Source organism: Azospirillum sp. TSH58, from assembly GCF_003119115.1.
In the GTDB taxonomy this organism is placed as follows: Bacteria; Pseudomonadota; Alphaproteobacteria; order Azospirillales; family Azospirillaceae; genus Azospirillum.
Genome location: NZ_CP022367.1, coordinates 385,001 through 442,671, shown reverse-complemented (window position 1 = coordinate 442,671; position 57,671 = coordinate 385,001). Strand labels below are relative to the sequence as shown.

The following is a 57,671-nucleotide window of genomic DNA, read 5'->3' as shown; positions in this document are numbered from 1 at the left end:
GCCTCGTCCACCGTCCGGCCCGCTGCCGGAACGAGATGGGCGACGAGTTGGCGCCGGTCCATGCCCGGCTCGGAACGGCCCTCGCCCAGCACGACGGCGGTCACCACCGCCTGGGCGACGCCGGGCTGGGCGGCCAGCGCGCTCTCGATCTCGCCCAGCTCGATGCGCTGGCCGCGGATCTTCACCTGATGGTCGGTGCGGCCGAGATACTCGACCGAGCCGTCCGGCAGCCAGCGGGCGAGGTCGCCCGTGCGGTACATGCGCCGCCCCGGATCGAAGGGATCGGCGACGAAGCGCGACGCCGTCAGGCCGGGTCGTCCGAGATAGCCGATGGCGAGCTGGTCGCCGCACAGATACAGCTCCCCCACCGCTCCCGGCGGCACCGGTCGCAGGGCGTGGTCGAGGATGCGGAGCTGCGTGTTCCACACCGGCTTGCCGATGGGAACCCCGCCGTCCCCCTCGATCCAGGCGCCGGACGCCGGGCAACAGGTGACGTCCACCGCCGCCTCGGTCGGGCCGTAGAGGTTGTGCAGCGCCGCGCCGAAGCGGTCGGCGAAGGCGCGCGACAGGCTCCGCCCCAGCGCCTCGCCGCTGCAGAAGACGCGGGTCAGGCTGGTGCACATGGGCGCGTCGGGACCGTGGCTTTCGATCACGCTGGCGGTGAACAGGGCCAGCATCGACGGCACGAAATGGATCGTGGTGATGCGGTGTTCCTCAATCAGCCGAACCAGGGCCGCCGGGTCGCGGTGGGCCTCGGGCGGCGCCATGACCAGCCGCGCCCCGACCAGGAAGGACCAGAAGAACTCCCACACCGACACGTCGAAGCCGCAGGGCGTCTTCTGCAGGATCGCGTCGTCCGGCCCCAGGGGATACTCGTTCTGCATCCACAGAATGCGGTTGACGATGGCGCCGTGCGACACCGCCACGCCCTTGGGCCGCCCCGTGGTGCCGCTCGTGTAGATGACGTAGGCCGGGTGCTCCGGCGTCAGTTCCTCCATGAGAACAGGCGCTTCATCCACCTCGCCGGCGTTCTCATCGACCGACAGCACCGGCACCGCGTCGCCGAACAGCGGGCGCGAGGCCGCGTTGGTGATCAGGACGCGCGGCTGGGCGTCGGACAGCATGAAGGCCAGCCGCTCCGCCGGATAGCCGAGGTCGAGCGGCAGATAGGCCGCCCCCGCCTCGATGACCGCCAGGATCGACAGGCTGAGCGCGGCGGAGCGCGGCACGCCCACCGCCACCACGTCGCCGGGGCGCACCCCCAGGGCGCGCAGTCGCCCGGCCAGGGCGGTCACCCGTCGCCGAACCGCGTGGAACGTCAGGCTCTCCCGCCCGTCGACCAGCGCGACGGCGTCCGGCGTGCGCGCCGCCTGTCCGGCCAGCAAATCGCGCAGCGTGGTCCGGGGCACCGCCCGTGCGGTGGCGTTCACCGCGGCGAGGTGCCGCCGCTCCGTTTCCGTCAGGGTCGGCAGGGCGGCCACGGGCGTCTCGGGATGGCGGACCAGCGCGCCCAACAGGCCGCGGACCCGCTCCGCCAGCGCCGCCGCGTCGGGCACGGCGCCGCGGTTCTCCACCAGCAGGGTCAGCTCGCGGCCCGGCAGGACCAGCAGGGCGAGCGGGTAGTGGCTGTAACCGCGGTTGTGGACTCCGGAGACGCGGACACCGCCGAGGTCGATGGCCTCGTATCCGCTGTCCGGGTAGTTCTCCACGACCAGCAGCGTGTCGAACAGCGCCGTACCACCCGCCATCGCCTGAAGCTCCGACAGGCCCAGCCCGTCATGCTCCATCAGGGCGATGTGGCGCTCCTGGATGGCCGGAAGCTGCTCCCACAGCGGCCGCGCCGGGTCCAGCGCCACCCGCACTGGCAGGGTGTTCAGGAACAGGCCCACCTGCTCCTCCACGCCCGGAACGGCGGCGGAGCGACCGGAGACCGGCGTGCCGAACAGCACGTCGTCGCGCCCCGCCAGATTGCCGAGGACCAATCCCCACACCGCCTGCATCAGCGCGTTCAGCGTCAGCCCCTCCGCCCGCAGGCGGGAGAGGAGGGCGTCGGTCAGGTCCGCCGGCAGGGCCAGCTCGGCTTCCTCCATCGGCGCGTCGCCACCGGACCGGGCCGGGTCGAACAGAACGGTCGGGGTGGCTCCGGCCAGCGCCCCGCTCCAGGCGGCCCGGCTCTCCGTGCCGTCGCGGGCCAGCAGGCCCTGGACCACCGCCGGATAGGCGACGGTCGGGGGCGTCAGCGCATCGGGACCCTGCCCATAGGCGGTCAGCAGATCGCGCAGCAGCAGCGGCGTGGACCAGCCGTCGACCACCAGATGATGCACGGCGATCAGCAGCCGATGACGGTCGGGCGCGGTGCGGACGAGAACGGCCTTCACCAGACCCAGGAAACGGTCGGTCGGGTTGGCGCGCTCCGCCGCCGCGGCCTCGATGCGGACCAGTTCCGTGGCGCGGGTCTCCGGCGACCATTCCGACAGGTCGTGGTGCTCGACGGGCCACAGCCCGGCGTCGCCGTCCGGCAGGGCGGGGATGACCAGCAGCGGGTCGCCGTGGGTGTCGTGGTCGAACAGCCCGGCAAGCTGTGGGTGGCGGCGCAGCACGGCGTCGAAAGCCCGCCCCAGCCGCTCCGCGTCCAGCGGCCCGTCGAGGTCGAGCGCGGTGAAGGCGTTGTAGGCGCTGGCCTTGCCGCCGAGCTGGCTCTGGAACAGCATGCCCTTCTGCAGGGGCAGCAGCGGCACCGCCGCCGCGACCGGGCCATGGCGGGCCTCCAGCGCCGCCAGATCGGCGGCGGGCTGCGCTGTGGCGGTCCGGCGTTCGGGAACCAGCGGCTTCAGGGCGGGCGCCATCCGCCGCGGGTCGCGTCCGGCGAAGACGTCGCGGGGGCGCAGCTCGAACCCATGGGCGCGCAGCGCGCTGCCCAGCGCGATGGCGCTGATGCTGTCACCGCCCAGCGCGAAGAAATCGGCGTCGGCGCCCACCGACGGCAGTTGCAGAACCGTCGCCATGGCGCGGCAGAGCAGCGCCTCCGCCGGGGTGGCGGGAGCCGCGCCGCCGGTCTCCGCCGCCGGGGCGGGGAGGCGCGCCCGGTCCACCTTGCCGTTGACGGTCAGCGGGAAGGCGTCCAGCACCACCAGCGCCGAGGGCACCATGTAATCGGGCAACCGTTCGCGCACGCCGTGCAGCAGGTCACGGGACGTCCGCTCCGAGCCTTCCGCCAGAGTGCAGTAGGCGATCAGCCGGTGGCTTCCGTTCACCGCCTCCGCCACCACCAGCGCCCCCGTCACGCCGGGCAGGCGGTGCAGGGCGGCTTCGACCTCCGGGATCTCGATGCGGTAGCCGCGGACCTTGATCTGGTGATCGGCCCGCCCGATGAAGTCGATCTGCCCGTCGGCGGTCCAGCGCACCAGATCGCCGGTCCGATAGAGCCGCCCGCCCGTGCCGAACGGATCGGCGACGAAGCGCTGGGCGGTCAGTCCCGGACGGCCCACATAGCCCGCCGCCAGACCGGCGCCACCGATGTGGAGTTCCCCCACCGCGCCGATCGGCACCGGGCGCAGGCGCGCGTCCAGCACATGCACCCGCACATTGCCGACCGGGCGCCCGACCACCGGCCGCTCCGCCACCGCGACGGGGGCGCGCAGCGTGTCCACCGTGTTCTCGGTCGGGCCGTAGAGGTTCACCGCCATGAGATCGGCATGGCCGCGGAGTTCCGTCCACAGGGCGGGGGAGGCCGCCTCGCCGCCGATCAGGATCAGCATCGGGTGATGGTGCCCCGGTTCCATCAGGCCGCAAGCCAGCATCTGCGCGCAGAAGGAGGGCGGCAGGTCCATGGCGTCGATGCGCCGGCTCCGCACCTCCTGCACCAGCGCTTGGGCGTCGCGCCGCATCTCCTCGTCGAAGACGTGCAGTTCCTGCCCCAGCAGCATCCAGAAAATTTGCAGCCAGGAGGAATCGAAGGCGAAGGAATGGGTGTGCGCGGCCCTCAGGACGCGGGGGCCGTGGCGCCGCCGCACGGCCTCCAGCGCCGGACCGTAGACCGTTGCCGTGTGGGACAGCAGCAGGTTCAGCAGCGCGCCGTGGGTGTTCATCACCCCCTTCGGGCGCCCGGTGGAACCGGAGGTGAAGATGATGGTCGCAACGTGGGCCGGCGTCAGGGTCGCCTTGCGCTCCGCCGCCGCGACGGGTCCGCCGGGCAGGGCGGCGCAGGCGGCCAGCAGGTCGGCGTCGTCCAGGCACAGCGCCTCCAGCCCGGCGGGCAGCCGTTCCACCACCGAGGTCCAGGTCAGCGCGCAGCGTGGCCCGGCGTCCTCGCACATCATCGCCAACCGCTCGGTGGGGTAGTCGAGGTCCAGCGGCAGATGGGTGGCGCCGCTCGCCAGCACCGCCAGCATGGCGACCACCGCGTCGGCGGAGCGCGGAACCGCCACCGCCACCACATCGCCGGGGCCGACGCCCCGCGCGATCAGACGCCGCGCCAGCCGCGACACGGCGCCCGACAGCTCCACGAAGCTGTTGCGGGTGTCGCCGAACACCAGCGCCGTGGCCTCCGGCGTCTCCGCAGCCTGACGGTCCAGCACCTCGATCAGGGTCGCCGGATGGTCCGGCGCGGTGAAGACGGTGCCGGCGGACCAGGCGGCGATGGCCGCTTCCTCGTCGGCGTCCATCACCGGCAGGGCGTCCAGCGGAGTGCCGGCCACCGCCGCGTCGAGCAGCCGGATCAGGCGCCGGGCGTGACGGGCCAGTTCAGCGGCGTCGTAGCGCGTGCGGTCGGCGCGCAGTTCCAGCGCGATGCCGCCGCCGCGGGTCATCAGCCCGAATTCGAAGTCGTCCACCGGGCCGGTCGCCAGATGGTGGGTGACCGCCTCGACGCCCGCAAAGCGCAGGTCGTAATCGAACAGGCGGTAATTGACGACCGGGCCATACAGCGCCTTGCCCGACCCGACCTGCCCCAGGTCGCGGGGAATGCGCTCCGCGTCGTAGCGCTGGTGCCGGCGCGCCTCCCGCAGCGCGGCCCGCACCCGCCCGGCCGCTTCGGCCAGCGTGCCGGCCCCGGTCAGGTCGATGCGCACCGGCAGCACGTTGACCACCGGCGCCATGGCGTGGACGGCGGCGGAGCCCATGCGCCGCATGAAGGGCACGCCCACCACCGGGCGGGGATCGCCGGACAGCCGGTGCAGATAGACGGCGATGCCGGCCATCGCCAGATCGGCGACCGACACGCCGCAACCCTCCGCCAGCCCGGCGAGTGCGCGGGCCAGCGGGTCGGGCAGGGCGGCGGCGTGGGCCACCACCTCCGACGTGGCCTGCTGCTCGGTCGGCTTGGCGCCCTGGACCGAGAGGGTCAGCGGCGCCGGAAAGTCCCGGCACAGCCCGCTCCAATAGGCGCGGTCGCGGACCAGCGCGTCGGAGGCGAGATAGGCCGCTTCCTCCTTTGCCACCGCGGCGACGGAGACGAAGGGGCAGGGGGGCGGCGTCCGCCCGTCCATCGCCGCGCCGTACAGATCGGCGATGCGGCGGGTCAGCGCGTTGAAGCTGTAGCCGTCCAGCATGATGTGGTGGTAGCGCTGGTACCAGATCCAGCGCGGCGCCCCATCCGCTCGGGTGACGTCGAACAGGATCTGGCGGCACAGCGGACGGTTGCCGTCGGCGGGCAGGTCGCCGGCCAGATCGTCGGCCATGACGGCGCGTGCTGCCGCTTCCGGGTCGGCCGCCGCGGTCAGGTCCATACGCTCCGGCTCCGTCGCAGCCTTGCCACCGCCCAGGATCTGGACGACGCCGCCGTCCCGCTCGGCGAATCGCGCGGTCACCGTGTCGGCCTCCGCCAGCCCGTCGCGGATGGCCTGCGACAGGCGCACGGCGTCGATGGCGCCGTTCAGCTCGATGGCGTGGGCGATGACGTAGGCGTTTTTCCGGGCCGCGACCTGATCCGCCAGCCAGATGCCCAATTGCGTGCCCAGCAGGGGGATGATGCGCATGGCCCTGTCCTTGATGTCGAATGTTGAATCCCCTCTCCTTTCTGGGGAGAGGGCTATGCAGCTCAGGCGGCGGCGGGGGTGAGGTCGGTCCAGGCGGCCTCGATGTGGTCGAGGCAGGCAGCGCGCCCGGCGGGGCCGAAGACGGCGGTCCAGCCCTCCGGCACCGCGGCGAAGCACGGCCACAGGCTGAACTGGCCGGCATCGTTCGCCAACGCCAGGAAGTCGTGGCGCTCGTCGTCGAAGGGATTCACATACTGGTCGTTGGTCATCGGGGGTGTCCCTGAAATGAAAAGGCTAGCGCCCCAGCGTCGCCCCGCCGTCCACCAGCAGGTCGGCCAGGGTGATGTGGCCGGCGGCGGGGGAGGCGAGGAAGACGACCGTCTCCGCCACGTCGCGCGGCGTGGCGAGCTTGCCGAGCGGGATGCCGAGCTTGTGCTGGCCGGGGTTGCCCTGGATGGTCTTCGCCGCCCCGTCCGGTCCGCTCCACAGCGCGCGCTGCATCGGCGTGTCGGTGGAGCCGGGGGAGACGACGTTGCAGCGCACGCCGTAGGGCGCCAGTTCCAGCCCCACCGTCATGGTCAGGCTGGTCAGCGCGGCCTTCGACGCGCCGTAGGCGGCCATGCCGATCCGCGGCACATGGGCCGCGTTGGACGAGACGCTGACGATGGCGCCGCCGTTTCCGCCGCTTTTGAAAGCCGGAATCACCGCCCGCATCATGTGGAAGGGACCGGCGACGTTGACGGCGAAGCTGTCGCGCCAGTCGGCGTCGGTCGTGTCCTCCACCGGCCCCATGCGCAGGATTCCCGCGACGTTGGCCAGCGCATCGATCCGCGTGCCCTCGGCGAACAGCGCCCGGCAGGTTTCGGCGACCGCCTCGGCGTCGGCGATGTCCAGCGTCACGGCGCGGTAGGGCCGCTCCCCGCCGTCGTGCCAGTGGCGGTCGAAGGCGACGACGATGGAGCCGCGGGCGTGGAACAGGTCGGCCACCGCCCGCCCGATCCCCTGCCCGGCGCCGGTCACCCAGACGGTCCGGCCAGCGAAGTCCGTCATGCCGCGACACGCCCGGAAGCGGCCAGCCGGGGCTCGATCAGCGCCCACCAGCCGTTGATGCTCGGCTGCGCGGCCAGTTCGGCGAAGCCGACCTCGACGCCCGCGGCTTTCCAGCGGTCCACCACCTGCATCACCGCAATGGAGTCCAGACCGAAATCCATCAGGTTGTCGTCGTCCCCCGGCGCTTCGTCGAGCGAGGCCAGCAGGATGCGCCGCAGCCCCTCCTTGCTCAGCACCGCCGCGGGGGCGGCCAGCACGCTGTCGGAATGGATCGTCCGCCCGGCGTTGCGCGCGACGTAGCGCAGCGCCATCATGTGATCCTCCCGCGAGAAGTCGGCGATGGCGTCGGCGACCAGGAAGGGCTCGATGCCGCGCATGAAGGCGTCCAGCGCCGTCTGCATCACGCCGATGTGCGCGTAGATCCCGCAGATCAGCAGCTGGTCGCGCCCCGCCTCCGCCATCATTTCGGCCAGCGGCGCGCGGAAGAAGGCGCTGTAGCGCCATTTGGTCAGCACCCGGTCGTCGGCGTCCGGGGCCAGCGGGGCGACGATGCCCGCGAGGTCCGGCTTGGCCGTCAGGCCCGGCCCCCACAGGTCGTTCAGCAGGCCGCGGTCGGCGTCGGACTGCACCGGCGGCTGGGCCGTGTAGACGACCGGCACGCCGAGCGCCTTCAGATGGCGCTTCAGCCGGACGATCCGGTCGATGCAACTGACGATGGCCGGGTTGGCCGCGCCGTAGAAGCCGACGAAATAGTCCTGCATGTCGTGGATCAGCAGCACCGCGCGGGCGGGGTCGACGCTCCAGGACACCTTGTCCTGCGGCAGGTCCGCGGCGGTGGGCAGGGCGTAGGGGGCGATGGATCGGATGGTCATGATGCGGTCGTTTCCATGAGAGCGTTGTCTTGGCGCGCCCGCTCGCGCAGGGTCTGCTTGTCGACCTTGCCGACGGCGGTCTTGGGAAGGTCCGGGACGAAGACGAAGCGGTCGGGCAGCTTGAAGTCGGCCAGCCCCTGGCCGCGCAGGAAGCGGCGCAGCTCCGAAGGCTTGGTCGCGGGCGGGGCGATCACGAAGGCGCAGGCCCGCTCGCCCATCAGCGCGTCGGGCATGGCGACGACGGCGGCGTGGCCCACCGCGGGGTGGGCGGCCAGCAGGTCTTCGACCTCCTGCGCGTCGATCTTCTCGCCGCCGCGGTTGATCTGGTCCTTGTTGCGCCCGCAGACGACGAGGTTGCCGCCCGGCGTCAGGCTGACCAGATCGCCGCTGCAATAGAAGCCCTCGGCGTCGAAGACGCGGGCGTTGTGCGCCTCCGCCTTGTAGTAGCCGCGGAAGGTGTAGGGGCCGCGGGTCCACAGTTCCCCCACCGCGCCGGGCGGGACCGGGTGGCCGGCGGCGTCGAGGATGCGGATCTCGTCGTCGGGGCTCATCGGGCGGCCCTGGGTGTTGACCACCGTCCAGGGATCGTCGTCGAGCCGCGTGTAGTTCACCAGCCCTTCCGCCATGCCGAAGACCTGCTGGAGACGGCAGCCCAGCCGCTCCGGCACCCGCTCGGCGACGGCGGGGCTGAGCTTGGCGCCGCCCACCTGGACGACCTCCAGGCTGGACAGGTCCTCGGCGCCGGCGGCGGCCTCCAGCCAGACCGACAGCATCGGCGGAACCAGCGCCGCCCAGGTGACGCGGTGGCGCGCGATCAGCGGGAAGCAGGTAGCGGGGCTGGGATCGCCGGCCATCACCACCGTGCCGCCGGCGTGGAACACGCCGAGCGCGCCGGGCGAGCTGAGCGTGAAATTGTGCGGCGCCGGCAGGGCGCAGAGGAAGCGGCAGGACCCGTCCAGCCCGCAGATCTCGACGCTGCGGCGGACGCTGTAGAGATAGTCGTCGTGGGTGCGCGGGATCAGCTTCGGCGTGCCGGTGCTGCCGCCGGACAGCTGGAAGAAGGCCACGCCGGACGGGTCGGCGGCCAAGTCGGCGGACGGGTCCGGCCCGGCGGCGTCCTGCGCCAGCGCATCGCCGTTGGCCCAGGCGAAGCCGCCGATCCCGTCGTCCGCCGGAGGGCCGAGCAGGAGCAGCCGCTCCGCCCCGACCGTCTGGGTCATCAGGGCGACCAAGGACGGATCGGCCGCCGGCAGCACGGCCAGCGCCGGTTCGATCTGGCGCGCGTAGGCCGTCAGCTCATAAACGCCGTGGCTGTTCAGCGCGTTGACCGGCACCACCCCGCAGCGCAGCAGGGCGAAGAAGACGAGATAAAACTCCGCGCGATTGGGCAGCCGGACCAGCGCCGTGTCGCCGGGCCGCAGGCCACGGGCGCGGAAGGCCGCCGCCAGACGGGACGACAGGCGCTGCAGGTCGGCGTAGCGGAACCGGCGCTCCCCGCAGAGGATGGCGGTGGCCTCGGCCGCAGCACCCCGGTGGCGGTCGATCACGTCGGTCAGCGGGTCGCCGGTCCAATAGCCCTTGGCGCGGTAGCGCTCCGCGAAGTCGGCGGGCCAGGGGGTGAAGGCGACACTCACGACGCCAGCTCCACCGGAAGGTCGGTGTTGGAGGGCTGGGCGGACGCGACGCCGAACAGGTTCAGCATGGTGGTCAGCTTCGCCGCCGTTTCCTCCCACTCCGCCGCCGGGTCGGACTCGGCGACGACGCCGGCCCCGGCGTAGAGGCGCAGATGCCGGCCCTGGACCAGCCCGCAGCGGATGGACAGCGCCCATTCGCCGTTGCCGCGGCTGTCCATCCAGCCGACCATGCCGCTGTACCAGTTGCGGGCGTAGCTCTCCAGCCGCGCGATGGTGTCGCGGGCGAGGTCGGTCGGCGTGCCGCAGATCGCCGGCGTCGGGTGCAGGGCGTGGGCCAGCCGCAGCGACGACACCGCGGGATCGATCAGTTCGCCGGTCAATTCGGTGGACAGATGCAGCATGGTCGGCGTGCGGATCACGCTGGGGGCGTCCGGCACGGACAACGGGCTGCAATGGCCGGCGAGCGCTGCGCGCACGGCATCGACGACGTAACGGTGTTCCGTCCGGTCCTTTGCCGAGGCGAGCAGGGCTGCGGTGCGCTGGCGCTCCACCTCGGCGGACGGGCTGCGCGGGGCGGAGCCGGCCAGAGGGTTGCTGACCACGGTCCGTCCGGTCTTGCGGATCAGCAGTTCCGGGCTCGCCCCCACCAGCGTCTGCCCATAGGCGACCGGGGCCGTGAAGACGTAAGCTCCGGGATTCTGCCGCAGCAAGGCGCGCAGCAGGCGGCCCGGCGCAAAAGCTTCGCGCGCCTCGACATCGAGCGGCCGCGACAGCACGACCTTCTTCAAAGGCGTGTCGCGGAACAAACCGATGGCCTGGGCCACCGCCGCTTCGAAGGCGCCGCGCCCCACCGTCTCCTCGATGGCCTTCAGCGCGACGGGGTCGGGGTCGGCGGCCATGCGGCCCGCATCCTCGTAATCGCAACGTTCGGGGATGAACAGGCGGGCGTGCTGGCGTCCGTCGAAGGGGACGGCGCCGACCAGGATGGGATTCTCGTCCCCCTGGGCCTTGCGGCGGCGGAAGGCGCGGTCCAGCGCCTCCTCCCACCGGCCGTCGGCGAAGCTGCGGTCGTCGAGGGCGACGTCCAGCCGCTCATCCACGCCGTAGGCTTTGAGGACGCGGCCGCGCGAGGCGAAGGCGAAATCCGGGTCGGAACGGCCGCCAAGCGGCCGCTCCCCGGCGGGCAGGGGTAGAACGTCCATGGAAACACAAGCCTCCACTGTCCATCCGCCAGCGCGGACGACGTTGACATGTTCGGAAAAAAACGCGCCGTCGATGGTCCCAGGCGGGCACGGGAATCGCCGCCGGCCTTCTGCCGGGACCGCGGATCGCGTTCGCATATATGCGAATGATTCTCATTCGCAGTATAGGGTTATGCCCAAAGTCGCGCAAGTATTTTTTGCATTACAGAATATGTTTCTCTCGCATTCGGACTCAGTCTCCTGCCTCAGCCACCCTCCGGTCGTGCGCCATGGCGCCCAGCCGGTCGGACAGGCGGAAGACCAGCGACAGCACCACGGGCAGGACCGTCGCCGTCACCAGGCTGGAGATCAGCAGGCCGCACAGCACGACCAGCCCCAGCCCGCGGTACAGTTCCGTCCCGGCGCTGGACACCGCGACCATCGGAATCAGGCCGGCGACGGTCGTCACCGTGGTGATCAGGATGGGGCGAAGCCGGCTCTGCAAGGCGTCGGCGATGGCCTCCGCTCCGGACATGCCGTGCGTCCGGCGGTTCACGGCGGCCTGCTCCACGATCAGGATGGGGTTGTTCACCACCGTCCCGACCAGCACCAGGAACCCCATCATGGTCAGCACGTCGAAGGGCTGCGGCGGGCCGAAGCCTCCCGGCAGGCCGGCGGCGAGGTTGTAGAGCCACAGCCCGACCAGCCCGCCGCCGATCCCCGTGGGCACCACCGCCATGATGATCAGCGGATAGCCCCAGTGCGAGAAGACGGCGACCAGAACCAGATAGGTGATGGCGAGCGCCAGCAGGAAGCCGCCGGCCAGGGCGGAGCGCAGCTCGTCCAGCGACCCGCCGGCCCCGGTGATGCGGGCGCTCATCCCATCGGGGATCACGCCCTCGGCGCGCAGCCGGTCCACCAGATCGGTCCGCACCGCGGCGATGCCGGATTCCAGCGCCACCGACCGCGGCGGGATGATGGTCAGGGTGACCGTCCGGAACCCGTCGATCCGCGCGATGCTGGAAGAGCCCACGGTTTCCCGCAGTTCGGCAAGGCTGGACAGCGGAACCGGGGCGCCGCGGCCGGTGTGGAGCACCAGATCGGCGAAGCTCTGGCGGTCGCGGCCAAGGCCCCCGGCCACCCGCAGATAGATGTCCAGCGTCTCGTCGTTCAGGAGATACTCGTCGGCGAAGGCGCCGTCCGAATAGGCGCGCAGCGTGTAGCCCAGCTCGGCCAGCCCGATGCCCATCTCGCCCGCGCGCTCCCAGTTCGGGTGCAGTTCCAGGAAGGGCTGCGACATCGCCAGTGTGGGCGGGGAGGGATCGCTGTTCACCTGCCCATCCGGGAACAGGTCGCCCGCGCGGTCGAGCACCGCCAGCGCCGTCGCGTAGAGCGTGGTCAGGTCGCCGCCGCTCAGCTCCAGCCGGATGGCGCGGGCGCCGCCGCTGTTGCCGGAGAAGATCGACCCGCGCGCGGCGAAGCCGCGCATGCCGGGGATCGCCCGCATCCGCTTGGTGACGTTGGCGATCAGCGCGTCGGTGTCGGCGGGGTTCAGCGGCTCCGTCACGAAGCGGATGAAGCCGGGCCGCATGAAGCTCAGATTGACGCGCAGCGGCGGGATGCCGGTCTCGGCGTCCGCCTGCGCGGCGCCCACCTGACGGCTCAGCAGCGGGTCGATCTGCCGCCAGACCTCCTGCATCGACTCCATGCTGTAGCCGGGCGGGGCGGCCATGAAGCTGAAGACGGTCGCCTCCTCGCCTTCCGGCAGATATTCGGCGGGCGGCACCATGTACAGCATGACGGCCACCATGGCCGCGGCGGAAGCGGCGAGGATCGCCAGTTCCCGCCGGGCGCTGCGCAGCATCCAGCGCACCGCCACACCCAACGCGCCCTCTCTTGCCGGCCCGTGCGAGGGGGCGGCGGACGCCACCGACCAGCGCCCCGCGACGACGGGAACCAGGACGAGGGCGGCGGCCATGGACATGACGACGGCGCCGGTGATGGCGATGGCGATGTCGGAATAGAGCTGCCCGGCCTCCGCCGTGATGAACAGCACTGGCAGGAAGACCAGGACGGTGGTGAGGGTGGAGGACAGGATCGCCGGCCACACCTCGGCGATGCCGTCCTCGGTCGCGGCGGCCTTCGGCTTGCCCATGCGCAGGTGGCGCGCGATGGCGTCCAGCGCGACCACGCTGTTGTCCAGCGTCATGCCGATGGCGAAGGCGACGCCGGACAGCGAGATCACGTTGATGCTGCGCCCGGCCGCCGCCAGGACCAGCAGGGTCGCCAGCGTGCAGACCGGCATGCTCGCCGCCGCCGCCGCGGTCGCCGGGATGGAGCGCAGGAACAGCAGAAGCACCACCGCGGCCAGGACGCTGCCGGCGATCAGGTTGCTCAGCACGTTGTCGATGGACCGTTCCATGTAGCGCACGTCCTCCGACAGCAGCCGCATGGTCAGCCCGCGCTCCTTCAGGGCGTGGCGGTTCAGCTCCTCCACCGCTTCGGTCACCGCGTCCTTGACGGCGATGACGTTGGCGCCGGCCCGCTTGCCGATGGTGACGAGCAGGGTGGGGCGCCCGTCGGCGAAGGCGACGCTGCGCGCCTCCTGGGTCGCCATGGTCACCGACCCGACGTCGCGCAGGCGGATGGCCGTGCCGTTCTCGCGCGCGACGATCAGGTCGGCCAGATCCTCCAGGTCGGCGAAGCGCCCGATGGTGCGCAGGAAATAGCGGCGCTTGCCGAAGTCGCGGTCGCCGCCGGAGACGTCGCGGTTGCGTGCCCGGACGGCGTCGCGCACCGTCCCCACATTCAGGTTGCGGGCGGACAGCTTCAGCGGGTCGAGCAGGATGTGGATCTCCTGCGCGGCCCCGCCGATCACCTCGGCCTTGGCCACGCCGGCGACCCGCTCCAGCCGGGGGCGCAGGACGTTTTCGATCCAGTTGGTCTCGCGCTGGATGGAGTCCGCGTCGGTGGAGCCGTCCAGCCGCTCGACTCCGAAGAACAGGAAGGGCTCCGCCGTCGCGGATTCGGCGACGATGCGCGGGCGGTCCACCGTCTCCGGATAGTCGGTGACCTGGGACAGCGCGTTGTCGATGTGGATCAGCGCCTCGTCGATGGAGGTGCCGGAGGGGAATTCCAGCTCCACCTGACCGCTGCCGAACTCGGCGCTGGAGGACAGGCGGACGAGGCCGGGGATGGCGCGCAGGTATTTCTCCTGCTCGATCAGGATCTCCTGCTCGACGTCCTGCGGGGTGGCGCCGGGCCAGTTGGTTTCCACCATGATCCGGCGCGGGCTGATGTCGGGGATCATCTGCACCGGAATGCGGAAGACCGACACCGCGCCCAGCAGGCACAGGATCAGGACCGACACCAAGGCGGCCAGCGGGTTGCGCAGGATCAGGCGGGTCATCGCGACTCCGGAAAAGAACTTTTAGTTTTATCCCCTCTCCCCTCCGGGGAGAGGGTTAGGGTGGGGGAGCTGCGCTCGGCGGAACGTCCGGCAAAAACGCAACCCCCTCACCGCCCGCTTCGCGGGTACCCTCTCTCCAGAGGGGAGAGGGCTGAACTCCTCACCCCACCATGTCCGGGACGACCGGCTGGTCGGGGCGCAGGCCCTCGTTGCCCTGGACGACCACCAGATCGTCGGGGCGAAGCTCGGGACTGAGGACTTCCACATGGTCGCCGGAATGGCGGCCCGTGCGCACCGCCACCGGGCGGGCCACCGCCCCGTCGCCGCCGCGCTGGACCACCCAGACGCGGGCGCTGCCGTCGGGATGGCGCTGCACCGCGTCCGCCGGGACCTGGAGCGCGATCTCCGCCATCCCCGGCGCCGGGCCGAGAGCGACGCCGACGCGCGCCGACATGCCGGGCATCAGCCGCCCTTCGGGGTTGGGAAGCGCGATATGGACGCGGAAGCTGCGGCTGACCGGATCGGCGGCGGGCACCACCCGTTCGACCGTCGCGGCGATGCCGGCCCCGTCCGCCGCGTCGGCGACCAGAACGGTGACCGGCGTGCCGGCGTCGATGCGCCCGTGCTGGCGCTCCGGCACATCGACGACGACGCGCAGCGGGTCGGTGGCGGTGAGTTGAAGCACCGAACCGCCGGACCCCACCCACTCCCCGCGCCCGGTGCGCCGTTCGGTCACCACCCCGGCGAAGGGCGCGGTCAGGCCGTGACGCGCCAGCTGCTCCCGCTGGATGGCGACCGCGGCGCGGAGCTGGCGGACCTTGGCCTCCTCGATGGCGGCCTGGGCGAGCAGCGTGCGGTAACGGGATTGTGAGACGCTCTGCACACCGGCCAGCGCCTCGGCCTCGCGGGCCAGCCGCAGGGCGTCGCGCTGGAGGTGCTCCGCCTCGGCCAGGGAATGCTCCAAGCGCTCAAGCTCCAGCCGGGCGATGGTGTCGTCCAGGCGCAGGAGGGGTTGCCCGGCCTCCACCCGGTCGCCGGCCTCGACCAGCAGGGCGTCCACCCGGCCTTCGACCTGGGCGGACAGGGCGCTGCTCTGCGGCGACACCAGCGTGCCGGGGAGTTGCAGCGTCTGGCGGACGGGGGCGGCGACCACCGCTGTCACCTTCACCCGCGTCTGGGCGGCGGCCGGAAGCGCCGCGGCGAGCAGGGCGGCGAGGAGGGCAGTGTTCAGCAGGATCGGCATGGCGCGGGTCATCATCCGGTTCCCCATCATCCGGTTCCCTCCAGGGCGGGGTCGCTCATCGGCGCCCCGCGCATCGTGGCGGCGGCGGCGGTCACGGCGGCGGCGAGCGCCAGCGCGCCCAGGCCGAGCGCCAGGATTCCCGCGGCGGGGCTCAGCAGCGTTGCCAGCAGGCCCATGCCGATGGTGCCGGCGCTGTCGCCGAACACGTCCTGGGCGGTCCACAGGCTGTTCACGCGACCGAGCAGGTGGTCGGGCGTGTGGCCCTGGACCATGCTGTATTCCAGGAGCGAGGCGATGGAGGTGGCGTAGCCGAACAGCACCAGCACGGGCAGCGCCACATAAAGGCTTCCGGCGGCCCCGATCACGGCGACGCAGGCGAAGGCGCCCATGCAGGCGCCGCCCATCACCGGACCCGGACGCTCCAGCCGCGCCGCCCAACCGCTGAGCGCGGCGCCAAGGGTCGCCCCGATGGGAACGGCACTGTACATCAGCCCGGTCTCGAAGGCGCCGCCGCCGAACACCTCCTCGGCCAGCGCCGGGAAGAGAATGCGGATGGAGGTGGCGACCGTGGTCAGGCAACCCAGCGCGACCACGCCCAGGATGACTTTGTGACCGAACAGGAAGGCGAAGGCCTGCGCCATGGCGCGCAGCGGGTTCTCCCCGGCCTCGCCGCCCTCCGGCATCATCCGGGGCAGGCCGAGCAGCGTCAGGACGGTCAGACCGGTGCCCAGCGCCGTCAGCAGATAGACCCAGCCGACGCCCAGCCCGGCGATCAGCAAGCCGCCCAGCGCCGGCGACAGGATGGTGGCGACGCGCATCGACAGCATGCCCAGCGCGCGGGCCTGCACCAGATTGGCGCGCCCGACGAGATGGGGCATCGCCGCCAGCAGGGCGTTGACGCCGATGGCCCCGAAGAAGCCGTCCCAGAAGGACAGGGCGTAGATCGCCGGCAGGGACGGGGAGGGCAGCGCCGCGTTGGCCGCCAGCCCGAGGAAGCCCAGGCCGCAGACGCTGCGGGCGAACAGGATCAGCCGGCGGCGGTCCGTCCGGTCGGCCAGCACGCCGCCCAGCAACAGGCCCAGGAACATGCCCACGCCGTCGCAGGCGGCGGCGATCCCGACCTGGAGGCTCGACCCGGTGAGGGCATAGACCTGAAGCGGCACCGCCACCGACAGCAGGCCGAGCGCCATCAGCGAGATCGTCCGGGCGATCAGCACGCGGCGGAAATCGGGGTTGGTCTTCAGAAGACTGACATCGACGAAAAGGTTCGACAGGGTCATGGGGCGGGCCTTTCCGGCATCGCCGAAGGCGTCTTTGAAAAGCGGACGCGCCCGCCCCCGGGGCAAGCCGGGGACGGGCGGCGGCGGGTTAGAAGCGGTAGTTGGCGGAGACGTAGTAGTTGCGCCCCACCTCCACCGACGTGAAGTTGACGTTCTTCTCGCTGAGGATGACGTCAGTGATGTTCTTGACGCCGGCCCCGACGGTCAGCGCCTCGGTGACGTCGGCGCTGACGCCCCAGTTCAGCAGGGTGTAGCCGGGCATCTTGCTGGTGCCCTGGAGTTGCGGGCCGGTGTAGCTGGTCGACACCGACGTGCTGACGGTGTCCAGCGCCTGCCAGGTCAGGGAGGCGTTGATCTTGTGGCGCGGACGGTAGTCCAGCTCCGCACCGTTGCTCTGCTCGGTGTAGAGGTAGGTGTAGTTGCCCGACAGCAGCAGCTTCGGAGTCAGGCTGACCGAGCCGGTCACCTCGACGCCCGAGATGTCGACGTTGTTGATGTTGCTCCAATTGCGGGCGACGGCCACCGGGTCGTAGACCGCCTGGATCATGTCCTTGACCTTGTTGTGGAACAGCACGACGCTGCCGTCCCAGCGGTCATAACGGGTTTCCAGGCCGATCTCGTAGTTGGTGCTGGTCTCCGGTTCGAGGTCCGGGTTGCCCGACAGGAAGCAGCGGCCGCCGCAGCTCACGATCCGGTATTCGCGGCTGAGCTGGTAGGCGTCCGGCGCCTTGTAGCCCTGGCTGACGCCGGCCTTCAGCGACAGCGCGTCGGTCAGCGCGTAGACGACGTTGGCGCGGCTGGTGACCTTGCCGCCGAAGATCTCGTGGTGGTCGTAGCGGGTGCCGACCGTCAGGGTCAGCCCGTCGATCAGCCCGATCTGGTCCTGCAGATAGACCGCCTTCTGCCCGATCTCCGACTTGCCGGACTGCAGGAAGGTGTTGGGGTCCTCCACCGTCTGCTTGCGGTATTCCGTACCGGCGGTCAGCCGGTTGAAGCCGAGCTGGAAGTTGCTGCGGCCGTGCAGGAACAGGTTCTTCTCCTTCAGGTGCCGCTGCTGCGGCGCGTTGAAGGAGGAGTTGAAGTCGTCGATGCGGCCGTCTTCGTAATTGGCCTCCACCAGCGTGTCGCCCCATCTCCAGTTGCCGCGGTGGGCGGCGCCGAAGGTGTTGCGGACGATCTCCTGCTTCTGGGAGGAGAGCCAGCGGTCGTAATAGCCGCGGGGCCGGTTGTCCCGGTTCAGGCCGTAATTGGCCTCCAGCGTCTGGTTCTCGGTCACGTCGAAGGCCAGCGTGGTCAGCAGGTTCGCCAGGTTCTTCTTTTCCAGGACCGGAACCACGCCGTTGTAGCGGGAGTCGTCGTACCAGGCCTGGCGGTTGAAATACTCGGCGGAGACGGAGGCCGAGACCTTGTCCACGATCGGGCCGGCGGCGTACAGGCCGGTGCGGTACTGGGTGCCGCCACGGCCCGGTTCGACGACGCGGTAGTCGCCGTTGATCTCGCCCGACCATTTGTCGGTCGGCTTCTTGGTGATGATGTTGACCACGCCGCCGATGGCGTCGGAGCCGTAGAGCGACGACAACGGGCCGCGCACGACCTCCACCCGCTCGATGGCCGACATCGGGATCGAATGGTAATCGAAATCGCCGCCGCGCCACAGCGCGTCGGAGGTGGACACCCGGCGCCCGTTCACCAGCACCAGCGAGTAGTTGGCGCCCATGCCGCGGATCACCACCTCGTCACGGCCCGTGGCGTCGGTGCGGTCGTTCACGCCGACCGAACGGCCCAGGATTTCCGGCAGGCCGGAGGAGGCGACGCCCTCCTTCTTCAGGTCCTCCGACGTGATGACCGTGGTGAAGGCGGGAGCGGTCAGCGTGCTTTCCGGCGTGCCGGTCGCCGTCACCGTCACCGGCCCCAGCGTCTGGGCGGCGGCGGGCGTCCCCTCCGCGGCGGCCTGCTGGGCCAGCGCCGGCGTTCCCCCCGCCAGCGCGGCCGCCAGAGCCGCACCCACCATGGTTGCGGATTTCACCGCAGCCACCGGACGGCCCGCCGCCGTCCCTGCCTCAGCACACGCCCCCGATGTGCGAATGGTCATGATCATATCCCCTGATTAGGCAAATCCGTAATTGCTAATGCGACTCATTCGCAATTACCTCTTTCGATTGTTAGTGCATATCCCTTTTCGCCGCAAGGACTATGACTCGTCCGGGTTGTTTTTCAGGTTGGTCCGGTCACTCAGCCGGGTGGGCCAGCGGCTGGACGCCCATCTCGGAATCCGGGCGCTCGACCGGGGCGGCCCAGACGCTGTCCCGTGGGCCGGTCTGGGCGCGCCGTTCCGCTCCGCGGGCCATCGCGGCGAAGACCAGCGCACCGGCCAACGCCACCAGATCGACCCCGATCAGCCCATCCGACAGCCAAAGACCGGGCATGACGAGACCGAGCAGCGACGTCGCCGGGATGGCGGCGGTGGCCGCAGCACTGGCCCACAGAAGCTCCACCCCGGCGCGGGACGCTCCACGCAGGAAGGCCCAGGCGCAGGCGCCCAGGAAGGCCGCGTAGTAGACGCCCCAATGCCAGGCGTGCAGGTCGTCCACCAGCCCGCTCAGCCATTTCCCGGCGGCGATGGTCAGCGACAGGCCGGCCACGCAGCCCAGGCAGACCCCGACCGTCCCGGCGGCGAGCAGGCGGGTGGCGCGGCTCTGCGCGACCGGGCCCTTCGCCTGACGCTCCGTCCGCCGCCGCGATTCGATCCACAGGAGGTTGCCGGTGTAGAACAGCGCCGCCCCGGCCAGCCCGAGCAGGAAGTAGGACCAGCGCACGATCCCGCCGCCGAAGCTGCCGAAATGCAGCGCGAAGAAGGCGGAGACGGTGGCCGACCATCCGTTCTGGTGGCCCGGCATGTATTGGGTGTCGATGATCCGGCCGTCCACCGCCCCCATCAGGACGAAGCCCTCGCGCCGCACCAGATAGCGCGGGTCGTGTCCCCAGACGCGCACGGTGGCGGCCCCGGTGCCGGCGTCGTGATACTCCAGGCTGACCGGCTGGAAGCCGGGGGCGAGGCTGTGCACGCGCGTCAGGAACTCCTTGGGCGGCAGCATGCCCGCCGGGCCCATGTCCTTCGGCACCGTGCGGAAGGGGCTGCTGGCCGCCGCCACGGCGCGCATCTGCCCTCCGTAGACCACGCGGTCCAGCGTGTCGTAGATGTGGTCGTGCAGCCCGAACACCACCGCCGACAGGGCGATGACGAGGTGGAAGGGCAGGCTGATCAGCCCCAGCACGTTGTGCGCGTCCAGCCACAGGCGCTTTACATTCCGGGTGACGCGCAGGATCAGGAAATCCTTGACCAGCGACGGCAGCAGGATGATCACCCCCGACACCAGCGCCACGACGTAGAGCGCGCTGGCGATCCCCGTCACCGTCGTGCCGACGTCGAGATCGCCCGGAATGCCCACGGTGCGATGGAGGAAATCCACCAGCAGCCCGATGCCGGACGAATTGAGCTGCTCCACCGCCACGCTCCCGTCAGGGGCCAGGGTGGCGGCCCATGGAGCGGGATCGAAGCGTTCCTCGGTCCAGGTCAGGCGCAGCGGCGCCTCTCCGGCCAGCGCCGGTTCGACCGCCAGGGTGAAGTCCCGCACCTCCGGCCGCAGGGCGCGCGTGGCGGCGACCAGATCCTCCGCCCGGTCGAGCGTCGCCGGAGTCACCGCCGACGGCGGCGTGATCCAGCGTTCCAGCGGCTCCTTGAACATGGTCAGGGCGCCGGCATAGAAGCAGACGAACAGGATCAACCCGGTCAGGATGCCGGTCCAGGTGTGGACCTGACGGTAGAGGCGCACGACGTCGGTGCGGATGGCCATGGCTCGGCTCGCGGCTGTGAGAGGATGCGGGCGGGCGGATCGTCGGGCGATCAATGGGGCAGGGGGCCGCGGCTGGCGAGCAGGGCCGTGTGGGCCAGGATGTTGGCGCAGCCCAGCCACAGCCAGGCCTGACGCCCGCTGCGGAACAGGAAGCAGACGCTGACCACCCCCAGCCAGATCGGAACGACGAGCCACATGACGAACTGCAGCTTGTTCACCGCCGCCGGCCCGCCGGGGCCGATCCAGGCGAACAGTCCCGACAGGGCGATGGCCAGCGCGAATCCCAGGACCACCCCGGCCACACTCTTGCTCCACCAATCAGGACGGATCGGCGCCGGCGCGTTGCGGGTGGAGGGTGCATCGGCCATCGCTCAGCCCTCCCGGCGCGCGAGCATCGCCCCGCGGGCGGCGGCGGCGAAGGGCAGGATGGTGAGGAGCAGCATCGCCACGGTGAGGCTGGTGAACAGCGCGGTCACCGGATGCATCACCACCGACCACAGCAGCCACCCTTCCAGCAGAGCGAGCGCCCCGACCACGCGGCTGCGGCGGGCTGCCAGCGGGCGGGCCAGCCACTGCTGGCGCGGTGCCGAAAGGTAGAAGGCAATGATTCCGGCCATGGTTGTCGCCAGGGCCAGCCCGTGACAGGCGGTTTCTGCCATCGATGCGCTGTCAATCATGGCGCGCCAATCCGATAAGGTTGATGAACGCCATGTTTTGCCAATCGGGAATTGAAAGTGCAAGTGATTCCTAATTGCAACTCTGACTCTCTCTGCCGTTCGCCGTGGGGTTGGTCGCGCGGGATGGGGCGGTCAGGGGTGGGTGAACGGGGGATGGCTATGGACGGGAGGAGAGGCGAACCGTTGCGTGTTCGTCGATGATCCGGTCGGACGGTCCGCCGCGCTCGACCATCCTCCCCGGGTGTCGAGGCGGTCCCGATCGGAAAACTGGAACGGGACAGGAACATTCCTTCCCCGCTGCGGGTGCGCTGCTGCTAGACTGCGGCCATGGCTGTGTTCGACGATTGCAAGGCCCTATGCCGCGACTGCGCGGCGGCCCTCCGCGGAAGCGAGCCGCGCTGCCCGAAATGCGGCGGCCGGCGGCTGGTCCGGCATGGGGAGTTGCACGGCCTCGCCATCGGCCACATCGACTGCGACGCCTTCTACGCCACGGTGGAGAAGCGCGACCGGCCCGAGCTGGTCAGCCGCCCGCTGATCATCGGCGGCGACCGGCGCGGGGTGGTCGCCGCCTGCTGCTACATCGCGCGGATGGCCGGGGTGCGCTCGGCCATGCCGATGTGGCAGGCGCTGGAGGCCTGCCCGGACGCCGTCGTGCTGCGCCCAGACATGGCGAAGTACAAGGCGGTGGGCCGGCAGGCGCGGGAGCTGATGCACGCCTTCACCCCGCTGGTCGAGCCGCTGTCCATCGACGAGGCCTTCCTCGACCTGTCCGGCGTGGCGGAGCGGCTGAGCATCAGCCCGGCCCAGGCGCTGGCCGAGCTGGTCCGCCGATTCGAGAACCAGTTGGGCATCACCGCCTCGGTCGGGCTCAGCTACAACAAGCTGTTCGCCAAGATCGCCTCCGACCTGGAGAAGCCTCGGGGATTCTCGGTGATCGGGAGGGGGCAGGCGCTGGATTTCCTGGCGCCCAAGCCGGTGTCGATCCTGTGGGGCGTCGGGCCGGTGCTCCAGCGCAAGCTGCAATCGGACGGCATCCGCACGGTCGGCGATCTGTACGGCTGGTCGGAGATCGACCTCGTGCGCCGCCACGGCAAGATGGGCCGCCTGCTGCACCGCTTCGCCCGCGGCCAGGACGACCGCCGGGTGGAGCCGGAGTCGCCGAGCAAGAGCATCTCCGCCGAGACGACCTTCGATTGGGAGACCGCCGACAAGGCCGCGCTGAAGGACGCGCTGCTCCCGCTGGCCGAGACGGTGGCCCGCCGCCTGTCCGCCGCGGGATTGCGGGGGCGCAGCGTGGTGCTGAAGATGAAGACCGCCGATTTCCAGACCATCACCCGCTCCCGCCGCGTCGATCCGCCCGCGCGGTCGGCCGGGTTGATCTGGCAGACCGGCTGCGAGATGCTGGACGCCGAGCCGGACGGCCGGTCGATCCGGCTGATCGGCGTCGGCTGCACCGACCTGCTCGACCCGGAGACCGAGGCGGAGCCGGGCCTGTTCGATGGATTCGCTCCGTCTTCGCCGGGCTGAAGCGAATTCGGACCATTCCGGTCCAGGGACCGCTTGCCGCGGACCGGTGGAGGCCTCCACTCTTTCCGCCGTCGTTTCGGGATGGAGAGACGGAATGAGTCAGGCGGTGTGCGCGGGAGCCATGATGACCTGCAGCTTCGGGGCGGCGCCGTCCGCCCTGGTGGTGCTGCCGCTGAACCGGACGATGGCCGGCGGCCCGCCGATGGCGAACATCATGGACAACAAGCCGATCATGAACATCCCGCCCTTCGGCGTGTGCACCAGCCCGGCCAACCCGGTGGTCGCCTCGATGATTCCGGTGCCGCCGCCGGGCGTGATCAAGCCGCAGCCCTGCGTTCCCTGCACCGTCGCCCCCTGGGTGCCCGGCGCCCCGACCGTGATGGTCGGCAACATGCCGGCCCTGACCTCCACCAGCAAGCTGATGTGCAACTGGGGCGGGGTGATCCAGATCGTGTTGCCGGGGCAGTTCACGGTTCAGACGCCGTGAATTGCGTGGGCGGTGTTGCCCCCACCCTAACCCTCCCCCGCTTTCGCAGGGGAGGGGACTGCCGCCGCTTCGCGTAAGGCACCCTCCCCTGCACAGCGGGGGAGGGCAGGGGCGGGGGCGACACCGCCCCAAGGTTTTCCTCACCCCGCCGGGGGCTGCAGCACGGCGATCTCCTTGCCGTCCTCGGAATAGGTCCGCAGCGGTTCGATCAGCAGGCCGCGGCGGTAGACGCCATGCTGCATCAGCGCGCCGGAGGGGAAGAAGCGGCGCAGCACCCCGTCCTGGAGCCCGTCCAGGAAGGCGGCGCGCTCGCTCACCGTGCCGTCGTCGTAATAGCCCAGCACCGGCCCGTGCAGGCGGTCGTTGGCGTAGCTCTCCCGCCGCATCGGGCGGCCCTGCGGGCTGTGGAACAGCGCCTCGCCCTCGCGCTTGCCGTCGCAATATTGGAAGATGGCGGCCACCGTGCCGGTTTCGTGAAAGAAGACCGACGGGCCGTTGAGAAGCCCGTCGCGGTAGGTCATGCGGCAGGTCGGGCGGGCGTTGGCGTAGAAGGTCGTCTGGCCGTGCTGCACCCCGTCCGCATACTCCGCCACCTGGACCAGGGCGCCGCCGGGGGCATAATTGCGCACCTCGCCATGCAGCTTCCCGGCGCGCAGCCGGGCGCGCAGGATCGGATGCCCGTCCTCGCCATAGGCGGTGTAGAGGCCGTGGAACAGCTCGTCGCGCATCTCGCCGCTGCGCACGATGCGCCCCTGCTCGTCGCGCTCCTCCACGGGCTGGGGATCGGACACGGCGTGGTCGGCTCTCTCAGCGGCCATCTCAATTCACCTTCACCATGGTGCCCTTGACGGTGAGGATGGCGCCGGCGCTGACCTCGCCCATGGTCTGGGCCTTCAGCGTGGCGGACAGCCCCTCGGCGGACAGGGCAAGGCCGGCTTTCAGGTTCATTCCCATGGTGGCCTTGACGTCCATGCCCATGCCCGACTTGATCTCCATCGCCATGCCGGACTTCGCGTTGAAGGCGCCGCCCGCGTCGAGCGTCATGCCCGTCGCGGACTTGACGCCGACCTCGCCGGAGGTGGCGGTGACCTTCACCGACTTGCCCTTGATGACCACATCGCCGGTCACGTCGATGGTCAGGTTGCCCTTCACGGTCAGGGTGTAGTCGCCGTCGGCCTTGTGGGTGAAGTCGGCCTTGTTGGTGTGGGTCTCGTTGCCCTTCACCGTCACGGCGCGCGTGCCCTTCGCGACGTCGTGCGTCTCGTTGCCTTCCGACACGGTGATGCTGTGATCGTTCTTCACGGTCAGCTTGCGGTCGTGCTGGATCTCGATGGTGCTGTCGTTCTCGACCGTCTCCACCTCGTCGTGTTTGACGAGGCGGGTCACGTCGTTCAACACCTCGACGTTCATGTCCTTCTGGGCGTGAACGAAAATCTCCTCGGCATCGGCCTTGTCCTCGAAGCGGATCTCGTTGAACTTGCCGGTGCCGTTCTTCGAGGTCTGGGTCTTGATGGTGCTCTTGGTCGAATCGTCGGGCAGCGTGTAGGGCACCGTCTGCTCCGCGTTGTAGACGGAGCCCGTGACGAGCGGACGGTCGGGGTCGCCGTCGAGGAAGGTCACCACCACCTCCTGCCCGACGCGGGGGAAGAACATGATGCCGTAGTTCTTGCCCGCCCAGTTCTGCGCGACGCGGACCCAGCAGGAGCTTTTCTCGTCCTTCTTGCCCAGCCGGTCCCAGTGGAACTGCACCTTGATGCGGCCGTACTTGTCGAGCCAGATCTCCTCCCCGCTCTTGCCGACAACGATGGCGGTCTGGGTGGAATGGATGCGCGGCTTCACCGCCGTGTCGAGCGGGCGGAAGGGCAGGTCCGGCGGGAAGGCGGTGAAATGGGCGTTGAAATGGCCGCTCGCCCCGTCGATGCGCACGGAATGCAGGACATATTCGGCGTTCAGGTCGCTCTTGCGGTGGCCCGACACGGTGATGCGCGTCCCGGCCTCGAGCGACCGGCATTCGCCGCTGCCGCGCACCCGGCGGCCGGGGAAGGCGAGCGCCTGCTGGCGCAGCTTGGCCATCGCCTCGCCGTCCGACGAGGTGGTGTGGCGGCCCATGTAGTCGCTGACCGTGCCGAAGCCCGACGCGCCTTCCGCCGTGGCGTAGAGGTCGGTCGAGGGCGTCTCGAAATGGTAGCCGTCGATGCCGTAGCTCTTGGTCGTCACGCGCCGCTCGACGCTGAGCCCGTTCAGCACATGGTCCTCGTCGTCGTGCCCTTCGGTGGCGCGGTATTCGAAGGCGTCGAGCAGCGGGCTCTTGGCGAAGGCGTTGGCCCCGTCGCCCAGCACCAGCGTGTGCTTCCCGTCCTCATGCGCGAAGTAGTAGAAGATGCCTTCCTCTTCGAGCAGCCGGGCGACGAAGTTGTAGTCGGTCTCGCGGTACTGCACGCAGTATTCGCGCTTGGCGTAGGTGCCGGTCAGCGACTTCTTGATGTCGGTGTAGCCGGCGCCCTTGCAGACCTCCTCGACGATCTCCGGGACCGTCTTCTCCTGGAAGATTCGGCAGTCGCCGGAATGGGTCAGCATCCACAGCCAGGGGTGCAGTTCCGCCTCGTAATGGGCGACCTGGCTGCGGTCGTCGACGTGGGTCAGCTCGATCCGGCCGACGATGGCGTTGATGTGGCGCACCGTCTCCTGATCGCCCAGCGTGATGGCGACGGTCACCGCCTTGCCGACGACGCGGTCGAAGGCGATGTCCTCGTCCGACGAGATCATCGTGATGCGGTAGGTGAACAGCGACGACAGCCGCTCCTCACCCACGATGGTCCGCAGCGCCAGCGCGTCCGCCCCCAGCGGGGTGGTGATGGACAGATACTGGCCGTCCTGGGAAAAGCGCTTCGCCATCCTCGCCGCTCCCCGGTCAGGCCGCCGTGCCGTCCACGCTCACGGTGAAGCGCCCGTCCGCGCCGTGGTCCACGGTGATGCGGCCCACCGGCTGGCCGGCGGCGACGCGGTCGAGGATGCGGATCGCGACCTCCGGCACCACGAACTCCGACAGCAGCGTGTCGATCATGCGCGCCCCGGCGTCAGAGTTGAGCGCCCGCAGCACCAGCGCCTCCACCGCCGCGTCGGTGACGGCCAGCTCGGCGCCGCGGTTGCCGGCGGTGCGGCGTTGCAGCTTGTCCAGCTTCATCGTCACGATGCGGCGGATCTGCGCCTCGCTCAGCGGGTAGTAGGGCACGACCGACAGGCGGCCGAGGAAGGCCGGGCGGAAGCGGCGGCGCAGCACGTCGGAGATGGCGGCCAGCCCCTCTTCCCGCGCCTCGCCGATGCGCCCGGCGTCGAGCGCCTCGCGGCCCAGAGCGAACAGTTCAGTGTCCCCCAGGTTGCTGGTCAGCAGGATCAGCGTGTTGCGGAAGTCCACCTCCACGCCCTCGCCGTCCTCCAGCACGCCCTTGTCGAAGACCTGGTAGAACATGTCCAGCACGTCGGGGTGGGCCTTCTCGACCTCGTCCATCAGCACCACGGCGTGGGGGCGGCGGCGCACCGCCTCGGTCAGCACGCCGCCGCTGCCGTAGCCGACATAGCCCGGCGGTGCGCCGCGCAGGGTCGCCACGGCGTGGGCCTCCTGATACTCGGACATGTTGATGGTGATCAGGCTGTCCTCGCCGCCGTTCAGCAGTTCGGCGAGCGCCAGGGCGGTTTCGGTCTTGCCGACGCCGCTCGGGCCGCTCAGCAGGAAGACGCCGATGGGGCGGTGCGGCTCGCCCAGCCCGGCGCGGTAGCCGCGCACGGCCCGCGCGATGGCCTGGAGCGCCTGCGGCTGGCCGACGACGCGGGCGGCCATGCGGTCCTCCAGCGTGGCGACCACCTCCAGATCGTCCTTGGACATCGAGCCGACCGGGATGCCGGTCCAGTTCGACACCACGGCGGCGACCACCGCGCCGTCCACCCGGTGCGGGACCAGCGGGCTGTCGCCCTGCACGGCCTTCAGCTTCTCCGTCGCGGCGGCGGCCTCCACCGCGTGGCCGGCCTTCAGCGCGGCCTCCACCGCATCGACCAGATCGCGCTCGCGCGTCCAGCGCTCGTCCAGCGCGGCCTTCTCCAGGGCGAGGGTGCCGCGGCGTTGCGAAATCTGCGACAGGCGGGCGTGGTGGGCGGTGCCGGGTTCGGCCTCCAGCCGTTCCGCCTCGCGGGCCAGGATGGCGTCCTCGCGCTCCATCGCCTCGATGGCCTCGGGCTTGGAGCTGCGGGCGATGGCGACGCGCGCGCAGGCGGTGTCGAGCACGCTGATCGCCTTGTCGGGCAACTGGCGGGCGGGGATGTAGCGGGCGGACAGGGCCACGGCGGCGGCGATGCCGTCGTCGAGCACGCTGACCCCGTGATGCTCCTCGAAGCGGCGGACGAGGCCGCGCAGCATGGCCGCCGCCGCCGTCTCGTCCGGCTCCGGCACCGAGACGGGCTGGAAGCGGCGGGCCAGCGCCGGGTCCTTCTCGAAATACTTCTTGTACTCGGCCCAGGTGGTGGCGGCGATGGTGCGGAACTCGCCGCGCGCCAGGGCGGGCTTCAGCAGGTTGGCGGCGTCGCCCTGGCCGGCGGCCCCGCCGGCGCCGATCAGCGCGTGCGCCTCGTCGATGAAGACGACCATCGGCACGGGGGAGGCGGAGACCTCCTTGATGATCGACTTCAGCCGGTTCTCGAACTCGCCCTTCACCCCGGCCCCGGCCTGGAGCAGCCCGAGGTCGAGCGTGCGGATGACCATGCCGCGCAGCGGCGGCGGCACGTCGCCCTCGGCGATGCGCAGGGCCAGCCCCTCGACGATGGCGGTCTTGCCGACGCCGGGGTCGCCGACGAGGATCGGGTTGTTCTGGCGGCGGCGCATCATGACGTCGATGACCTGCCGGATCTCGCGGTCACGCCCGATCACCGGGTCGATCTTCCCGGCCTTGGCCTGGGTGGTCAGGTCCTGGCTGTACTGGTCCAGCATGGCCCGCCCGTCGGACGCGGCACCGCCGGTCGGAGCGGCGGCGGGGGAGGCATCGGACGCGGCGGCGGACGGTCCGCCCTCCTTCAGGACGCGCACCAGCTCGGGCAGGTCGGACGCGGTGCGCTCGCGCGGCAGGGCGAGCAGGGAGGGGGCGGACTCCGTGACCACCGCCCGCACGGAATCGCAGGCGACCGCCGCCCAGAGGATGGCCGGCAGGACGATCTGTGGGCTGTCCAGATGGGTGACGGAGATCAGCAGCGCCGTCTCCAGCATCTCCGGCACGCGGGGGGAGAAGGCCGGGGTGCGGCTGTTGCCACGGCGGATGCGGTCCAGCGCGGCGTCGAGTTCCGTCTCCAGCCGGCCCGCCTCGACACCATAGTGGCGCAGGATACCGGCGACGGTGGCGTCCTTCAGCCGCAGCAGGGCGAGCAGCACATGCTCCGCCTCGACGTCGTAATGGGTCTGCGAGACGCACAGCGCGGCGGAGCGTTCCAGCACCTTGCGCCCGTCGCGGTCGAGCTTTCCGATGAGGGACTTGATGTCGGCGGTCACGGGACGGCTCCCTGGGGTGACGTTGCGGGCGGGGTCGAGGGGTAGTGCTTTCGCAGTCCCCTCTCCCCTCTGGGGAGAGGGTTAGGGTGAGGGGGTTGCGCTATGCGGTACGTCCGGCACAAGCGCAACCCCCTCACCGGCCCTCCGGGCCACCCTCTCCCCGCTTTCGGCGGACCAAAGGTCCGCCTGTCGCGTCAGCGCAAACTTTGTTTGCGCGTGAGCGGGGGGGAGAGGGCTAGAGGGGTCGAGGGTCAGGCGCCCGTCCTTCAGGTTCGGGCGGCCCGGCGCCCGCAGCCAGGAGGTCCAGCCGAGGCGGCTGCCCTCCTGCGGCTTGGTGGACAGGCGCGTCGGCGGCACCTTGGTCGCCTCCAGCACCAGCACGATGCGGAAGTCCATCCCGTCCCCGGTGTGGAAGCGGGCGAGCGCGCAGAGCGTCTGGTGGTGCCGTCCGTCGGGCAGGAATTCGCGGAAACGCTCCAGGCTGTCGAGCGTCAGTTCGATGGCGTAGCAGCTCTGCTGGTCCCAGACGCGGCGGCCCAGCACCACCGTGCGGCCCAGGCTGTTGTTCCGCGCGCCGAAGCCGCCGCCGATCCGGGTCCGGCTCTCCTCGTCCAGCGGCAACCAGCGCCCGACGAAGCTCTCCACCCGCACCTTGACCCGGAAGACGGCGCCGAGGATCGCCTCCAGCCCGGCGGAGGAGCGGCGCCGGTTGGCGAGGATGCCGGAGAAGGCCAGCAGCATCCGGTCGGGCGTGCCGGGCAGGCGCTGCTCCAGGCCGGGCGTGCCGATGCCGGCCAGCGCGCGCAGCACGCGGGCCATCAGGGTGCGTTCCGGGTCGCGCTCCAGCAGGGGCAGGCTGCCCTGGCGGGTGCGGTAGAAGATCGACATCAGGCGGTGGTTGAAGATGTCGTAGAAGGCCGTGCCCGCCGTGTCGCGCCGCGCCGCCCGCTCGACCAGCAGTTCGGTGGCGACGTAGGGCAGGGGGCCGTTGATGCCGGCCACGCCCAGCACGGGGGAGCGCACGACGCCGCGCCCGTCCTCGGTCCGCCGCGCCTCGACCACGTCGCTGGCGGGGAAGACGAAGCTCGGATCGTGCTCGATGCGGACGGCCTCCTGCTCCGGGTCGATGCCGGTGCCGAGCGGGGCCAGACCGGGTGCTGCGCGCTCCAGCAGGGCGATGGCCTGCAGCAGGTCGAAGCCCCAGGGCTCGGCCTCCAGCCGGTCGATCAGGGCGGGGGCTCCGCCGGAGGGTTGAAGAGGGCGGTCCGTCACAGGACCGGCTGGCTGCCGGCAAGGCGCGACCATGCCTTCCACACCCCTTCCCGTTGCACCGAGCGCAGCCGAAGCTGGGCGAAGGCGTTGACGTTGACGTAGAGCCCGAGGAAGCGGCTGAGCACGCCGCCGAAGACCAGCGGGCTGGCCCCGACGAAATTCCGCTCGTCCAGGGCAACCGTCACCTCCAGCCCGCGCACGAAGCCGCGCCAGGCGTCCTGTCCCATGCGGTGCAGCACCGGGCGGGAGGACAGCCCCTGCACGCCGCGGATCTGGTGCTGGGCGGACGGGTCGTCGGGCGCGTGCAGAAGCAGGATGGATTGCAGGGCGCGCAGCCCCTCGGCGTCGCCGGTCAGGCTGAGATGGTTGACCGACAGGTGGGAGATCAGCTTCCAGGCCGAGGAACCGCCCGCCGGGGCGGGGCGGCCGGGCGTCGGCTTGTGCAGGCAGCGGATGGTGGCGATGGGCGCCGCCTCCTCGATCATCAGCGCGGCCCCCGCCGGCACCTGCTCGGCCAGCGCGCGGTTGGTGCACAGCGTGCGCACGAGGAGCGTCTCGTCCGCCGGGTCGGTCGGCGTCAGGTCGAGATGGTGCAGGCTGAGATGCAGGTCGGTGCCCGGCACGTCGTCGCGCTGGGTCGGCTCGCGCGCGGCCAGCCAGAAGCCGCGCGGCTCGGTCTCGGCCTCGGCGTGCTGGTGGGAGAAGAGGGGGACGTAGCGGTGGTGCATGCCGTCGCCGTCGCGCAGGCCGCTGACCTCCAGGATGGAATGGACCTCGGTCGTGCGCTCGCGCAGGGCGTCGGGGACGACGCGGTAGGCGGTGCGCCGGTGGTTCAACCGGATCGGCTCCGCCGTGCGGTTGAACAGGTTGACGATGGGCGTGCAGCCGAGGACGAAGCTGTCCTTGCGCAGGGTCAGCCGGTTGGGCAGCGGGCGCGACACGGCGATCAGGATGTCCACGACCTCGCCCGACAGCCGGCCCCGAGGAAGCGGCAGGTCGTAGAAGTCGAACTTCTGCGGGAACTCGAAGTATTCCTGCAGCAGGCCGTAGGCGGGCTGGGCGTGCTTGGGATGCGGAAGCACCGTCTCGTCCGGGCCGAAGCCCACGGGGGCGATCAGGTTCTCGCCGCGCAGCCGCACCGGCGGCTTGCCGGGCTGGACGTAGGCGATCTCGACCACGCCGCACAGGAACAGCTCGTGCAGGGCGGAGGTGAGGATCGTCTCGCCGTCGATGAACAGCCGCAGCGTGTCGATCGGCAGATTCTCGAAGGACTGGTTGCGCGTCTCCAGCCGCAGCCGCAGCACGGACGCGGTGGCGGCGCCGTCGAGGAAGTCGTAGCGGTCCGCCGGCTCCACCGCCGCGTCGGTCACGGCGACCGGCCACAGCGTCACGTCGTAGGCGGTGCGGAAGCGGCAGCGGATGTTGTCCTCCGCCACGGCGTGCAGCGGGGTGCCGCGCGGCACGCGGAATCCGCCGGTCAGCCGCCCCTCGCCGGGCGTCGGCTCCATCCGCGCGATGCCCATGGCCGGGATCGGCGCGATCATCTGCGGGTGCAGGATGCCGAGCAGCGCTTCGGAAAAGCGCGGGAACTCGCGCTCCAGATTGAGTTGCAGGCGACCCGACAGGAAGGCGAAGGATTCGATCAGCCGCTCGACGTTCGGGTCGGCGGCCTGGTCCGGCCCCAGCGCCAGCCGGCGCGCGATCTTGGGATAGCTGCGCGCGAAGGCTTCGCCCGCCCGGCGGACGTAGAGAAGCTCGCGTTCGTAATGGTCGAGGAGATCCTCGCGCCGCATCCTGGTGCGTCCTTTCAGCCGGACTGGCTTGGCTCGTTGGGGGCCGGGCCGCGCAGGCCGACGTCGAACTCCAGCCGTTCGGTGACGGTGCCCGCCACGACCTCGCCGGAGATGCTGGTGACCATGGTGCCGCGCCCGGTTCCGGCGCTGACGGTCACCCGCGGGCGCTTCAGCCGCGGCTCGAAATCGATGATGGCCTGACGCACCATCCGCTCCACCTGACGGCGGTCGGCGTCGGAGGCGGCGTCCAGATGCGTGATGTCGGAAATCCCATAGTCCAGCGCCGTTCCGCCGAGGTCGGGGCGGCGGGTGCCGGTGCTGCGGCTGTCGAGGATGCGCGCGACCTCGCGCCGGATCGACGCCTTGAGGTCGGGCATGGAGAGGACCGTGGCGGACGGCTCGTCGCCCGTCGGGTGGTCCGGTTCGAAGTCGATCAGCCGTTCGAACAGCAGCGACCGTCCGCCGGTCATCGTCTTGGGCTGGGTCATCGCCGTGTCCGTTGGGGCTTCAATTCCTTCTCCCCTCCGGGGAGAAGGTTAGGATGAGGGGGTGCCGAAGGCACACCGCGTGATGGCAAAGAGATTTTCTCCGCCCTGCCGGGCGCAATGCCCCCTCACCCAACCCTCTCCCCAGGGGGGAGAGGGCTTTTGGTGAGCGTAGGAAATTAGCTGTCGGACACGGTGCCCTTCAGCAGGTTGAACTTCACGCCGCCACCGCCTTCGTGCTTCTGCTCCTCGGTGTAGCGCTTGTAGGTCCAGTAGATCTCGGTGGCGTTGATCTCGATGGTCTCGGTCGTGTCGCCCTCGTTGACGCTCAGGCTGTGCTTGGCGATCAGCGGGTTGGTCAGCTCGATCGTCAGGAACTCGCCCCACTGGTGGGTGTCGCCGATCGGCTTCAGGCAATGGATGGTCCACTGCTTCTTCGCCGTGTCGGAGTTGGCCGAGCGCAGCAGCAGCGAGATCAGCTTGGGCGAGGCCCGGTCCCACTTGCGCTCAAGCGTGATGTTCTCGACCTTCGGGGTGTGGACCGTGCGGCGGGCGTTGGTCGACACTTCCATTTCGACGGTCATGTCCTGCGACAGGGATTCGCACAGGATCATGTCCTTGAACACCACGCCCCCGGCGATCTCCACCGCGGACTCCCCCTGGACGTTGGGGATATCGAGAATGATCATAGACATGCGGATTTACTCCGGACGATGCGTTCGGTGGGGAGGGGATCAGGCTTCCGGCGCCGGCAGTTCGGCGACCATGCGGATGGAGGCCGACAGCTCTTCGAGCTGGAAATGCGGGCGCAGGAAGATGTTGGCGCGGTAGACGCCCGGACGGCCCGGCACGTCGTAGACGTCGATCCGGGCCTCGCGCAGCGGGAAACGGGCCTTCGTGCCCTGCGACGCCTCGTCGTCCAGCAGGACGTAGTTGGCGATCCAGGTGTTCAGGTGGTCGGTGATGTTGTTGCGCGTCAGGAAGGCGCCGATCTTGTCGCGCAGCATCACCTTGAGGTAATGGGCGAAGCGCGACGACACCAGCATGTACGGCAGCATCGCGGAGATGCGGGCGTTCGCGTTGGCCTCGTCGGTGTTGTAGACCTTCGGCTTGTTGGTGGTCTGGCCGCTGAAGAACGCCGCGTAGTCCGTGTTCTTGCAGTGGACCAGCGAGATGAAGCCGAGGTCGTTCAGCTCCTTCTCACGGCGATCGGTGATGGCGATCTCCGTCGGGCACTTCAGGGCGACGTCGCCCTCGTCGGTCTTGAAGGTGTGGCTGGGCAGACCCTCGACCTTGCCGCCGCCTTCCACGCCGCGGATGGCCGCGGTCCAGCCGTGCTTGGCGAAGCTGTCGGTGACGCGCGCGGCCAGCGCCCAGGAGGCGTTGCCCCACAGGTACTTGGAATGATCGCGGCCGTCGGTGTCCTCGACGAAGTTCATGCCTTCGACCGGAACGGTGTTCGGGCCGTAGGGCAGGCGCATCAGGACGTGCGGCATGGTCAGCGAGACGTAGCGGGAGTCTTCCGACGCGCGGAAGGACCGCCACTTCACCATCTCGGCCGTCTCGAAGATCTTCGACAGGTCGCGCGGGGCGCCCAGCTCGCCGAAGCTCTCCATGTCGAACATCGCCGGCGACACGGCGCTGATGAACGGCGCGTGAGCGGCGGCGGCGAGGTTGGACATCTTCTCCAGCAGGGAGATGTCCTGCGGATGGCGGCCGAACTCGTAGTCGCCGACCAGCATGCTGTAGGGCGTGCCGCCCAGCGTGCCGTACTCGGCCTCGTAGACCATCTTGAACATGGCGCTCTGGTCGAACTCGACCGCGCTGTCCAGGTCCTTCTGGAGGTCCTTGCGCGAGACGTTGAGGACGCGCAGCTTCAGCGTCGTCGAGGTCTCGGTGTTCATGACGAGGTAGTTGAGGCCGCGCCACGTCGCTTCCAGCTTCTGGAAGTCGGGGTGGTGCATGACCTCGTTCAGCTGGTCGCTGATCAGCTCGTCGATCTGCGCGATGCGCTGGTTGATCGCCTCGACCACGTCGATGGCGGAGGCGTCGCCGGTCTCGGCGAGGACCTGGTCGACGAATTCGGTCAGAAGGTCGCGGGCGTAGGGCCGCTGGCCCTCCTCGCGCGCCATCTTGCCTTCGACCATCATGCGGTCGAGCAGGGACAGACTGGCGGCGCTCTCAACGGACGTTTCCGTGCTCACCTGTTCGCTCCGTGAAGGGGGTTCTGGTTGGGCTTGCCGGGACGGGGAATCAGGCGGGCTCGCCCGCGGGCTCGCCGGCCGGGGTGCCGGCCACCGGGCCGAGGAGCTTCTTCAGCTCGTCCTGCTGTTCGGTGCTGGTGATGACGTCGTTCAGCAGGCCGTTCAGCTCGTCGTTGCCGTCCAGCTTGGCCAGCAGGTCCGACAGCTTCTGGCGGGCTTCGAACAGGCGGCTCAGCGTCGGCACCTGCTTCAGCACCTCCACCGGCTGGAAGTCGTCCATGTGGCGCATGTTCAGCAGGATGTTCAGCTTGCCGCCGTCCTCCTGCAGCTTGTTGTCCACCTGGAAGGCGAGGCGCGGCGCCGTGGCGGCCATCACGTCGTTGAAGTTGTCGCGGTCGATCTCGACGAACTTGCGCTCCTTCAGCTTGGGAAGGGGCTTCTCCGGCTTGCCGCTGAGGTCGGCCAGGATGCCGACCAGGAAGGGCAGCTCCTTCATCTCCTGGGCGCCACCGGTGTGGACCTCGTAGGTGAGCTTCACCCGCGGCGGGCGGACGCGCTCCAACTTCTTCTGACTGCTCTCGCTCATATCTGACGACCTCATAGGGTTGTGCGCGTCGCGCGCCGGCTGTCGAGCTTCGCCATCATTCGAAAGGCACCCCTGCGGAGGCCAGCCGAGATGGACCCCAATTGGACGACATCGCCCCGGAACACCTCCGTTTCGGAGGGAATGTCCGGCGTACGAAGCATCGCCCGCTCAGCTTCGAAGGTGCTGCAAGAGGAAGTTGCGGGCCTCCAAGAGTTGACTCATCCGCTCGGCGCTGGACAGCAGGCCGGTGTCGGGGTGGAAGATCGGGGCCAGCGTGCGGAAGCGGCTGTTGACCGTCTGCGTGTCCAGCCCCCATTCGTGGGTGAAGCCCAGCACGTAGGTGGCCTGCCAGGGCTTGCGGATCGGCTGGCGCAGCGGGCGGAAGGCCAGCGTCTCCAGCGCCGCCGTCAGCTGCTCCAGCCGCAGGCGGCAGCGGCTCATCTCGCTTTCCACGGCGTTCAGCTCGCCCGCGGTGATGAGGTGCGCGCCGTCGTCGTTGCCGATGGTGGCGGCGACCCAGGCGGCCTTGCGCACGGTCGCCGCGTCCAGCGGCGTGGCGTGGCGCACCCGCAGCTTCGGCACCACCCGCACGCGGCGGGTGCCGCCGTTCTTCAGCGTCACGGTGCGGTGGGAGACGTCCACCGGCTCGGGGCTGCCGGGATCGGGCAGATGGGTCAGCGCCTCCGGCCCGACCAGCGTCAGGCAGGAGCGGATCAGGGCGGGCACCGTCATGCCGCGCGCCGTCGCCGCGGAGTCCACGGCGGCGTACAGGGCATGCTGACAGGGTGCGGTGATGGTGGGCAAAGGGCCTCCGGGTACGCACGGCGGTAATGCCCCGCAAGGTGTGCGATGGCGGGCCGCCGCGGAACGCCTTGTTGGTCCACTCCCGGAGTCACGCCGCCGGAACTGCGTCCGTTGCGGAGCGAAGGCGGTCAGGCGTCCTTGCCGCCGCGCATGTCCTCCATCACGGCGCGGATGCCTGTTTCCAGCGCCCGGGCGCGGCGGCGCTGCCGCTCCTCGCGCCGCGCGGCCTCCTGCGCCTCGCCGCGCAGGCGGTCCACCTCCTCGACCAGCGAGGGGGCGACGGTGCCGCGGTCGGTGTAGAACAGCCCGACCTGGATGACGTCGTAGAGGGAGGTTCCGGCGGGCATCAGCCGGTCCAGCGCGGACAGGGCGGCCAGCCGCTCGCCGGGGGAGTCGCTGCGCAGCCGGGCGAGGATGGCGTGCAGGCGGGCATCCCGGTTCATGATGGCCGCTTCATGATGGAGCGTGTCCTTTCTGGTTGGCCGGTCTGGTTGGCCGGGGAGTATCGCAGGGGCCGGGGAGCGGCAAAAGCAGATCAGACCAAGTTGGGCCAATCTGAACGGGATGGCCCGGCGGAAAGCCGCTATAGCCGGACCCTTGGGAGGCTGGCCATGCTCTACGGTTTCGGGCGTCTGGCGCTTGTGTTGTGGCTGTGCGCCGTGGGCGGGCAGGCGTTCACCCTGTTCGCCTTTCACAACGCGGTGGCGGAGGCGCACACGGCGGAAATCGCCGCGCGCGCGTCGGCGCTGGCCAGCCGCGTGGCCGCCAGCGCGGCGGAGCGCGCGGCGATCGGCTTTCCGCTCGCCGACCAGAACGACCTGCAAAGGCTGATCGAAGTGGCGTCCACCGGCGGCGGTGGCGTGCGGCTCTATGTTGTGGACCCGCGCGGCACCGTTCTGTTCGCCACCGCCCAGGCGGCGGGAACGCCGGTGCCGGCCTCCTGGATGGGCGGCGCCGCCGGGCTGCCGGCGGAGCCCTGGGACCTCGCGGACCGCGACGGCGTGCTGGTCGGCGTGCCGGTGGCCGACGCGCTGGGCAAGCCCGCCGGCGCCGTGCTGGGCCTCGCCCCGCAGCAGGACGCGCGGGTGGAGGTTCTGGCCGCGCTGCGCGAGACGGCGACGGTCACCGCCGTCTTCCTGGCCGCCATCGGGCTTCTCGCCGTTCTGGGCACGCGGCTGCTGCTGTCCGGCGTCTGCCGGTCCGTTCTGGAGCGGACGGCCTTCTACGCCGCCGAGGCGCGGCAGCTTCAGGCCGACGCGCCCGCCGCCGTGGCGGTGGGCGATCCGGCGCTGTCCGCCGTCCTGGCCGGGCTGCGCGCGGCGGAGACCGAGGCCGCCCGCATCGACGGGGAGGTGTTGCGATGAGCCGCCCGGTGACCCTCTTCCCCCAGCGCGGCGTGCTGCGGCGCTTCATCCCGCTGATGGCGGTGGTGGTGGTCGTGCCCTGGCTCGCCACGCTGGCGGCGGCGCTGATCGCCGCGGCGGGACTGGCCGACCGGGGAACCGCCTCCCGCGCCGAGATCGTCGGGACGGGCATCGCCCATGACCTGGAGAAGGCGCTGGCGCTCGGCCTGCCGCTCGACCGCATGGCCGGGATGGAGGATTATCTGGGCGAGGCCGGCGGGGTCTTCCCGGAGATCAAGCTGATCCTGGTGGTGGACGGCGCCGGACGCCCGCTGTTCCAGAAGTCCGACGCCGCGCGCCCCGACCTGTCGGTCCGGCTGGTGCCGGCGGAGACCGATTGGTCCGCGCTGGGGCTGGTCCTGCAGCGCTTTCCCATCCGGCAGGGCGCCGCCACGGCGGGTGAGGTCCTGCTGGGCCGCAACGCCGTGGCGCAGCCGGCCAACGCGCAGCGCATCCTGATCGACTTCGCGGTGGCGCTGAGCATCGCGCTGGCGCTCGGCGGGCTGGCGCTGCGCACGATGCTGAACGCCCAGGTGATGGCGCCGCTGCGGCTGGCGGCGTCGCTGGAGTCCAACCTCGCGCGCTCCGCCTACGACCGCATCGCGCCGCCGGTGGAGCAGAGCCTGATCGGCAACCTGCTGGCCGAGATGAACCGGGTGGTGACCGGCGTGAACGACCGCTTCGCCCGGCTGCGCAGCTATCTGGCCGAGGTGCGCGACCTCAGCTTCAACAAGGACGCCGCGGCGGAGGTGGCGCCGCTGATCGAGCGGATCGAGCGGCTGGGCCGCTTCTCGCCCGACCGCCTGACCGCGCTGGCCCTGCCGGACGCCGGGTCGCTGCCCTACGCCACCGCCTTCTGCGCCGGTGTGGGGGCGGCCGTGGCCGCCGCGGTGGCGGCGCGGCACCTGCCGCCGGGCGTGGCGCTCGGCGGGGTGGTGCTGGGCATGGCCGCGGCGGTGCCACTCGCGCTGGCGCTCGGCCGCCGCGCGCCATTCGCGTCGGCGCCGGCGCTGGGCGCCTGGGCGCTGCTGACCGCGCTGGGCGACGGGGTGGCGGTCTGGCTGGCCGGTGCGGTGCTGGGCGGGCTTTGCGCGGCGCTTCCCTTCCAGGCGGCGCGGCCGGCCGCGGAAAACCTGCGCGCCGGGCCGGCGGTGTCCGCCGCGGGCGGTCTGGTCGTCGGGACGGGGCTGTCGGTCCTGTGCCTCGGCGGCGCCGTGCCCGGCGTTCTCATGGCCGGAGCGGTGCTGTCCGGGCTGGCCGGTCTGCTGGCCGCCGTCCGGCTGGAGCGGCGGGGCGGTCTGACGCTGCCGCGCGTGACCCTCCGCGCCGTGCTGGCGATGGACCGCTGGTGGGCGGACGGCGCGGTGCGCCCCAAGGGGTGGGGGCTGTGGCTGGTCACCGCGTTGGCCGTGGCGGTGTTGAGCCGGGCCGACGGCGACGGGGCGATGGACGCCCGCCGGGTTGCGGAACTCCTCTGGCTGCACGCCACGCCGGCCTGGCTGGCCGCCGCGCTCGTCGCGGTGCTGGTGCCGCGGAGCGCGGCGGCGCTGCTGAGCCTGGGCGCAACGGCGGCGGTCGGGCTGCTCCTGGCGCTCGGCCCGGTGGAGCCGGGAACGGCCGTCGCGCTGGGCGTTGCCGCGGCGCTCGGCGCCGGGCATGCCGGCTTCGCGGCGTCCGGGGATTGGGGGGGCATGACCGCGGTCCGCGCCGCGCTGACCCTGGCCGGGACGTTCGGCCTGCTGTGGCTGGCCGGCGGGAGCAACGCGGTGGTCGCCGCCGGAACGCTGCCCTCCCTCGCCCTGCTCGCCGGGATCGCCGCCCTGCCGCCGCTGGCGCTGGCCCTGTGGCGCCGCGCCACGCCGCGCCGGCGCGTTCCGCTCGAAGGGGAGGCCGCGCGATGACCGGTCTTCGCCAGCGCATGACGGTCGCCGCGGCGGCGGTGGTCCTCGCCGTGCTCGTCACCGCCGCGGTGTTCGCCCTGCTGCGCATCGAGAGCTGGGCCACCCGCCACGCCGAGGACGAGGGGCGGATGACCCTGCGGCTGTGGGAAGGGCTGCTCGACCAGTCCGCCGCGGCCGCGCGGGTGGCGGTGGGCGATCCCCGCCTCACCGACGCCCTGGAGCGCGGCAACGCCGCGGCGGTGGCGGAGCGTATCGGCGCTCTGGGCTTCACGGCGGTGACGGTGGTCAATGGGGCGGGGCAGACCCTGCTCGCCGTCCCGGCCGACCAGCCGATCCGCGTCCTCGACGAGCGGCGCATCGGGCAGGTGCTGGCCCGCAACGACACGCAGGACGGTCTGGTCCTCACCGGCGGTGCCGCGCAGCTTCTGCTCGCCCGCCCCCTCGGCGCGCAGCGGCCCGCCGACCGGGCGCTGGTCGCCACCCGTCCGCTGACCGGCAGCCTGGAGGCGCTGGCCGGCGTCCTCGGCGGCTCCGCCTTCCTGGTCGGCGGCGACGGCGCGTTGTACGGCCACGCCGGACCGCTGACCTGGGCCGACGTGCGTCCCGCCGCGGAGCGCGGCGAGGAGGTGCAGGCGACCATCGGCGCCCGCGGCTACGGCGTGCGCAAGCTGCGCCTGCCCAAGGTGGCCGGCACGGAGGGGGACGGCACGCTGTACCTCGTCACGGCGCGGGAGACCACGCTGGCCGCCATGGCCGACAGCCTGCTCGACAGCTCCGCCATTCTCGTCGTGCTGATGGTGCTGGTGGCGGGGACCCTGGGGCTGGACTGGTATTTCCGCCGTGTCTTCACGCCGGTCTACGCCTCCATGTCCGCCCTGTCGGCGCTGGCCGCGGGGGACACCGGCGTCGCCGTGCTGGGGGCGGAGCGCGCCGACGAGGCCGGGCAGCTCGCCCGCACCGTCGAGGTCTTCCGCAGCCGCAGCCGCGCGCTGCGCGACGCCGAGGAGCGGCGTGCCCGCCACTGGCTGCGCCAGCAGTCCTTCATCCGCCGCCAGATGCTCCGCCTGTCCGAAACGCTGCCGGAGCAGGGCCGGCGGGAACTCCTCGCCGACCTCGCCCGCATCGAGGCCGCGTCGGAGGGCCGGACGCCCTGCGCCCGCACCGACGACCCCGGCGCGCTCGCCGTCGCCTTCGAGGTGATGGCCGAGCGCGTGCGCGACCAGCACACGGCGCTCGACGGGATGGTCCGGCAGCTTCAGTCCGCCCTGGACACCCGCACGGAGCTTGTCGAGCTGCAGAAGCAGTTCGAGATCGCCCGGCGCATGCAGGCGGCGATCCTGCCGCCCGACCTCACCACGGCCCCCGATCTGGAGGCGTCCGGCCTGATGCGCCCGGCGGCGGAGTTCGACGGCAGCTTCTACGATTTCTTCCTGACGGCGGACGGGTCTCTGGCGGTCCTGATCGGGCAGGTGTCCGGCGGCGGGCTGGCCGCGGGCTTCATGACGGTGACGGCGCGCGCCGCCCTGCGGACGCTGGCGGCGGCCGGGCTCGGGCCGGCGGCCTGCCTGACCGGCGCCAACCGTCTGCTCGCGGCGGACAACGCGGCGGGCCTGTCGATCGGGCTCGCCATGGGCATCGTGTCGCCGCGCTCGCGCCGGCTGGTCTTCGCCGCCGCCGGCGTGCCGGAGCCCTTCCTGCTGCGGCGCTTCGGCGACGTGGTGGACCTGCCGGTGGCGGCCAACCCGCCGCTCGGCCTCGATCCCGCGATGACGGCGGTGGAAACCGCACTCGACCTGCCGGTGCCGTCCACGCTGGTGCTGTGCAACGGCGGGCTGCTGGACGGCGAGAACCGCTTCGGCATCGCCTTCGGGCGGGCGCGGCTGACCGGCATCCTCGGCAACCTCGACGACCTGTCCGCCTCCAGCGTCACAGCGGCGGTGTCGGCCGGGCTGGCCGAGCATGGCGGCGGTGCCGCGATGGCGGTGGACCGGCTGTGCGTCGCCCTGCGGGTGCGGGCATGAGGACGCGCGGCATCCTGGCCGGCGCGCTCGCCCTGGTGGGCACGCTGCTCGCCGGGCCGGCGGCGGCGGAGGTGGCCCCGGTATCGGACGGCGGCCCCGCGCTGTTCCAGTGCAGCCGCTACCTCCGCAACGGGGAGGCGCTCTACGGCATTCCGCCGGGCATCCTGCACGCCATGAGCGTCGTGGAGTCCGGGCGGGCGGGCATGCCCTGGCCCTGGGCGCTGAACGTCTCCGGGCGCCCGCACTACCCGGCGACGCGGCGCGAGGCGCTGCGGCTGATGCAGGACGGCGAGGGCGGCCTGCGCGGCGACGTGGCGGTCGGCTGCATGCAGATCCACACGCGCTGGCACGCCGGCTCCTTCGCGGGGGGCGAGGACATGCTGGACCCCGCGGTCAACGTCGCCTACGCCGCCCGCTTCCTGCGGGAGCTGTACGACCGCCACGGCTCCTGGACGGAGGCGGTGCGCCGCTACCACGCCAGCGACCCGACGGCGCAGGACACCTATCTCTGCCTCGTGCTCGACCGGCGGGTGCGGCTCGGCTACCAGCGCGAGACGGCGGAGATGCGCCGGCTGTGCGGCGGCCCGGACTCGTGAGCGCGGTGCCATGAAGAAACTCCTGCTCGGCGTGCTGGCGCTGCTTCTCCTCCTGGTGGCCTTCGCCGGCGGCTATTTCCTGGCCGGCGGCGGCTTGCCGGGTGCGGCGGAGGACCCCGCACCCGCCGGGGCGAGTGCCGCGCCCGCCGCATCACCCGCCGCGCCGCAGGAGACGGCGAAGGCGGAGCCGGACAAGGCCGCGCCGGCCGCCACGCCGGCCGCGGTGCCGGTCCGTCCAGTCGCTGCCGTGAAGGCGGCGACGGCGCGCTTCTCCATCGAACTCGGCGTGTTCCGCTCCGCCGGCAACGCCCAGGACTTCGCGGCGGCGCTGGCCGGGCGGGGCCTGCCGGTGGAGATCGTCGAGACGATGGACGCCGCCGGGGGGCAGTGGCACCGTGTGCGCGCCGGCGCCTTCGCCGACCGCTGGCAGGCCGAGGCGCGCCGCCCGTCCTTCGAGCGGACCGCCGGGATCGGCGGGGTGGTGGTCGAGGAGCCGCTTCCCGCCGCCCAACCGGCGAAGGCCGGCGGCGGCGAATGATCCAGTTCGGACCAAGGGGGTAACCCGCTGGATTTGCGGGCTTCTCCGCATGGTGGGGTGGGCTTCCGGCCCGTCGCCGCGAAACCCCCGCGGGACTACGCCAGAACGAACCAGACAGCGCGCGGATTTGGGCCGCCGGGATGCTTCTATCAGGCTGGGCCGCCGCCCTGCACGGCGGGCGGTCCGCCCGATGGTGTCTTCCCCAGGATTTCCCGCGATGACCACGATCACGCTCGGACGATGGCAGGTGGCGGCTCTGGCCGCCGGTGTCGCCGTGCTGACCGTCGTGGCTCTGCTGCTGGGCGCGGTGATGGCGGCGCTGATCCTGACCGGCGACGACGACGCGCCGGTGGCCTCGGCTTCGGCTCCCGCCACGGCGTCATCCAACGCGGCGTCATCCAACGGGGCGCCGGCCGCGGGCGGCGGTTTGGCCGCGATGGCGAAACGCAACGTCGCCGACAGCTTCGAGGCCCGCCAGGGCGTGATCGAGACGGCGGACATCTTCAGTGACGAGGCGCGCGGACGGGCGATCTCGGCCACCGAGCCGGTGACCCGCGGCGCCGCCGACGCGGCCCGCCGCTTCCTGCCCGGCTGGATGGCCGGCACCGCCGCCCACGTTATCGAGAAGACTGGCTACCGGGTCACCGAATTCGCCGGCAACAGCGTGGAGGGCGTCGTCGAGGACACGCTGAACGACCGGCTGGACGCCCTGAAGGAGGACGGCCCGGCGCCGGTCCGCCACTACGCCATCGAACTCGGTCGCTTCGCCACCCCGGCCAACGCGGAGTCCTTCGCCGCCGCCGCCGCCCAGCGCGGGGTGCGCGGCACCGTCGATTTCGCGCCGCTGCCGGGCGGCAACGCCCCCTACGCCGTGCGCACCGGACGCTACGCCGCTGCCGACGAGGCCGCCCGCGCGCTGGACGCGCTGACGCGGGCGAACGGCGTGACCGGGACCGTCGTCACCCTTGCCGAAGCGGGAGAGCGCTGAACGCCATGACTCCGGTGAACGGAAAAGGATTTGGGCCGCAATTGGGATTTGCCGGCGCGCTGGTGCTGGCGCTGATGGTCGCGGGGTGCGCGGACAAGCCGCGCGCCGCGCTGGACAGCGTGTCCTTCACGGTCGCGCCCGCCGCCAACGACACCACGCCGGTCGCCATCGACCTCGTCGCCGTCCGCGACAAGGCGCTGGTGGACAAGCTGGGGGCGCTGACCGCCGCGGAGTGGTTCGGCCAGCGCGAGCAGTCCCTGCGCGACCACCCGACCACGCTCGGCGTGACGAGCTGGGAGCTGGTCCCCGGCCAGACGCTGAAGGCGGACCTGCCGCCGGGCGAGCCGGCCTGGGCGATCCTGGTCTTCGCCAACTACGCCACGCCGGGGCCGCACCGCCTGCGCGTGCCCGACACACGAACGCTGACCCTCACCGCCGGGGACAAGGATGTCGAACTGGTTCCGTGATGTTCTTTCCCAATCCGTGAGGGCCGCATGACCGAGGCGCGCGACATTCCCGACGCCATCGACTGGCACGACGGGATGCTGCTGGCCCCGCAGCATTTCCAGCAGCAGGCGCTGCGGCACGAGCGGCAGCTGACCTACCATGTCCGGCAGGCGCGGCCCTTCCATTGGGGCGTCGTCCATCTCCAGGTCGACCGGGTGCAGCTCGTCTCCGGGCTGGTCCAGGTGCGGGAGCTGGAGGCGATCCTGCCCGACGGCCTCGTCGTGGACTACCGCGCCGGGATCGACGAGCCGCTGGAGGTGGACATCTCCGCCTACGCGGACCCGGTGGGGCAGACGCAGATCACCATCCACCTGATCGTACCCGCCGCCCGCGGCGACCGCGCGCCGGGGCCGGGGGAGACGCCGCGCTACGTCTCGGTCGAGGGTGCGCCGGTCGCCGACCAGCACGGCGGGGAGGAGCTGTCCATCGCCCGGCTGCGCCCGCGTCCGGCGCTGTTCGCCACCACCGGTCCGACGCAGAAGCCGCCGCAGAAGTTCGTCTCGATGCCGATCGCGCAGGCGACCTTCCGCAACGACGCCTTCGTGCTGACCGACTTCGTGCCGCCGGCGCTGACCGTCGCCGCCAACGCGCCGCTCGGCCGGCTGGGGGCGGAGGTGGTGCGGCGCGTGCGCGAGAAGGCGCTGTTCCTGGCCGAGCGTTCCGGCGTCGGCAACGGCAACCCGGCGACCGAGCTGGCCGAGGCAGCGCGGGCGGAGATCCGCAGCCTCGTCACCGGCCTGCCGCCGCTGGAGGCGCAGCTCGGCGTCGGCGTCTGCCACCCCTTCGACGTCTACATGTCGCTCTGCACGCTGGCCGGTCACCTGTCGGCCTTCGCCAGCGGCGCCGTTCCGGCAAAGCTGTCGCGTTACGACCACGACGACCCGATGTCGAGCTTCGGGGAGGTGCGCGACTTCATCCTGCGCATGATCGACCGCGTGAAGGAGGGCGTCGCCCGCATCCCCTTCACCTTCGAGGACGGCATGTTCGGCCTGTTGATGGACGAGACCTGGCTGAAGGGCCGGCTGGTCGTCGGCGTGCGTGGTCCGGCCGCCGCCCCGGTCAGCGAGGTCGCCGCCTGGATGGAGAACTGCATCGTCGCCTCGCGCTCGCGGCTGGAGACGCTGTCCGGCCTGCGCGTCAAGGGGGCCGAGCGCGTCGCGCTGGACGACAGCGGCGAGGGCGGGGTGGCCGCCCCGCGCGGCGTGGTGCCCTTCGAGATCAAGGTCGATCCCCGCTATATCGTCCCCGGCGAGCGGCTGGAGATCTGGAATCCGGACTCGCTGGGCAGCCGATTCCGCCCGGTCGAGATCACCCTCTTCGTCAGCGCCTGAGGCTGGGAATGACCGCCATGCTGCACCGCCGGGATCTGGTCGATCACTTCCTCGCCTTCGCGCGGGAACTTCGGAAGCACCGCGCCACCGTCGGGGGCGCCGGGCGCCCCACAGCCGCCGCCGCGAAGCCGGAGGGCGCCGCGGGCGAGACGGCGGACAGCCTGCCCGCCTTCCTGACCGAGGACGCCCTGGCGATCCCGGCGCCGCGCGGGGCCGCCGCGGCGGTGCCGGCCCTGGCGCTGGAGCCCGACGCCGAGATCATCATCCGCCGTCTTCAGGACTTTCTGGAGGCGCAGGCGGTCCAGGTCGGGCGCACCGGCACCGACCTGATGATCAGCCAGCACCGCGAGGCGCAATACGCCATGGCGGCGCTGGCCGACGACCTGTTCATCCACGACGTGGAGTGGAACGGGCGGGAGCTGTGGCGCAGCGTGCTGCTGGAGCAGGCGGTGTTCCGCACCCGGCTGGCCGGCGAGCGGGTGTTCGACCGGATGGAGGCGCTGCTCGCCAGCAACGACCGGCGGCTGGTCCAGCTGGCGGCGGTCTATCTCTGCGTGCTCGGCATGGGCTTCAAGGGACGCTGCCGGGTGCCGGGCGGCGAGTCCACCCTGCGCGACTACAGCGCCCGCCTGTTCGAGTTCATCGCCGGCCGCGAGTCCGAGCTGGGCGCCGGGGTGCTGCCCACGGGGCGGACGCTGATCCCCGCCGCCTACGCCTGCACGCTGACCGACGGCAAGGCGCGCACGCTGGCGCGCGGGCCGCGCTGGCCGCTGGTGCTGGGGGCCATCGCCGGGCTGTGGCTGGTGCTGGGTCAGGCGCTCTGGTGGATGTCCACCGCGCAGCTTTCCAACGCGGCGGACGCGGTGCTTCAGGCATCGGTCCGCGTGACCCGCTGACGGGAGAGGACGGTCATGGAACTCCTGGCAGCGGTCCTGTCCGGCATCGCCGGCAACCAGTTCTGGGTCTTCGCGGGGCTTCTCGTCCTCGTGCTGGTGATCATCGCGGTGATGGCGGCGATCCTGCTGCGCGCCCGCAGCGCGGCGCCGCCCGCCCCGGCGGAGCCGGCCGCCCTGCCGCCGCCCGATGTGGCGGAGGAGGGCGGGGCGGTTCCGGCGCTGTCCGCCAACGCGCCCGACGTCACCATCCGCGACATCCGCCGGCTGTTCCGCGACGGCTTGGCCGCCTACCGCGAGACGCTGTCGCGCAACGTCTATCTGGTGCCCTGGTACCTGCGCACGGACGTCGCCGCGTCGGACGACGCCGGCCTGCTGTCCTGCGCGGAGGAGGTGCGCCCCCCCGTGACCGCCGAGCGCCACGCCGGCTTCTCCTGGCGCTTCTACGACCGGGCGGTGGTCATCGACGTGGACGACCCCCGCGCCGCCTGGGCGGGCGTGCTGGACCTGCTGGGCCGCCGCCGCCCGATGCTGCCCGCCGACGGGCTGATCCTGACGATCCCGCTGGCCGAGCTGGACGACGTGCGCCGCGCCACCGCGCGCGGGACGGAGCTGTACGCCCGGCTGTGGGAGATTCAGCGCACGCTGGGCTTCGCCCTGCCGGTGTATGTGGTGGTCATGGGCTGCGAGGAGGCGCCCGGCTTCGCGGCTCTGGCCGAGGCGCTGCCGGCGTCGCTGACCGGCGGCATGCTCGGCTGGTCGAGCCCCTACGCCCTGGAGACCGCCTTCTCCCCCGACTTCGTGAGCGAGGCGCTGCAGTCGCTGGCGGACGGCCTGCTGGCGGTGGAGCTGGAGGTGTTCGGCGCGACGGCCACGCCGGACGGCGCCCCGCTGTTCGCGCTGACGGAGCGGCTGACCGGGACGGAGGCGGCGCTGCGCGCCCTGCTCGGCACCGCCTTCAAGCGCACCGCCTATCAGGAGACGCTCTACGTCCGCGGCCTCTACTTCACCGGCCGCCCCGACGCGGATGCGCCGGCCCTGTTCGGGCGCGACCTGCTGAACCGCAAGATATTCCCCGAGGCCGGGCTGCCCAAGCCGACCCGCGCGCTGGCCGCGTCCCGCGCGTGGCGCCGCTACTCCTGGCCGGTGGGGACGGGGGCCGCCGCCCTGGCCGCGATCCTGCTGCTGTGGATGGGGGTGCAGCGCGCCTCCACCCTGTCGGACCGGCTGGTTCCGGTCCTGGCCGACATTCCGGGAGGGCTTCAGCAGCTCGCCGACCAGCGCCCGGCGGTCGAGGCCGGGGCACCGATGACCGCCGCCTACGGCGACCCCGCCGCCCGCTTCGTGCAGGGCGTGACGATGCTGCCCACCGATTGGACCTTCAACCCGCTGCCGGCGTCGTGGATCAGCGGCGTCCCGGATGCGGTGTCGGGGGCGCTGGCCGTCGGCTACCGCCGCTTGGCCCTGTCGACGGTGCGCGACGTCGCCGAGGACCGGCTGCGCCGCCTGACCCGCGAGGGCGGGGTGGGGCCGGCGGGGGCGGGCGCCTTCGAACGGCTGCGCGCCTTCGCGGGCGAGATCGGCATCGCCGAGGGGCTGGCCCGTGCCTACAACAACGTGGACGCCCGCGACCCGACCCTGCCGCTGGACGAGGTGCTGGACTTCGCGCTGGGCTCCGGTGTGGCGCGCGGCTTTTCCGCGCGGCTGCACGGTTGGGAGATCGACCAGCCGCCGGGCGGCACCGCCATCCCGGCGCCGGGACCGGGGGCGCAGCGCCCCATCGACCTGACCGCGCACCGGGCGGAGGTCAGCCGCCGCTTCCGCCAGTACGCCGACGCCTATCTGCGCGACCTCGCCATGGGCGGCCTCGCCGCCGCCCGGCTGTCGGTCGCCGCCAACGAGCTGGAGCTGCTGGCCGGCGGGGCGCGCTCCGGCGCCGACGCTGCGGCGGCCTACGCCGAGGTGCTGTCGAGCCTGGAGGACGCCGCCCGCGGCCTGGGGGCGGAGCGCGGCGCCTGGATCGGCGCCAACGGCCCCGTCCTGCCGCCGGAGTTCGAGGCGCTGCTGAGCCGGCTTGAGAAGTCCGACCTGCTCGGCCCCAACCTGCGCGCCGACATCCTGGATCTGGCGCAGCGCCGCTACGACGAGGCGGGGGTCGGCGCGCGCAGCCTGGATTCGGTGATCGGCCGCCTGCTGGAGCAGGCGCCCAACGGCGGCGCCCGTCTCGCTCCGGCGGCGGAGCAGCTTCGCCGCACCCTGTCGGTGTGGATGGCCCGCCGCTTCATGAAGACGGACGACAGCGGCGCGCTGGCGATGCCCGCCGTGGGCGCCGGCTGGGACCGCGCCGCGCTGGACAGCATCCCGCCGCTGGTCGAGGACTATCTCCTGTTCGACGCCAAGGACCTGCCGCAGGCGCCGGCCATGCTGCGCACCTCCATGCGGGCGGCGGCGCAGCACCAGCTCCGCCAGGGGGTGGAGCGCATCCTCGCCCGCGCCCTGGCCGGCAGTCCTGGTTATAGCGGGCCGGCGGGCGGCGGCGTGGACCGGGCCGGCGGGCTGGCGCAGCTCCGCGCCTCGGCCCACGCGCTGCGCACCGCCTTCCCGGTGCTGGCCGAGACGATGCAGTCCTTCCGCCAGATCGGGCTGACCACCTCCGCCGACACCATCCGCGACACGGTGGCCCGGCAGGCCAACGCCGTGCTGGCCCAGGCCGACCGGCTGCTGGAGGGCGACCAGCTCTACCGGCCCGACGCCCACGCGCTGGACGTCTGGGTGGACGGCCCGCTGGTGCCGCACCTGCTGTTCGGGCAGACCACGCCGGCCGGGCTGGCGCTCTATCTCGGCAACGCCCGGCAGGAGGTGACGGTGCTCGCCCGCGACATCGCCGCCCCGGTGGTCGAGATCCTGGAGCGCCCGGTGATGGGCGCCGGGACCGGATCGGGCGCCGCCTCCAAGTGGGCGCGCATCATCACCGAGCTGGACAAGTATGACGGCGGGCGCCCGAACAGCTCGCTGGCGCAGCTCGAAAAGTTCGTGACGGTGGAAAGCGCCGCCGTGGACGCCGCCGGGTGCCAGAATCTGGGCGCCATCGACGGGGTGCCGGACGACTTCTTCCGCAGCCGTCTGGCCGAGCTGAAGCAGTGGATCGCCACGCGCTGCGTCCTGGCCGCCGACGCCCGCGTCTACGACGCCTATGTCGACATGGCCGCGTCCTTCAACGAGATGCTGGCCGGCCGCTTCCCCTTCGCCGCCGCGTCGGTGTCGGGCGAGGACGCCGACCCGGCGGCGGTGCGCGCCTTCTACGAGCGGTTCGACGCGCGCTCGGCCTTCGTTCTGGAGGGCTTGCGCCGCGGCGAGCGCTTCGGCACCGCCGGGCGCGAGGCGCTGCGCTTCGTGGAGACGATGGAGCGGGCGCGTCCGCTGCTGATCGCCGCGGTGACCCCGGACCAGAGCGGCGGTCTGGCGCTCGACCCGGCCTTCCGCGTCAACCGCGGCCGCGAGGCCGGGGGCAGCGACATCATCGAATGGAAGCTCGCCACGCCGAACGGCGCGCTGTCCAGCATGCTGCCGCGCACGCCGCTGCGCTGGTATCCGGGCGACAAGCTGAGCGTGACGCTGCGCTGGGCGAAGGACGGCACGGTGCTTCCGGTGTCCGGCGTCGGCGCGGGGGTGACGGTGGACGGACCCTCGCTGCGCTTCGACTATGACGGCCCCTGGGCGCTGTTCGCCCTGGCCAGCCGGCAGGCCGCGCCGCAGCGCGACCGCCGCCCCGGCCCGGACACCGAACCGCTGCTGCTGTTCGAGGCCACGGCCAGCGGGCCGGTCAAGGAGGCGGCGGCCGCCGCCCCGATGCCGATCGCTCCGGCCGTTCAGGCGGCGCCGCAACCCGCGGTGAAGCCCAACGTGCGGGTCTTCATGACGCTCGCGGTCAAGCGCACCGTCCTGGCCGACGGCAAGCCGCCGCGCGAGGAGAAGGTGGCCGTGCCGGCGCTGCCCGCCCAGGCGCCGCCGCTGGCCCCGGTCGGCTCCATGCGGCGGATGCCGGGGCTGGCCGGCTGGCCGGCGCCGTCGGGCGCGGTGGCTCCGGCGGACCGCGCCTTCTTCGATCTGGGCACCGCCCCGTCCCAGCCCCCGATGCTCCGCCCCGCGGCCCAACGCTTCCCGTGAGCAGCCCCATGACCGCATCCCACCCGCTGATCGACATCGGCGCCCTGCTCCAGCCCATCCCCGGCGACGATCCGGCGGGCGACGACTTGCGCCATGGCCCGGAGTTCGACGCGCTGACCGAGGCGCGCCGGATGGACGACGATCTGGACCAGGGCATCTGGCAGACCACCGTCAAGAAGGCCGATTGGAAGGGCGTCGTCCTGCAGGCGTCGGACCTGCTGAAGACCCGCACCAAGGACCTCCAGGTCGCGGCGTGGCTGGTCCAGGCGCTGGGCCGCCTGCACGGTCCGGCGGGGCTGGCGCCGGGGCTTCTGCTGGTCCACGGACTGGTGGAGGATTTCTGGGACGGCCTCTACCCGCGCCTGGACGACGGCGACCCGGAGCCGCGGCTGGCGCCGCTGGTCTGGCTGGACAGCCAGCTGTCGCGCGATCTGATGGCGACCGCCGTCACCCATCCGGGGCCGAACACCGACGAGACGCACCGCTTCCAGGACTGGCAGAACGCCCAGCGCCTGCGCAAGCTCGCCACCCGCGACCCGCGCGCCTTCCACGCGGCGGTGGACGACGGGGAGGTCACGGTCGAGCAGATCCTCGCCGCCCAGGACCGCACCCCGCCGGACTTCTACCAGATCCAGCATGGCCATCTGCGCGACACGGTGACGGCGGTGCGCACCCTGGCGGCGGAGCTGGACGCCGTGGCCGGCCGCTCCGCCCCCGGCTTCAGCCAGCTTCTGAAGACTCTGGAGAGCCTGATCCAGTTCCACCGCGAAGCGCTCGCCAAGCGCGGCATCGATCCGGACGGCGCCGCCGCGACGGAGGAGGCCGAGGGCGGGGAGGAGGCCACCATCGACGCGTCCGCCGAGATCGTGCCCGCCGCCGCCTTCGCCCGTACCGGCGGGCCGCGGACCCGGCAGGAAGCCTACGCGATGCTCCACCAGATCGCCGATTTCCTGGCGCGGGAGGAGCCGCACAGCCCGACCTCCTACCTTGTCCGCCGCGCCGCGGCCTGGGGGAACCTGTCCCTGCCGGAGCTTTACGCCGAGCTGCTGGGCGACCGCGGCGAGGTCGGACGGATCTTCGGCTTGTTGCGTCTTGAGGAGCGCTGAGCCATGCCCCGCATCCTGCTCGACTACCCCGGCATCAAGGGCGAGTCGCTGATCCGCAACTACAAGAATCTGGCCGAGTGCGTCAGCTTCGACCTGTCGTCGGGCAAGCGCGAGGTCGGCGGCTTCAACTACGACGACCCGATCGAGGAGAACTCCTACTTCGGCAGCCGGAAGGCGCAGAAGCAGGACAAGCTCGGCGTCGACAGCCTGAAGCTGGAGCGTCACTTCGACCTCGCCTCGCCCAAGCTGATGCAGGCGGCCTTCGATCCGCAGAAGAAGGACGTCACGGCGACGATCCACTTCTTCCGCACCTTCGCGCAGCTGCAGGGCGGCGAGCATTTCGGCCAAAGCGACATCTTCGCCGAGCCGTACCTGACCATCACCCTGAAGAACACGCAGATCACCGAATACGAGCTGTCCATCGACAACGACGACAGCAGCAACGGCACCGAGACCATCGCGCTGGCCTTCGACCAGCTGCAGATGACCTACCAGCACCAGATCGACGGCCGGAAAATCGGCCAAATCCGTGGCGACATCACATTGGCGAGCAAGTCATGACCCAGTCCAACCCGTCGGCCCTGACCGGCGACACCACCGTCCTGTCCCGCAAAGGCGCGGAACGCCGTGGCCCGGCGCGCCGGGCGGAGCATTTCCTGGAGCAGGTGATGTTCCAGAGCCGCTGGCTCCTGGCGCCGCTCTATGTCGGTCTGGTGGGCGCCCTGCTGATGATCGGCTGGCGCTTCGCGCTGGAGCTGGTGCACGCGCTGCCGCTTCTGGTCCATGGCACGGAGAACGACATCATCCTGATCGTGCTCGGGCTGGTCGACCTGACGATGGTCGGCAACCTCGTGCTGATGGTGATCTTCAGCGGCTATGAGAACTTCGTCTCGAAGATCGACGTCGCCGGCCACGCCGACCGTCCGGAATGGATGGGCAAGCTGGATTTCAGCGCGCTGAAGGTGAAGCTGATCGCCAGCATCGTGGCGATCTCCTCCATCCAGATCCTGAAGACCTTCATGAACGTGTCGGAGGTGTCCGACCGCGACCTGATGTGGCTGGTCGCCATCCACATCACCTTCATCGTCTCCGGTGTGCTGCTGGCGACGATGGACGTGCTGGTCAAGAAGAGCCACGCGCACTGACATCCGGCAGGAAAGGAGAGGGCATCATGATTCGGTATGCGCTGGCGTTTCTCGCCATGCTTCTGACCGGCCTGCCCGGAGCGTCAAAGGCGGAGCCGGCCAAGGTGGTGGTCGGCACCTACGTCAACCAGATCACCGGGGTGAATCTCCGCGACAACCAGGTCAATGTGGACTTCTACGTCTGGTTCCGCTGGGACGACGACTCCCTGAACCCGCTGGAGACGTTCGAGCTGATGAACGGGCGGATCGAATCCCGCACGCCCACCCCGGTCCGCAAGCTGAAGGACTCCAACTACGGGCAGGCACGCGTCCAGGCCGTTCTGAACCAGCCCTGGGACGTCAGCCGGTTCCCCCTGGACACCCAGACCATCCGTCTCGTGATCGAGGACAGCGACCAGACGGCGGAGTACGTCGTCTACGTGCCGGACACCGACAACAGCACCGTCGATCCGGACGTGGACGTCTCGGGCTACACGCTGATCAACAACGGGGCCACCATCTCGGCGCACCGTTACCGCACCAACTACGGCGACATCACCCTGCCGAAGAACCACGAGTCCGTCTATTCCCGCTACACCCACGCGATCACCCTGGAGCGGCCGGATTCGGTCTATTACATCAAGACCTTCTCGACCATCTTCATCTCCTCGGTGGTGGCCTTCCTGGCCTTCCTGGTGAAGCCGGTGGACCTCGACCCCCGCTTCGGCCTGGGCATCGGCGCGCTGTTCGCCGTGGTCGCCTGCTACTTCGTCATCGCCAGCGACCTGCCGCGCAGCAGCGGCTTCACCCTGTCGGACCGGGTCAACCTCGCCTCCATGGGCATGATCTTCCTCAGCCTGATGCAGAGCGCGGTGTCGCTGATGATCTACGAGCGGAACGCGGCGAAGTCCCTGCTCCTGGACCGCTGGTCGCTGGTGGTCTTCCCCGTCGCCTATGCGCTGCTGTGCGTCTGGCTGACCACGGTGTGACGCCGCTGCGGGGCGCCGCTCCGGCCTGAGCTTCGCCACAATCCTCCGTCATGCTCCGCAGGACGTGACGAGGGAGACTGGCATGATCGGAAACCGGACGGCGCTGGCGGCGGCGGCGTTTCTCGCCATCGGGATCGCGGTGGCGGGCTGGACGGCGGGGCGGGAGGTGGCGCAGGTCCGGCTGGCCGACCGTTTCGTCACCGTGAAGGGCTCCGCCGAGCGCGAGGTCAAGGCGAACCTCGCCCTCTGGCCTCTGCGCTTCGTCGCCACCGGCGACGACCTGTCGGCCGTCCAGGCGAAGACGGCGGCGGACGAGAAGGCCGTGCTGGCCTTTCTGGAACGCTACGGGCTGGGCGCCGACGCCGTCGTCTCGCGCTCGCTCGATCTCGTGGACCTGCTCGCCCAGGCCTACCGCCAGGGGCCGGCGGACCAGCGCTACATCCTCACCCGCACCCTGATGATCCGCAGCCCCGACGTGGAGCGGGTCGACCGTGCCAGCCAGAATCTGGCGGAACTGCTGGACCAGGGCGTGACCCTGGGTGGGGAGCCGGGCATGGGCTCCGGCCCCAATTACCTGTTCACCCGGCTGAACGACGTGAAGACCGAGATGATCGCGGAGGCGACCGCCAAGGCGCGCGAGGCGGCGACCCAGTTCGCCACCGACAGCGGTGCGACGCTGGGCGGCATCCGCCGCGCCAACCAGGGCCTGTTCCAGATCCTCGCCCGCGACGAGGCCCCCGGCATCATGGAAAGCCGGCAGATCGACAAGATCGTCCGCGTCGTGTCCACGCTCGACTGGGAACTGGTCGACTGATGGGGCGGAACAGCGCCCCGTCCGCATCCATCGTTGTGTAGAGCATCTATATATTGGACCCGCCGCATCCGGCCATCCTTTGCCAAAGGGGTGGTGCGGGCGGCGTGGCGTGTTGCGGTGCCTCAAGGCGTGATGAAGTCAAAGCTGATAATCTTGTTTCGATAATCCGCCTTCTTCGACATCAGACAAACAACACAGCATCATCGAACGCCGAAGAGCGCCCAGAAAATCGGCACAATGAGCGGATGACGTGCATCGGATGCACGGCGCGCCTCGGACGACGCCCCGATTTTCAGACCGGCATCACGGCTGTTGCCACCCTTATCCCTCAAAATTTGATGGTATTGGCAGAAAGCGCTAGTTCACCTGTGCGGAGCATGGTTATATAGCCAGCATATATAGCGAATTCGGGGTGACCGCTGATGTCCGTCCAACCGCAGGTGTCGTTCGCCGGGCCGCACGCGTCGCCGATCGGCGCCGAGCGCATCCGCCTGCTGGAGGCGGTGGGGCGCGAGGGCAGCATTTCCGGTGCGGCGCGGTCGGTCGGAGTCACCTACAAGGCGGCCTGGGACGCCATCGACGCCATGAACAACCTGTTCGGCCGTCCGCTGGTCGAGGCGCAGGCCGGCGGAAAGCGCGGCGGTGGAACCGCCTTGACGCCGGACGGCGTGCGGCTCGTCGCCACCTTCCACCGCCTGCAGAGCGAGATGGTCCGCGCCTTCCAGGTGCTGGAACCGGAACTGAACGGCACCGGCCTCTCGGCGGCCAGCCTGATGTGGGGATTCTTCATGCGCACCAGTGCCCGCAATGCCCTTCGCGGAACCGTCACCGCCATCACCGACGGGGCGGTGAACGCCGAGGTCACCCTGGCCGTCTCGGACCAGACCTCGATCGTCGCGATCATCACCCGTGACAGCGTGCGCGACCTGGGCCTGTTCCCGGGGCGCGCGGCGACGGCGCTGATCAAGGCACCCTTCGTGATCCTCGCCCCGGCGGACGAGGCGAAGCGCACCTCGATGCGCAACCGCGTGGAAGGCGTTGTGGGCCGCCGCGAGGACGGGGCGGTCAACAGCGAGATCACCCTGGACATCGGCGGCGGCAAGACGCTGACCGCCATCATCACGCTGCGCAGCGCCGACGACATCGGCCTGAAGCCCGGCGACCCGGCCTGCGCGCTGATCGACGCATCGCACATCATTCTTGCGGTGGATTGACGATAGATCGGAAGGAGTTTTTCGAATGAAGCGTTTCCTGCTTGCCGCCGTCGCGCTGCTGTCCGTCTCGGCGACGGCCCGGGCCGACGAATTCAACGTCGCGGTCGCCGCGAACTTCACCGCCCCGGCGAAGGAGATCGCCACAGCCTTCGAGCAGAAGACCGGCCATAAGGCCGTCCTGAGCTTCGGCGCGACCGGCCAGTTCTATGCCCAGATCAAGCAGGACGCCCCCTTCGTCGTCTTCCTCGCCGCCGATGACGAGACGCCGAAGAAGGCGGTGGAGGAGGGCTTGGCCGTTCCGGACTCCCGCTTCACCTACGCCGTCGGCCGTCTGGTGCTGTGGACCAAGGCCAGCGACGCCCCGCTGGGCGAGGATACGCTGCGCAAGGGCGCCTTCGAGAAGCTGTCGATCGCCAACCCGGCGACCGCGCCCTATGGCCTCGCCGCCGTGCAGACGATGAAGAAGATGGGCGTCTACGAGGCGATCCAGCCGAAGATCGTCCAGGGCAACAGCATCGCCCAGGCCTTCCAGTTCGCCGAGACCGGCGCCGCCGAGCTGGCCTTCGTGGCCCTGTCCCAGGTGATCGCCAAGCCGGACGGCACCCGCTGGCCGGTTCCGGAGGCGCTGCACGACCCGATCTTCCAGGACGCCGTCCTGCTCAAGAAGGGCGCCGGCAACGAGGCCGCCACGGCCTTCCTCGCCTTCCTGAAGGGGCCGGAGGCCGCCGCGGTGATCTCCAAGTACGGCTACGGCACGAGGGCGCCGAACTGACCATGCCGGCCTCCCTGGTAAGGACAGCCCGCCGATGAGCTGGCAACCGATCATCCTGACGCTGGAACTGGCGGCGCTGACGACGGTCATCCTGCTGATCGTCGGCACCCCCCTGGCCTGGTGGCTGGCGCGGTCCGGGGCTTGGTGGAAGGAGGCGGTGGCCACGGTGGTGGCGCTGCCTCTGGTCCTGCCGCCGACGGTTCTGGGCTTCTACCTGCTGATGCTGCTGGGGCCGAACGGCCCCGGCGGGTGGCTGGCCTCCCTGTGGGGCGCCCGCTCCATGGCCTTCACCTTCGAGGGGCTGGTCATCGGGTCGGTGCTGTATTCCATGCCCTTCGTGGTGCAGCCGATCCGCAACGCCTTCGAGGCCTTCGGCGACCGCCCGCTGGAGGCCGCGGCGACGCTGCGCGCCTCGCCGCTCGACACCTTCTTCACCGTGGCGGTGCCGCTGGCCCGCCGCGGCTTCCTGACCGGCGCCGTGCTGGGCTTCGCCCACACCATGGGCGAGTTCGGCGTCGTCCTGATGATCGGCGGCAACATCCCCGGCCAGACCAAGGTCCTCTCGGTGGCCATCTACGACTATGTCGAGACGCTGCAATGGGACGAGGCCCATCTGCTGGCCGGCGGCATGCTGGTCTTCTCCTTCACGGTGATCCTGACGATGATGATGCTGGAGAAGCGCATCGGGCGGGGCGGGCGATGAGCCTGTCGGTGCATTTCCACGGAACGCTCGGCCAGTTCGCGCTGGACGTGGCGTTCGAGGCGCCGGGCCGCGGCATCACCGCCCTGTTCGGCCCGTCCGGCTGCGGCAAGACCTCGGTGCTGCGCTGCGCGGCCGGGCTGCAGCGGCTGAACGGGCGTTTCGCCCTGGACGGCGATGTCTGGCAGGAGGGCCGGACCTTCCGGCCGACGCACAAGCGGCCCATCGGCTACGTCTTCCAGGAGGCCAGCCTGTTTCCGCATCTGTCGGTGCGCACCAACCTGCTGTTCGGCCATCGCCGGACGGTGGGGCGCGGCGTGCCGGAGCACATCCGCCTGGGCGATGTGGTGGATCTGCTGGGGCTGGGGCACCTGCTCGACCGCTCGCCGGAGCATCTCTCCGGCGGCGAGCGCCAGCGCGTCGGGGTGGGCCGCGCGCTGCTCTCGCAGCCGAGCCTGCTGTTGATGGACGAGCCCCTGGCGGCGCTGGACCGCTTCAGCAAAGAGGAGATCCTTCCCTATCTGGAGCGGCTGCATGGCGTGCTGTCCGTCCCGGTCCTCTATGTCAGCCACGACATCGCGGAGGTCGAGCGGCTGGCCGACCATCTGGTGCTGCTGCGCCAGGGGCGCGTCGTCGCCGCCGGCCCGATGCAGGAGCTTCAGGCCGATCCCACCCTGCCCATCGCCCGCATGCCGGAAGCCGGGGTGACCCTGCCCGCGGTGGTGGCGGGGCGGGAGGACGCCT

Annotated in this window: 45 protein-coding genes (2 of these 45 running past the window's edge); 21 read left to right on the top strand and 24 right to left on the bottom strand. The window is 71.1% G+C overall.

The window, feature by feature from the left end; translation table 11 throughout:
- The 13 genes from TSH58p_RS23620 to TSH58p_RS23560 all read right to left on the bottom strand — a co-directional run.
- A protein-coding gene (locus TSH58p_RS23620; protein ID WP_109071753.1) for a non-ribosomal peptide synthetase crosses the window boundary here: on the bottom strand, nt 1–5,975 show its 5' portion. It extends 1,210 nt beyond the left edge of the window; only the first 5,975 of its 7,185 coding nucleotides appear in the window; it begins with the start codon at nt 5,973–5,975; its stop codon lies off the left edge, out of view.
- A 62-nt stretch (nt 5,976–6,037) separates the two neighbouring features.
- On the bottom strand, nt 6,038–6,244 hold the full coding sequence (locus TSH58p_RS23615) for an MbtH family protein (protein ID WP_109071752.1): 207 nt from the start codon (nt 6,242–6,244) through the stop codon (nt 6,038–6,040).
- A 25-nt stretch (nt 6,245–6,269) separates the two neighbouring features.
- Entirely contained in the window at nt 6,270–7,025 is a 756-nt protein-coding gene (gene dhbA / locus TSH58p_RS23610; RefSeq protein ID WP_109071751.1) for a 2,3-dihydro-2,3-dihydroxybenzoate dehydrogenase, read from the bottom strand.
- Nucleotides 7,022–7,897, bottom strand: a complete 876-nt coding sequence (locus TSH58p_RS23605; RefSeq protein ID WP_109071750.1) for an isochorismatase family protein — start codon at nt 7,895–7,897, stop codon at nt 7,022–7,024. Before TSH58p_RS23605 ends, dhbA begins: the two co-directional genes overlap by 4 nt.
- Complete coding sequence (locus TSH58p_RS23600; RefSeq protein WP_109071749.1) at nt 7,894–9,531, bottom strand: (2,3-dihydroxybenzoyl)adenylate synthase; 1,638 nt, start codon at nt 9,529–9,531, stop codon at nt 7,894–7,896. Before TSH58p_RS23600 ends, TSH58p_RS23605 begins: the two co-directional genes overlap by 4 nt.
- On the bottom strand, nt 9,528–10,733 hold the full coding sequence (locus tag TSH58p_RS23595) for an isochorismate synthase MenF (RefSeq protein WP_109071748.1): 1,206 nt from the start codon (nt 10,731–10,733) through the stop codon (nt 9,528–9,530). The genes TSH58p_RS23600 and TSH58p_RS23595 overlap by 4 nt, the downstream gene beginning before the upstream one ends.
- A 232-nt stretch (nt 10,734–10,965) precedes the next feature.
- Nucleotides 10,966–14,121: an efflux RND transporter permease subunit gene (locus TSH58p_RS23590; protein ID WP_109071747.1), complete on the bottom strand. Its 3,156-nt coding sequence runs from the start codon at nt 14,119–14,121 to the stop codon at nt 10,966–10,968.
- A 160-nt stretch (nt 14,122–14,281) separates the two neighbouring features.
- Nucleotides 14,282–15,394 carry an efflux RND transporter periplasmic adaptor subunit gene (locus TSH58p_RS23585; RefSeq protein WP_247874229.1) on the bottom strand — a complete coding sequence of 371 codons (1,113 nt, stop codon included), beginning with the start codon at nt 15,392–15,394 and terminating at the stop codon, nt 14,282–14,284.
- The gene (gene entS / locus TSH58p_RS23580) at nt 15,391–16,644 is read right to left on the bottom strand and encodes an enterobactin transporter EntS (protein ID WP_109071746.1); all 1,254 of its coding nucleotides are present in this window, start codon (nt 16,642–16,644) and stop codon (nt 15,391–15,393) included. Before entS ends, TSH58p_RS23585 begins: the two co-directional genes overlap by 4 nt.
- Before the next feature lie 88 nt (nt 16,645–16,732).
- On the bottom strand, nt 16,733–18,736 hold the full coding sequence (locus TSH58p_RS23575; RefSeq protein WP_247895560.1) for a TonB-dependent siderophore receptor: 2,004 nt from the start codon (nt 18,734–18,736) through the stop codon (nt 16,733–16,735).
- 136 nt (nt 18,737–18,872) lie between these two features.
- A complete protein-coding gene (locus tag TSH58p_RS23570) occupies nt 18,873–20,498 on the bottom strand; it encodes a PepSY domain-containing protein (protein WP_109071744.1) in 1,626 nt (541 codons plus the stop codon).
- Nucleotides 20,499–20,548: 50 nt separating this feature from the next.
- Nucleotides 20,549–20,866, bottom strand: coding sequence for a hypothetical protein (locus TSH58p_RS23565; protein ID WP_109071743.1), 318 nt, complete (start codon nt 20,864–20,866; stop codon nt 20,549–20,551).
- A gap of 3 nt (nt 20,867–20,869) precedes the next feature.
- Nucleotides 20,870–21,175, bottom strand: a complete 306-nt coding sequence (locus TSH58p_RS23560; protein ID WP_247874227.1) for a hypothetical protein — start codon at nt 21,173–21,175, stop codon at nt 20,870–20,872.
- 327 nt (nt 21,176–21,502) lie between these two features.
- On the opposite strand from TSH58p_RS23560, the gene TSH58p_RS23555 reads away from it, so the two are divergent.
- Both TSH58p_RS23555 and TSH58p_RS23550 read left to right on the top strand, forming a co-directional pair.
- On the top strand, nt 21,503–22,702 hold the full coding sequence (locus TSH58p_RS23555; RefSeq protein ID WP_109071742.1) for a DNA polymerase IV: 1,200 nt from the start codon (nt 21,503–21,505) through the stop codon (nt 22,700–22,702).
- Nucleotides 22,703–22,796: 94 nt separating this feature from the next.
- Nucleotides 22,797–23,189, top strand: coding sequence for a DUF4280 domain-containing protein (locus TSH58p_RS23550; protein ID WP_109071741.1), 393 nt, complete (start codon nt 22,797–22,799; stop codon nt 23,187–23,189).
- A 140-nt stretch (nt 23,190–23,329) separates the two neighbouring features.
- Here the strand turns inward: TSH58p_RS23550 and TSH58p_RS23540 are convergent, their stop codons facing one another.
- From TSH58p_RS23540 to TSH58p_RS23490, 11 genes are all read right to left on the bottom strand, one after another.
- A complete protein-coding gene (locus TSH58p_RS23540) occupies nt 23,330–24,007 on the bottom strand; it encodes a toxin-antitoxin system YwqK family antitoxin (protein ID WP_109071740.1) in 678 nt (225 codons plus the stop codon).
- A gap of 1 nt (nt 24,008) precedes the next feature.
- Nucleotides 24,009–26,084 (bottom strand): type VI secretion system Vgr family protein, encoded by a 2,076-nt coding sequence (locus tag TSH58p_RS23535; RefSeq protein WP_109071739.1) that lies wholly within the window; start codon nt 26,082–26,084, stop codon nt 24,009–24,011.
- Between the two features lie 16 nt (nt 26,085–26,100).
- Nucleotides 26,101–28,719, bottom strand: a complete 2,619-nt coding sequence (gene tssH / locus TSH58p_RS23530) for a type VI secretion system ATPase TssH (RefSeq protein WP_109071738.1) — start codon at nt 28,717–28,719, stop codon at nt 26,101–26,103.
- An 81-nt stretch (nt 28,720–28,800) separates the two neighbouring features.
- On the bottom strand, nt 28,801–29,991 hold the full coding sequence (gene tssG, locus TSH58p_RS23525) for a type VI secretion system baseplate subunit TssG (protein WP_247874226.1): 1,191 nt from the start codon (nt 29,989–29,991) through the stop codon (nt 28,801–28,803).
- Entirely contained in the window at nt 29,988–31,784 is a 1,797-nt protein-coding gene (gene tssF / locus TSH58p_RS23520; RefSeq protein ID WP_109071737.1) for a type VI secretion system baseplate subunit TssF, read from the bottom strand. Before tssF ends, tssG begins: the two co-directional genes overlap by 4 nt.
- Before the next feature lie 14 nt (nt 31,785–31,798).
- The gene (gene tssE / locus TSH58p_RS23515; protein ID WP_109071736.1) at nt 31,799–32,272 is read right to left on the bottom strand and encodes a type VI secretion system baseplate subunit TssE; all 474 of its coding nucleotides are present in this window, start codon (nt 32,270–32,272) and stop codon (nt 31,799–31,801) included.
- 176 nt (nt 32,273–32,448) lie between these two features.
- Nucleotides 32,449–32,964 carry a type VI secretion system tube protein Hcp gene (locus tag TSH58p_RS23510; RefSeq protein WP_109071735.1) on the bottom strand — a complete coding sequence of 172 codons (516 nt, stop codon included), beginning with the start codon at nt 32,962–32,964 and terminating at the stop codon, nt 32,449–32,451.
- A gap of 39 nt (nt 32,965–33,003) precedes the next feature.
- A complete protein-coding gene (gene tssC, locus TSH58p_RS23505; RefSeq protein ID WP_247895564.1) occupies nt 33,004–34,419 on the bottom strand; it encodes a type VI secretion system contractile sheath large subunit in 1,416 nt (471 codons plus the stop codon).
- A gap of 103 nt (nt 34,420–34,522) precedes the next feature.
- Entirely contained in the window at nt 34,523–35,059 is a 537-nt protein-coding gene (tssB, locus tag TSH58p_RS23500; protein ID WP_109071733.1) for a type VI secretion system contractile sheath small subunit, read from the bottom strand.
- Between the two features lie 168 nt (nt 35,060–35,227).
- Nucleotides 35,228–35,863, bottom strand: coding sequence for a hypothetical protein (locus TSH58p_RS23495; RefSeq protein WP_247874225.1), 636 nt, complete (start codon nt 35,861–35,863; stop codon nt 35,228–35,230).
- A 128-nt stretch (nt 35,864–35,991) separates the two neighbouring features.
- Nucleotides 35,992–36,306: a hypothetical protein gene (locus TSH58p_RS23490; protein WP_109071731.1), complete on the bottom strand. Its 315-nt coding sequence runs from the start codon at nt 36,304–36,306 to the stop codon at nt 35,992–35,994.
- Nucleotides 36,307–36,474: 168 nt separating this feature from the next.
- On the opposite strand from TSH58p_RS23490, the gene TSH58p_RS23485 reads away from it, so the two are divergent.
- From TSH58p_RS23485 to modC, 19 genes are all read left to right on the top strand, one after another.
- Nucleotides 36,475–37,227 (top strand): hypothetical protein, encoded by a 753-nt coding sequence (locus tag TSH58p_RS23485; protein WP_247874224.1) that lies wholly within the window; start codon nt 36,475–36,477, stop codon nt 37,225–37,227.
- A complete protein-coding gene (locus TSH58p_RS34250; protein WP_247874223.1) occupies nt 37,224–39,167 on the top strand; it encodes a hypothetical protein in 1,944 nt (647 codons plus the stop codon). Before TSH58p_RS23485 ends, TSH58p_RS34250 begins: the two co-directional genes overlap by 4 nt.
- A complete protein-coding gene (locus TSH58p_RS23475) occupies nt 39,164–41,188 on the top strand; it encodes a SpoIIE family protein phosphatase (RefSeq protein WP_109071730.1) in 2,025 nt (674 codons plus the stop codon). Before TSH58p_RS34250 ends, TSH58p_RS23475 begins: the two co-directional genes overlap by 4 nt.
- On the top strand, nt 41,185–41,784 hold the full coding sequence (locus TSH58p_RS23470) for a lytic transglycosylase domain-containing protein (RefSeq protein ID WP_109071729.1): 600 nt from the start codon (nt 41,185–41,187) through the stop codon (nt 41,782–41,784). Before TSH58p_RS23475 ends, TSH58p_RS23470 begins: the two co-directional genes overlap by 4 nt.
- 10 nt (nt 41,785–41,794) lie before the next feature.
- Nucleotides 41,795–42,322, top strand: coding sequence for an SPOR domain-containing protein (locus tag TSH58p_RS23465; protein ID WP_109071728.1), 528 nt, complete (start codon nt 41,795–41,797; stop codon nt 42,320–42,322).
- Nucleotides 42,323–42,539: 217 nt separating this feature from the next.
- Nucleotides 42,540–43,310 (top strand): SPOR domain-containing protein, encoded by a 771-nt coding sequence (locus TSH58p_RS23460; protein ID WP_109071727.1) that lies wholly within the window; start codon nt 42,540–42,542, stop codon nt 43,308–43,310.
- A 5-nt stretch (nt 43,311–43,315) separates the two neighbouring features.
- Nucleotides 43,316–43,777 (top strand): hypothetical protein, encoded by a 462-nt coding sequence (locus tag TSH58p_RS23455; protein WP_109071726.1) that lies wholly within the window; start codon nt 43,316–43,318, stop codon nt 43,775–43,777.
- Between the two features lie 27 nt (nt 43,778–43,804).
- Entirely contained in the window at nt 43,805–45,148 is a 1,344-nt protein-coding gene (gene tssK, locus TSH58p_RS23450) for a type VI secretion system baseplate subunit TssK (protein ID WP_109071725.1), read from the top strand.
- A gap of 8 nt (nt 45,149–45,156) precedes the next feature.
- Complete coding sequence (locus tag TSH58p_RS23445; protein WP_109071724.1) at nt 45,157–46,044, top strand: DotU family type IV/VI secretion system protein; 888 nt, start codon at nt 45,157–45,159, stop codon at nt 46,042–46,044.
- 15 nt (nt 46,045–46,059) lie between these two features.
- Nucleotides 46,060–50,208, top strand: coding sequence for a type VI secretion system protein (locus TSH58p_RS23440; protein ID WP_109071723.1), 4,149 nt, complete (start codon nt 46,060–46,062; stop codon nt 50,206–50,208).
- An 8-nt stretch (nt 50,209–50,216) separates the two neighbouring features.
- Complete coding sequence (gene tssA / locus TSH58p_RS23435; protein WP_247874222.1) at nt 50,217–51,314, top strand: type VI secretion system protein TssA; 1,098 nt, start codon at nt 50,217–50,219, stop codon at nt 51,312–51,314.
- Between the two features lie 3 nt (nt 51,315–51,317).
- Nucleotides 51,318–51,875 carry a type VI secretion system tube protein Hcp gene (locus tag TSH58p_RS23430; protein WP_109071721.1) on the top strand — a complete coding sequence of 186 codons (558 nt, stop codon included), beginning with the start codon at nt 51,318–51,320 and terminating at the stop codon, nt 51,873–51,875.
- Nucleotides 51,872–52,459 (top strand): TIGR00645 family protein, encoded by a 588-nt coding sequence (locus TSH58p_RS23425; RefSeq protein WP_109071720.1) that lies wholly within the window; start codon nt 51,872–51,874, stop codon nt 52,457–52,459. Before TSH58p_RS23430 ends, TSH58p_RS23425 begins: the two co-directional genes overlap by 4 nt.
- A gap of 26 nt (nt 52,460–52,485) precedes the next feature.
- Nucleotides 52,486–53,427 (top strand): hypothetical protein, encoded by a 942-nt coding sequence (locus TSH58p_RS23420; RefSeq protein ID WP_109071719.1) that lies wholly within the window; start codon nt 52,486–52,488, stop codon nt 53,425–53,427.
- An 82-nt stretch (nt 53,428–53,509) separates the two neighbouring features.
- Nucleotides 53,510–54,241 carry an SIMPL domain-containing protein gene (locus tag TSH58p_RS23415; RefSeq protein ID WP_109071718.1) on the top strand — a complete coding sequence of 244 codons (732 nt, stop codon included), beginning with the start codon at nt 53,510–53,512 and terminating at the stop codon, nt 54,239–54,241.
- Between the two features lie 422 nt (nt 54,242–54,663).
- Nucleotides 54,664–55,455, top strand: a complete 792-nt coding sequence (locus TSH58p_RS23410) for a TOBE domain-containing protein (RefSeq protein ID WP_109071717.1) — start codon at nt 54,664–54,666, stop codon at nt 55,453–55,455.
- A gap of 25 nt (nt 55,456–55,480) precedes the next feature.
- Nucleotides 55,481–56,227, top strand: a complete 747-nt coding sequence (gene modA, locus TSH58p_RS23405; protein WP_109071716.1) for a molybdate ABC transporter substrate-binding protein — start codon at nt 55,481–55,483, stop codon at nt 56,225–56,227.
- A 34-nt stretch (nt 56,228–56,261) separates the two neighbouring features.
- On the top strand, nt 56,262–56,930 hold the full coding sequence (modB, locus tag TSH58p_RS23400; RefSeq protein WP_014198586.1) for a molybdate ABC transporter permease subunit: 669 nt from the start codon (nt 56,262–56,264) through the stop codon (nt 56,928–56,930).
- Nucleotides 56,927–57,671, top strand: partial view of a molybdenum ABC transporter ATP-binding protein gene (gene modC, locus TSH58p_RS23395; RefSeq protein ID WP_109071715.1) — the 5' portion only. 347 nt of this gene lie beyond the right edge of the window; the window shows 745 of its 1,092 coding nt (coding positions 1–745); its start codon is at nt 56,927–56,929; its stop codon lies beyond the right edge, outside the window. The genes modB and modC overlap by 4 nt, the downstream gene beginning before the upstream one ends.

Coding starts and splice junctions, on each gene's coding strand:
- TSH58p_RS23430 (WP_109071721.1), top strand. CDS start 51,318: ATGCCCCGCATCCTGCTCGACTACCCCGGCATCAAGGGCGAGTCGCTG.
- TSH58p_RS23440 (WP_109071723.1), top strand. CDS start 46,060: ATGGAACTCCTGGCAGCGGTCCTGTCCGGCATCGCCGGCAACCAGTTC.
- TSH58p_RS23475 (WP_109071730.1), top strand. CDS start 39,164: ATGACCGGTCTTCGCCAGCGCATGACGGTCGCCGCGGCGGCGGTGGTC.
- TSH58p_RS23470 (WP_109071729.1), top strand. CDS start 41,185: ATGAGGACGCGCGGCATCCTGGCCGGCGCGCTCGCCCTGGTGGGCACG.
- modA (WP_109071716.1), top strand. CDS start 55,481: ATGAAGCGTTTCCTGCTTGCCGCCGTCGCGCTGCTGTCCGTCTCGGCG.
- TSH58p_RS23605 (WP_109071750.1), bottom strand. CDS start 7,897: ATGACCATCCGATCCATCGCCCCCTACGCCCTGCCCACCGCCGCGGAC.
- TSH58p_RS23425 (WP_109071720.1), top strand. CDS start 51,872: ATGACCCAGTCCAACCCGTCGGCCCTGACCGGCGACACCACCGTCCTG.
- TSH58p_RS23550 (WP_109071741.1), top strand. CDS start 22,797: ATGAGTCAGGCGGTGTGCGCGGGAGCCATGATGACCTGCAGCTTCGGG.
- tssB (WP_109071733.1), bottom strand. CDS start 35,059: ATGAGCGAGAGCAGTCAGAAGAAGTTGGAGCGCGTCCGCCCGCCGCGG.
- dhbA (WP_109071751.1), bottom strand. CDS start 7,025: ATGACGGACTTCGCTGGCCGGACCGTCTGGGTGACCGGCGCCGGGCAG.
- TSH58p_RS23535 (WP_109071739.1), bottom strand. CDS start 26,084: ATGGCGAAGCGCTTTTCCCAGGACGGCCAGTATCTGTCCATCACCACC.
- TSH58p_RS23540 (WP_109071740.1), bottom strand. CDS start 24,007: ATGGCCGCTGAGAGAGCCGACCACGCCGTGTCCGATCCCCAGCCCGTG.
- TSH58p_RS23595 (WP_109071748.1), bottom strand. CDS start 10,733: ATGGACGTTCTACCCCTGCCCGCCGGGGAGCGGCCGCTTGGCGGCCGT.
- TSH58p_RS23415 (WP_109071718.1), top strand. CDS start 53,510: ATGATCGGAAACCGGACGGCGCTGGCGGCGGCGGCGTTTCTCGCCATC.
- TSH58p_RS23560 (WP_247874227.1), bottom strand. CDS start 21,175: ATGATTGACAGCGCATCGATGGCAGAAACCGCCTGTCACGGGCTGGCC.
- TSH58p_RS23490 (WP_109071731.1), bottom strand. CDS start 36,306: ATGAACCGGGATGCCCGCCTGCACGCCATCCTCGCCCGGCTGCGCAGC.
- tssA (WP_247874222.1), top strand. CDS start 50,217: ATGACCGCATCCCACCCGCTGATCGACATCGGCGCCCTGCTCCAGCCC.
- TSH58p_RS23420 (WP_109071719.1), top strand. CDS start 52,486: ATGATTCGGTATGCGCTGGCGTTTCTCGCCATGCTTCTGACCGGCCTG.
- tssK (WP_109071725.1), top strand. CDS start 43,805: ATGACCGAGGCGCGCGACATTCCCGACGCCATCGACTGGCACGACGGG.
- TSH58p_RS23455 (WP_109071726.1), top strand. CDS start 43,316: ATGACTCCGGTGAACGGAAAAGGATTTGGGCCGCAATTGGGATTTGCC.
- TSH58p_RS34250 (WP_247874223.1), top strand. CDS start 37,224: ATGAGCCGCCCGGTGACCCTCTTCCCCCAGCGCGGCGTGCTGCGGCGC.
- tssE (WP_109071736.1), bottom strand. CDS start 32,272: ATGACCCAGCCCAAGACGATGACCGGCGGACGGTCGCTGCTGTTCGAA.
- TSH58p_RS23570 (WP_109071744.1), bottom strand. CDS start 20,498: ATGGCCATCCGCACCGACGTCGTGCGCCTCTACCGTCAGGTCCACACC.
- TSH58p_RS23510 (WP_109071735.1), bottom strand. CDS start 32,964: ATGTCTATGATCATTCTCGATATCCCCAACGTCCAGGGGGAGTCCGCG.
- modB (WP_014198586.1), top strand. CDS start 56,262: ATGAGCTGGCAACCGATCATCCTGACGCTGGAACTGGCGGCGCTGACG.
- TSH58p_RS23445 (WP_109071724.1), top strand. CDS start 45,157: ATGACCGCCATGCTGCACCGCCGGGATCTGGTCGATCACTTCCTCGCC.
- entS (WP_109071746.1), bottom strand. CDS start 16,644: ATGACCCTGTCGAACCTTTTCGTCGATGTCAGTCTTCTGAAGACCAAC.
- TSH58p_RS23460 (WP_109071727.1), top strand. CDS start 42,540: ATGACCACGATCACGCTCGGACGATGGCAGGTGGCGGCTCTGGCCGCC.
- TSH58p_RS23590 (WP_109071747.1), bottom strand. CDS start 14,121: ATGACCCGCCTGATCCTGCGCAACCCGCTGGCCGCCTTGGTGTCGGTC.
- TSH58p_RS23615 (WP_109071752.1), bottom strand. CDS start 6,244: ATGACCAACGACCAGTATGTGAATCCCTTCGACGACGAGCGCCACGAC.
- TSH58p_RS23485 (WP_247874224.1), top strand. CDS start 36,475: ATGCTCTACGGTTTCGGGCGTCTGGCGCTTGTGTTGTGGCTGTGCGCC.
- TSH58p_RS23555 (WP_109071742.1), top strand. CDS start 21,503: ATGGCTGTGTTCGACGATTGCAAGGCCCTATGCCGCGACTGCGCGGCG.
- TSH58p_RS23575 (WP_247895560.1), bottom strand. CDS start 18,736: ATGACCATTCGCACATCGGGGGCGTGTGCTGAGGCAGGGACGGCGGCG.
- TSH58p_RS23465 (WP_109071728.1), top strand. CDS start 41,795: ATGAAGAAACTCCTGCTCGGCGTGCTGGCGCTGCTTCTCCTCCTGGTG.
- tssC (WP_247895564.1), bottom strand. CDS start 34,419: ATGATGGTCGAAGGCAAGATGGCGCGCGAGGAGGGCCAGCGGCCCTAC.
- TSH58p_RS23410 (WP_109071717.1), top strand. CDS start 54,664: ATGTCCGTCCAACCGCAGGTGTCGTTCGCCGGGCCGCACGCGTCGCCG.
- TSH58p_RS23565 (WP_109071743.1), bottom strand. CDS start 20,866: ATGGCCGATGCACCCTCCACCCGCAACGCGCCGGCGCCGATCCGTCCT.
- tssF (WP_109071737.1), bottom strand. CDS start 31,784: ATGCGGCGCGAGGATCTCCTCGACCATTACGAACGCGAGCTTCTCTAC.
- TSH58p_RS23585 (WP_247874229.1), bottom strand. CDS start 15,394: ATGATGGGGAACCGGATGATGACCCGCGCCATGCCGATCCTGCTGAAC.